Below are 54,260 nucleotides of genomic sequence, written 5' to 3'. Positions count from 1 at the left end.
GGGTGCCGTCGCGCCCACCCGTGCCGCCCTGCGGCACGACTGCCCGCGGGAACGCCATAGCTGCTGGGCGCGCCGACCCGCCGCGGCTGCGGGCAATCGTGCCGCTGGGGCGGCACGGGTGGGCGCCGGGCACCTCGCGTACGCGGGCAAGTGGAGCCCACCTCCGCCCAGCGGTGGCGCCGGGCACCTCGCGTACGCGGGCAAGTGGAGCCCACCTCCGCCCAGCGGCACGCGGCAAGCGTCACGGCGTGCTTCGCGGCCGCGCCCGCCGCCCCAGCAACTCCGCCAGCCCCCGCCGGGTGGCGGCCAGCACCACCCGGTCCTCGGCACGCAGCACATACGTGTCAGGGAGGTCCCACACCAGCCCCGCCCCCGGCGGCACCCCCGCACCGTCCCCCGACCCCGCCGTGTCCAACGCCAGCACCCGCCAGGCCCCCGCCCGAAACGCCTCCCCCACCGTCCGCCCCTCCAACTGCGCGTACCCGCCCACGACCACCGCCGCGAACAGCAGCACCCGCCGCTCCACCGGTATCGCCCCCAGGATCTGCCGCCCCATCATCGCCCCGGCGAAAGCCGGCGCCGCCAGATGCGACACACTCCGGCTCCGCGTCAGCGCCGACGGATGCGCGGTCCGCAACGTCCGGTACACCGCCTTCGCGAAGTCGTCGTCGTACAGCCGCAGCACCGCCCGCAGATCGGGCCGTACGGACCGCGCGTACAGCACCGCCTCCAGATTCGTCGTATCCGCACTGGTCAGTGCCAGCAACGCATCCGCACGGTGGATCTTCGCGGCCTCCAGCACCCCCTCCTGAGTGACGTCCCCCAGCACCACCGGCACCCGTAGCCGCCGCGCCACGGCCATCCCCCGCGCCTCCGGATCGGCCTCGACGCACACCACCGGAATGTGCAGCTCCCGCAGCCGCGTCAGCACCCGCGTCCCGATCTTGCCCAGCCCGAGCAGCACCACGTGCCCGCCCAGCCCGCGCGGCGGCTTCCGCAGCGTCGACGCCGTGCGGAACGTCCCCAGCGCCTCCAGCACCGCCGCCAGCAGTACCGGCAGCAGCAGCAACCCCACGACCATGGACAGCAGTTGCAGCACCTGCCGCCCGGTGGACTGGTGGTGCGCGGGCTCGTTGATCGCGAAGAGGTCGAGCAGGGTGACGTACGTGGCGTGCAGCGGATTGTCCTGTGTCACCACCGTCAGCGCGACGGCGAGCGCGACCACCGCCGCCACCAGCCCCGCCAGCGACCACCGCAGTCGCCGCGAGAACAGCGAGGCGAACGGCGGACCGCCCCGCCCGGCGGACAACGGCGCTCCGGAGTAGGACAGTTGCTCCAGCACCACCGTCCCCCGCCCGGTCGCCGCCGCCACCGCCGCCGCGTCGGGCAGCAGCCGCGGCCCCTGCTCGCCACTGTCCTCCGAACCCTCGTCCCCGGCAGGGTCGTTGCTGGTCGCGGAGAGCAGCGCGAGGGTGCACAGTCCCGGATCGGCCACCTCGCCCGGCCCCGGAGGCCGGCGCTCCACCGCCCGCAGCAGCAGCCCCTCCGCGTCGACGACCTTGCTGGTACCGACGAGCGCGGTGGCGACCAGCGCGGGCGCGGCCGTGTCGGCGTCGGACAGCACGGTCGTGGCGATGTCGGCCCCACCGGCCCCACCGGACCCGCCACGTCCTGCCGCGCCGCCACCGCCACCTCCCGCCAACTCGGCTGCCTGATCGAGGAGTTCCTCGATGTGCTGTCCCAGCCGCCGGTTGTAGAGCCGCAGGACGAGCCGCAGCCGGGGGTTGAGCCGGCGGGCGGTCAGGGCGGCACGGATGTTGGTCTCGTCGTCGTCGTACACCAGCGCCAGTGCGGCGGCGCGTTCCACCCCGGCCCCGGCGAGCACGGCCTCGGTCGGCTCGGCGGCCTCCACGACCCGTTCACCGGGCGCCAAGGTGTCGTCGGACCCGCCGTTGCCCCGGTTGACGGCGGTCACGACCCGGTCGAGCAGGGCGGCGGAGGCCGCGCGGGCCCGTCCCGCCATCGGCTGCCGGCCGCCGCGCCCGGACGGCGGTACGACGAGGGTCACCTGCTCGCGGTACACACCGCGCAGTTCGGCGGCGAGCCGGTGCGCCAGCCCGTCGTCGCCGCACACCACCATGTGCGCCGACGGGTCGCCGGGCAGGGCCGGGTTGGGAAGGAGGCTCACCACAGGGGAAGAGACTGCCTCATGGTGACGGGTGGTTCCAGGCCCTCCCCTTCCCGGTCCCGCAGGACCCGTACGACGGGGCGTGGAGCGGCCAGGGCGGCAGTCGGCTAGGACTGGTACGGCTGCTGCTGCGACTGCTGCCCGTGGCCCTGCCCGCCGCCGATCGCCTGCGCCTGGAGCTGCTCGGCCTGCTCCTTGGTCACCTTCTGCTCCGCGCCGCAGAAGGTGCACTGCGTCGTGTACTTCGTCGAGACCGGGAACAGCGGGACGAAGAACAGGGTGAACTTGGTGACCCGCTTCCTGAGCGTGTGCGCGGCGGGGTTCCCGCACTGCGCGCACACCAGCGTCAGTATCGCCAGCTGGTACAGGTACCCCTTGGTGCCAAAAATGATCATGTCGTCGATCCTTCCCGGGGCTCGGCCCCCCGAACCACCACACCAGACGGTGACCACGGTCGGCAACGTGACCGGCCACAACACTGCCGCACCCCGCACAAGCGCGCCGGCCCCCGGTTCGTGGAGTGGGCGGCCCCCGAGGAGGTGGGGGAGGGCGCGGGCGCCTAGGGTGGACGCCGTACACCGGGGCCGGTCCGTACTCGTCCGCACCGGTCCGTACCGGTCGGCACGAGAGGGGATGGTGGAGATCACCGGGCAGGCCGACGCCGTCCACCGGACCCGCACCCCCCTGAGCAGGGCGCGGGTGCTGTCCGCCGCCGTCGCCCTGGCCGACGAGGGCGGGGTCGACGCGCTCAGCATGCGGAAGCTGGCGCAGGTGCTCGGTGTCGTACCCATGGCGCTGTACAAGCACGTGGCCAACAAGAACGAGCTGCTGGACGGCATGATCGACGTCCTCGTCGGTGAGATCGACCCACCGGTCGCGGACGCCGACTGGAAGACCGCCGTCCGGCTGCGGGTGCTCTCCGCCCGCCGGATGCTGCTGCGTCACCCGTGGGCGTCCGGGGTCATCGAGGCGCGGCTGAAGGCGCGGGCCGCGCCGACCCCCGTGGTGATGGCGTACCTGGACTCGATGATCGGGATCTTCCGGGCCGGGGGCTTCCCGCTCGACCTGGTCCACCACGCGATGCACGTCATGGGCAGCCGGCTGCTGGGCTTCTCCCAGGAACTGTTCGAGGACGGCGCCGGCCGTGAGCCGGACCCGGACGCGCTGCCGCCCGAGGAGATGGCCGCGCGCTACCCCCACATCACCGAACTGGCCATGGCGGTCGCCCACGACGAGGAGTCCGTGGTCGGCGCGGGCTGCGACGACCAGTACGAGTTCGAGTTCGCCCTGGATCTGACGCTGGACGGTCTGGCCCGGCTGCTGCCCTGACATCCTTCCCGGCCCTTGTCAGGTGTACGGCGTACACCCATGATGGTGGGTGTACGCCGTACACCCATGAGGGGGAGATCCGGATGAAGGCGATCGTCCAGGACCGCTTCGGCCCGCCGGACGTCCTGAAAGTGGCAGACGTCGACCGCCCCGGGCCGGGGGCCGGCCAGGTGCTGGTGCGGGTGCGCGCCGCCGCGCTCAACCCGTACGACTGGCACATGCTGCGCGGCGACCCGTACGCGGCCCGGCTGACCCGGGACGTGGGGCTGACCCGTCCGAAGTCGCGCGTGGCCGGGATCGACGCGGCCGGACGCGTCGAGGCGGTCGGCGCCGGCGTGCGGGGGCTGAGGCCCGGCGACGAGGTGCTGGGCTTCTGCCCGGGGGCCTTCGCCGAGTACGCGTGCACCACCGAGGACCTCCTGGTCCCCAAACCCGCGGACCTGACCTTCGAGCAGGCCGCGGCCGTATCGATGGGGGCGGTGACGGCCCTGCGCGGCATCCGGACCGTGGGGCGGGTGCGGGCGGGGCAGCGGGTGCTGGTCAACGGGGCCGGCGGCGGCGTGGGCACGTTCGCCGTGCAGATCGCCGCGTCCCTCGGCGCCGAGGTCACCGGCGTGTGCAGCGCCCGCAGCACCGACCTGGTGCGCTCACTGGGCGCCGGGCACGTCATCGACTACGCGCGCGAGGACTTCACCGACGGCCGCGCACGCTACGACGTCATCCTGGACAACGTGGGCAACCACCCGCTGGGCCGGCTGCGCCGGGCGCTCACCCCGACGGGGACCCTGGTGGGCAACGGCGGCGGCTCACCCGGCCGTGTGTTCGGCGCGATGGGGGCCGTGCTGAAACTCCTCGCGGTCGACACGGTCGTCCGGCAGCGGCTCCGGGTGATCCTCCCGGCGGCCCCGGCCGGCCCGACCCACGAGGACCTGCTCGCCGTCACCGCGCTCATCGAGTCCGGCCGCCTCGCGCCGGTGGTCGACCGGACGTACCCGCTGGCCGAGGCGGCCGAGGGGGTGCGCCATGTGGAAGGGGGGCGCGCCCGCGGCAAGACCGTACTCACCGTTCCCTGAGGGCCGGGGTCCGACGTCCGGGAGGAAGCCGGACCCTGTGGCGGGAATCTTCACGGAAGTGGCGTTCGTGGTGGAAAGGCGCATTCCGCCAAAGCGGTTATGGCGGAGTGGTCGGTCAATAGAGTCCGAGTGTGCCTGCTTATGAAACTCCCGTTCGCTTTTCCGTGCTGGGTCCGGTTCGGGCGTGGCGCGGTGAACAGGAGCTGGACCTCGGATCGCCGCAGCAGCGCGTGGTGCTCGCGACGCTGCTGCTGGGCCGGGGGCGCCCGGTCGCCCTCGCCGAACTCATCCGTGCCGTCTGGGGCGAGGAGCCCCCGACGGCCGCCGTGTCCGTCCTGCGGACCTATGCGTCGCGCCTGCGCAAGGTTCTGGAACCCGGACGGGAGCCGGGCCGGCCGCCCGCACTGCTCGTCTCGGTCGGCGACGGCTACGTGATCCGGGTCCCGGAGGACTCCCTGGACCTCACCGTGTTCGAACAGCGGGTCGCGGAGGCGAAGAGACGGCACGCCGCCGGCGAACTGTCCGCCGCCGGTGAACTGCTGCACACGGCGCTCGGCGCATGGCAGGGACCGGCACTGGCGGGCCTCCCCGGCCCGCTGGCGGAGTCGGAGTGCTCATGGCTGGACGAGCAACGGCTCACCGTGCTGGAGACCCGGCTGGACATCGACATCACGCTCGGACGCCATGACACGGTCGTTCCCGAGCTGCTCTCGCTGGCCGCCAGACACCCGCTGCGCGAACAGCTGTGCCGGCTGCTCATGCTGGCGCTGTACCGGTCCGGCCGGCAGGCCGGCGCACTGGAGGCCTACGGCAGGACACGGGACGCCCTGGTGACCGGGCTGGGCATCGAACCGGGCGCACCGCTCAAGGACCTGCACCACCGCATCCTGACGGCCGACCCGTCCCTTCTCCCTGGCCCGACCCCGTTCCCGGCCGCCGGTCCGTTCCCGACTCCGGTGGTCGGCCCTTCCCCGGTCGCCGGTCCGTTCCCGACTCCGGTGGTCGGCCCTTCCCCGGCTGCCGGTCCGTTCCCGACTCCGGTGGTCGGCCCTTCCCCGGCTGCCGGTCCGTTCCCGACTCCGGTGGTCGGCCCTTCCCCGGTCGCCGGTCCGTCCTCGGCTTCCGGACTGTTCCCGTCCCCGTCCTCGTTCCCGGCTTCTGGTCCGTCCTCGTTCCCGGCTTCTGGTCCGTCCTCGGTCTCCGGTCCGTCCTCGGTCTCCGGCCCGACCCCGGCCCCCCGACCGGACCCCCCGGCCGAGCGCGCTTTCCCGGACCCCGTCGAGTACCCGGCCGCCCGTCCGGCGCAACTGCCCGCCGATCTGCCGGCCTTCGTCGGCCGGCACGCGGAACTCCAGCGGATACGCGCCCTGTTGCCCGAGGACGGCAGCCCGCCGGCGACCCTGGTGATCAGTGCGATCGGCGGCATGGGCGGCATCGGCAAGTCCGCCCTGGCCGTGCACTGGGCCCACGAGGTCGCCGACCGCTTCCCCGACGGGCAGCTCTACATCAACCTGCGCGGCTTCGACCCGACCGGCTCGGTCATGACACCCGACGAAGCCGTCCGTGTCTTCCTCGACGCGCTCGGTGTCCCCCCGCAGCGGATCCCCGGCGACTTCGACGCCCAGGTGGCGCTGTACCGCAGCGTCCTCGCGCGGCGGCGGGTACTGGTCCTGCTCGACAACGCCCGCGACACCGAGCAGGTCCGCCCGCTGCTGCCCGGCTCCCCGGGCTCCCTGGTCATCGTCACCAGCCGCAGCCGGCTGTCCGGACTGATCGCCGGGGAAGGGGCGCACCCGCTGACGCTGGACCAGATGACTCCCACCGAGGCGTTCGACCTCCTCGCCGCCCGCCTCGGCACCGACCGGCTGGCGGAGGAGCCGCGGGCGGCCGGCGAGATCATCGCGCGGTGCGGCCGGCTGCCGCTGGCGCTGGCCATCGTCGCCGCCCACGCCGGGGTCCGCCCCGGCTTCCCGCTCAGCGCCATCGCCGAGGAGGTGAGGGAAAGCCACGGCAGCCTCGACGCCTTCGCCGGGGGCGACGACATCACCACCGACGTACGGGCCGTCTTCTCCTGGTCGTACAAGGCGCTGTCCGCCCCGGCCGCCCGGCTGTTCCGCCTGCTGGGCCTGCACTGCGGGCCCGACATCTCCGTACCCGCCGTCGCGGCGCTCGCCGGGCTCCCGCCGCGCGAGGCCCGCGGCCTGCTCGGCGAACTCACCCGCGCCCACCTGCTCACGGAACACTTCCCGGGCCGCTGCGCCCTGCACGACCTGCTGCGCGTCTACGCCGCCGAACGGGCCCGCGCCGAGGAGACGGCACGGGAGCGGGACGCGGCCGTCGAGCGGCTGCTGACCTGGTACCTGCACACCGCCGACGCCACCTACCCGCACATCACCCCCAACCGCCGCCGGATCCCGCTGGAACCGCTGCCGGACGGGTGCCGGCCGCTGGTGTTCACCACGCGCGAGGAGGCCCTGGAGTGGTGCGAGACCGAGCGGCCCAACCTGGTGGGCGCGGTGCACCAGGCCGCCGGGTCCGGGCAGCCGGGCATCGCATGGCGGCTGCCCGCCGTCCTGTGGGGGTTCTTCTACCTCCGCAGCCATACGCACGAATGGCTCGACACCGCCACCACGGGACTGGCCGCCGCCCGCGCCGCCCACGACCGCAAGGGCGAGGCCCAGGCGCTCGCGGACAGGTCGGCGGCGCTGCGCGACTCCGGCAGGCTGGAGGAGGCCATCGGTCCGCTGCGCGAGGCCATGGCCATCTTCCGGGACCTCGGGAACGCGGCGGGCAGGACGGCCACCGTGGCCAACCTGGGCGACGCGTACCTGCAGGCCGGCCACCTCCGCAAGGCCGTCGAGTACACGCGCCGGGGACTGGCCATCGCCCGGGCCACCGGCAACGTGTGGAGCCAGGGCATCGCACTGTCCAACCTGGGCGACGCCTACCAGCGGCTCGGCCGGTTCGACGAGGCCGTCGACTGCCTGGAGCAGGCGCTCTCCATCCTGCGGGCCCACGACAACCGCTGGGTCGAGGGCATCACCCTGGACATCCTCGGCACGGTGCACCGCCGGCTCCACCGCTACGACGAGGCGGTCGAGCACTACCACCAGGCGCTCAAGGCCCACCGGGACATCGGCAACCGGTGGGGGGAGGGCCACACCCTGGGCAACCTCGGGGACGCCCAGCTCGGTGCCGGGGAGTCCGAGGCGGCGCGCCGCAGTTGGCTGGAGGCGCTGGCGATCCTCTCGGAGTGCGACCACGCGGACGCCGAGAAGGTCCGCGAGCGACTCGCCCGACTGGACTGAGTCCGCACCGTCCGACACACGTCTCCTTCGGTCAGGACCCGGCCGCGGCAAGGGGGAAAGCAGCGGCCGGGCACCCGTACAACGGGAGGCGGGTGAGGAAGGTTCAACTCCCGGGCCGGAGCGTCACGGAGGGCCGTCCGACGCGGTCCCGGCCACCCCGGTATTTTATGATTAGAGCCGGTGTGGACGCATTTTTCCCATCGGCGTGAACCAATGCGCTCCCGTACTCGTTGGATCCTTCGGATTCCGTCGGACACCACAACGGGCTGTTCGATCAATTCGGTTCAAGGCGGGAGAAAGGAGGCGGGCACCCATGCGCACGGGTACGGGAGGCGTCGTCGGCGGACCCGGTGTCCTGCCGCCACCGCTCCGGGCGTGGGGCGGTCCGTCTCCCGTCGATTCCGCTCCGCCCGTGTGAGGAGGGCAGCAGCAGCCATGGTCCGCTTCGAAGTGCACATCTCCGACGAGGGGTTCGCCGGCATCGACGGGGAGCCCCTCGTCCTCGACGCGGGCCGGTCCGTGCACGAGGCCGTGCTGGACCGGCTGCGGCAGTACGCGGAGCAGCGGGGCGCCCCGGTCGAGGCGACAGTGAACGACGGGCCCGGCACCACCCACTTCGTCCTCCAGGTCGCCCCGGACGGCTCCAGCCGAGTCGTCATCCCCACGGACCCGGCCTCGGCACCAGCACCGGAATCGGACCCGGCCTCGGCGCCAGCACCGGAATCGGACCCGGCCTCGGCGCCAGCACCGGAATCGGACCCGGCCCCCGACCCCGACCCCGACCCCGACCCCGACCCCGACCCCGACCCCGTCTCGGCCCGGCCCACCACCGGAGCGCCGCCCTCCGCTCCGCTGCCGGCCGACCTGGTCGAAACCGTCACCCGTATCAACGCGTTGACGTCCGACGGCCGGCTCGACGAGGCGTCCGCCGCCGCGACCGCGCTCCGCGAGAACCTGACGGCCTCCCTGGGCGCCGAGCACCCGGACACCCTGGAGGCGCGGGCGATGGAGGCGTATCTGGCCCATCTGCGCGGTGACCACCGCGAGGCCACGGTGCTGGCCCTGGACGTGGCCCGGACCATGTGCCGGACCGGCGACGCGCAGGCCCCCGCGGCGGTGGCGCGGGCGGCCGCCGCCTGGCGACGGCTGGACGACGACCGGACCGCTGTCACCCACGGACGCGAACTCCTGCGCCTGTGCGACAGCCTGCACGGCGCGGGCCTGCTGCCTCCCGACCACGCCGACCTGGCCCGCCGGGTCCGCAGACGGCTGGAGAAACTGACGTCCCGATGTACGGGGCCGTCAACCGCACGTCAAACGAATGTGGAACGTTCCCGGTAAGACTCCGTCCCACGGCGGCTCCGGCCCGCGGTCCCCCATGACCGGGCCCGGACACCCCCAAGGAGCGGGAGCACACCATGAACGTGACGGTCATCGGATCGGCGAACGCGCCCTCCCCCGAGGAGCGGGCGATGCGTGACCTCTACGTGGAACACGGCCCGGCGCTCTACGCGTACGTTCTGCGCATGCTGGGCGGCGACACGCACCGCACGGAGGACGTCGTCCAGGAGACGTTGCTGCGCTGCTGGGCCAAGCGGAACCTGGCCGACGACGAGGGCATGGCCGTACGCCCCTGGATGTTCCGCGTCGCCCGCAACATCGTGATCGACGCGCACCGTATGCGCACGGCCCGGCCGGCGGAGATCGGCGGCGTCACCTGGCTCGCCGAACTGGGCGCCGAGGCGGACGACGTCGACCGCGTGCTGTCGTCCATCGTCCTGCGCGACGCCCTGGGTGCCCTGACCCCCGTCCACCGCGAGGCCCTGGAGGCCACCTTCTTCGCCGACCGCAGCACCCAGCAGGCGGCCACCACCCTCGGCGTCCCCCAGGGCACGGTGAAGTCCCGCGTCCACTACGCCCTGCGCAGCCTCAGAACGGTCCTGGAGGAACGCGGGGCACGCTGAGCGGGCCGGCCGCGGTGTCCACCCGCGGTCACATGAACGGCTGACAGGTTCTTCAAGAGTTCTTCATCGGTGCCGTCCTACGGTCGGTCTGCCCGCCGCGTCCGCGGACGGGCTCGGCAGGAGAGCGGGAGAACCGGTGAGGGCGAATCGGGTACTGCTGGCCGTGGCGGCCTCGGTCGTGGCGCTGGCGTTGACCGGCTGCGGGGGCGACGAGGGCGACTCGGAGATCCCGACGGCCGCGAGCGGCGGCGCGGCCACGCCGTCCGCCGGCTCGGACGGGCAGGGCGGCGGGGACGACGTGGCCGCCTATGTGCAGGCACAGCGCGAGTACGTGAAGTGCCTGCGGGAGAACGGTGTCGACGCCCCGGACCCGGACGAGAAGGGGAACATCGACTTCGGCGACAACCTGGACCTGAAGAAGGACGCGAAGTTCCGGGCGGCCACGGAGAAGTGCGCCGAGTACCTGGCGGCCGTGCCCGAGGGCATCGAGAAGGGCAACCAGTCCAAGCTCACCGCCGAGCAGATCAAGGTGAAGCAGCAGTACGCGAAGTGCATGCAGGAGAACGGCGCCGCCGACTTCCCCGACCCGGGCCCCGACGGCCTCGGACAGGGCGACTGGGACCAGAGCTCCGCCGGTGCGAAGCGGGCCATCCGGATCTGCGGGCCGATCGTGGGCGTTCCGGAGAACCCGGGCCCCGGCAAGGGCTGACCGTGGCGGATACGGTGACACGGATCGATGACGAGTCCGAGGCGGTGTCCGAACCGCCACGCGGCGCACGGGGACGGCGTACGGCGCTGATCGCCCTGGCCGTGGTCGTCGTGGCGGCGGTCGCCGTGGTGGGCGCCCTGGGCCTCGGCGGTGGTGAGGACGAGAGCGCGGGCGCACCGCCCCGGACCGGTTCGCTGGTCGAGGTGGTCCGGGCCACGCTGACCGAACGCACCCAGGTGGACGGCCAGTTGGGGTACGGCACGGAGATACCCCTGCCGGTCAAGGCGACCGGGACCGTGACCGGGCTGCCCGAGGCGGGGACCACGGTGAAGCGCGGCGACACACTGCTGCGTGTCGACGACCGCCCGGTGGTGCTGCTGTACGGGTCGCTGCCCATGTACCGGGACCTGGGGCTGACCGCCACCGCGCCCGAGGCCGACACCGCGTCCGGCGGTGGGACCGCGTCCGGCGGTGGGACCGCGTCCGGCGGTGGGACCGCGCCCGGGGCCGGCACCACGGCTTCCGGCGAGGGCAAGACGGACGGCGGGACCGGCGGCGGCGCCGCGAGCCCCTCCGCTCAGCCGGCGCCGACGGGCACCGGGGCCGCCGCGGTGACGGAACTCAAGGGCATGGACGTCCTGCAGTTCGAGACGAACCTGGCCGCGCTCGGCTACACCGGCTTCACGGTGGACGAGAGGTTCACCGACAAGACGGCGGACGCCGTCGAGCGGTGGCAGAAGTCGCTCGGGATACCCGAGACCGGCAGGGTCGGCATCGGGGACGTCATCTACTCCGCCGGCAGGGTGCGGATCGGCCGGCCGGGCGTCCGGCTGGGCGAGGCCGTCGCCGAGAACGCCCTCACGTACACCGGAACGGCGCGCAAGGTCGTCGTCAACGCCTCGGCCGCCGACGCCTCCTGGGCCGTACGCGGCGCGGCCGTCCGGGTCGGGCTGCCCGACGGCAGGACCGTACGGGGCGAGGTGGCGTCGGTGGGCAGACAGGCCACCGCCCCCGAGGGCGGTTCCGGCGAGGACGGTTCGGGGCAGGGCGGGGCGACCCTGCCGGTGACCGTCACCATCGAGGACCAGAAGTCCGTGGGGCGGCTGGAGAGCGGCCCCGTCACCGTCGAGTACGTCGGCCGCGAGGCCAAGGACGTGCTGACCGTGCCGGTCGCCGCGCTGGTGGCGCTCGCGGAGGGCGGGCACGGGCTGGAGACGGCGGACGGCGGCTTCATCGCCGTGAAGACCGGACTGTTCGCCGACGGCAAGGTGGAAGTGAGCGGTTCCGCGGTGCGCGCGGGACTGAAGGTGAGGATTCCCGAATGAGCGGCGGAGACCGGGCCGTCGTCGAGTTCGACGCCGTCTCGAAGACCTACCCGGGCCCGGTGGCCGCGGTCCGGGACGTGAGTCTGCGGATCGGACGCGGGGAACTGGTCGGGGTGGTCGGCCCGTCCGGCTCCGGCAAGTCCAGCATGCTCAACCTCATGGGCAGCCTGGACCGGCCCACGTCGGGCCGGGTCCTGGTCGACGGCCACGACGTGGCGGAACTGTCCGACCGCGAGGTCTCCGCGCTGCGGGCCACCCGGATCGGCTTCGTCTTCCAGCAGTTCCACCTCGCGGTCGGGGTACCGGTCCTGGACTCGGTGGCGGACGGACTGCTCTACGCGGGCGTCCCGATGCGGCGGCGCCGGGCCAGGGCCGCGGCGGCGCTGGCCCGGGTCGGGCTCAGCCACCGCGTCCGGCACCTGCCTCACCAGCTCTCCGGCGGTGAGCGGCAGCGGGTCGCCGTGGCCCGTGCCGTGGTCGGTGAACCCTCGGTGCTGCTCGCGGACGAGCCGACCGGCAACCTCGACTCCGCGTCGGGCGCGGCCGTACTCGCCCTGCTGCGCGAACTGCACGCGGCCGGCACCACCGTCGTGGTCATCACGCACGACCGCGAGATAGCCGCGCAGCTCCCGCGACGCATCGAGATGCGCGACGGACGCGTGGTCACCGACACGTCGGCCCATACGTCGACCGACGTGTCGACCGGTCCGTCGACCGGTCCGTCGACCGGCCCGTCGATCGGGGTGACCCGATGACGGACAGCACCCCCGGCTCCTCCCGGCGGGACCCGGGTGACCGGCTGCGGGCCGCCCGGCTCGGGCCCGCGGACGTCGTACGGCTCGGCGGTACGGGGCTGCGGACGCGTCCGCTGAGGGTCTTCCTCTCGGCGCTCGGCATCGCCATCGGCGTCGCCGCGATGATCGCGGTGGTCGGCATCTCCGGCTCCGGGCAGGCGGAGGTGGACCGGCGGCTCGACGCCCTCGGCACGAATCTGCTGCGGGTGGCCCCGGGCGAGTCCCTGACGGGCGAGAAGGCCCGACTGCCGTACGAGGCCGTCTCGATGGTCCGTCGTATCCCGCCGGTGCGGCAGGTGGCCGCCACCGGCGCGACCGACGCGCACGTCTACCGCAACGACCACATCGCCATCGGCCGGACCGGCTCCCTGACCGTGCTCGCGGCCGGCACCGATCTCCTGCCGGCCGTCGGCGGGCAGGTCCGCAGGGGACGCTGGCTGGACTCCGCGACCGACGAGTACCCGGCGGTGGTGCTCGGCGCCACCGCCGCCCAACGGCTCGACGTGTACACGCCTGGCACCCGGGTCTGGCTCGGCGACCGCTGGTTCTCGCTGATCGGTGTCCTCGATCCGGTACCGCTGGCACCGGAACTCGACGGCGCCGCCCTGGTCGGATGGTCGGCGGCCCGGACCTATCTGCGCTTCGACGGCCATCCGTCGACGGTGTACGTCCGCGCGGAGGACAGCCGGGTCGCGGCGGTACGGGCGGTGCTCCCGGCCACGGCGTACCCGCAGAAGCCGGGCGAGGTGCGCATCTCACGGCCCTCCGACGCGCTCGCGGCCCGCGAGGCCACCGAGTCGGCACTGACCGGGCTGCTGCTCGGACTCGGCGGGGTCGCCCTGCTCGTCGGCGGTGTGGGCGTGGGCAACACCATGGTCATCTCGGTACTGGAACGGCGTCCCGAGATCGGTCTGCGGCGCGCGCTCGGGGCGACCAAGGGCCAGATCCGTACGCAGTTCGTGACGGAGTCACTGCTGCTGTCCCTCATCGGGGGCCTCGGCGGAACGGTCCTGGGGACACTGATCACGGCGGGATACGCCCTCAGTCGGGACTGGCCGACGGTGGTCCCGGCGTGGGCGAGCCTGGCGGGCATCGCCTCGACCCTGGCCATCGGCATGATCGCCGGCCTGTACCCGGCGGTCCGCGCGAGCAGGCTGTCCCCGACGGAGGCGCTGTCCGGCACATGAACACCGCCGGGTGTCCCCGGTCGGGGACACCCGGCGGCGGGCGTCACTGCGTGGTGCCCGGTGTGACGAAGGGACCGTCAGAAGCCGCAGTGGACGAAGCTGCCGCCGTCGCTCAGCAGGTCGTCACGGATCCAGCCGGTGACACCGGTGGCGTCGTTTCTGACGTACGTCCAGGTGTAGCCGTCGTTGCCGACGGTGTAGCAGTGGTAGTCCAGCGACTGCGTGTTGTAGGCGACGCCCTTGATGGTGCAGCTGGTGCTGGAACCGCTGCGCTCGTTGGCCCCGTTGGCCGTCTTGCCCCACGAGCTGCCGTCCTTGTCGGAGACGGTCGTGCCGCACGAGGCGTGCGCGGCGGCCGGCGTCGCCAGGGACAGCGGAACCGCCACGGCGACGGCCGCGAGCACGGGCACGAATGCCGCGAGTCGTTTCATGATGTACCCCCTGTGTGTCGTGTTGTGACTGCCGCGTTCGCCCCCGGACGAGGCCGGAGCGGAGGCGGTGGCCTCCGCATCGGCAGGGACGCGAGCGGCCGTATGTACGATCACACCCGAATTAAGGTGAAGAAATGGTTCCGTCGGGTAGTGGCCACTTTTCGCTCATGTGGGGCCCAAAAGCATCAAATTGATAGGAATGAGCCATTCCTGATGAGCGTTGGCCGACGACGCACTCTTGTAATTCCGGAAACGACCGAAGGAGGCACGGTGAGCTTCCGGCTTCGCGTTCTCGGCATGCTCATGCTGGTGGCGCTGGCCGCCACCGCCGCGACCGCATGGCTGACGCTGCGTCAGGCCAACCGCCAGGTCCAGGAGACCGTCACGGCCGGGGAGCAGGAGGTCTCCCGGATCACCGGCGCACTGCGGGCGTACGGGTTCGCGCACGGCACCTGGGAGGGACTGTCGCCCACGGTGGCCGGGCTCGCCCGGGACACCGGCCAGCGCATCCGGGTCGTCACGGAGACGGACGTCCTGCTCGCCGACTCCGACGCCCTCGCCGGCCGCGACCCCCGCCCGCCGAGCAGCCGGCCCGCGGTCCTGGTCGACCCGCGCCCCACCCTGCGGTTCCCGGCGGGCCAGGCACCGCGGACCTCGGTGAAACTCACCGCCACGGCGATCGCCGACTACCGCGCGACGGTGGCGTACGCGGCCTGTCTGACCGGGGCCGGAGCGGAACCGACGGCCACCGCGGACGACATCGGCGTCCCCCGGATCAGCACCGGCCGGCGGCCCGCGCAGTGCCCCGAGCCGAAGCCGGGGGCGAACCCGCCGACCGCGCAGGACGTCGACGCGGTCCAGCCGTGCGGGACCGAGCGGCGGCCCACCGCCTGTCTGCAACGGGCGTTCGGCGAACGGACCGCTTCCGTCGCCCCGCCCCGCCTGGAGATCCGCCTGGGCGTACGCGACGAGTCGCCGCCCACCCTGGCCGCCGCGCCCACCGTGGCCGTCGCGATGGGGGTCGCCCTCGCCGCCGTCCTCGGCGCCCTGCTCCTGAGCAGGGCCGTACTGCGCCCCGTCCGGGCCATGACACTGGCCGCGAAGGGTCTCGGCGAGGGCGACCTGGAACGCAGGGTCCCCGTCTCCGGCCGGGACGAGATCGCCCAGCTCGGCGGCGCCTTCAACCGCATGGCCGACTCCCTCCAGGCGGGCGAGGAGCGCCAGCGCCGCCTCATCGGTGACATCGCGCACGAACTGCGCACCCCGCTGGCCAATCTGCGCGGCTATCTGGAGGCACTGCGGGACGACGTCGTCGAACCGACCCCCGAACTGCTCGCCTCCCTGCACGAGGAGGCGCTGCTGCAGCAGCGGATCGTGGACGACCTCCAGGACCTCGCACTGGCGGAGGCCGGCGCGCTCACCTACCACCCCACCGAGGTCGATCTGAGGGAGCTGCTGGAGACCGGCCGCACGGCCCACCGCGCCCAGGCCGACGCGGCGGGCGTCACGCTCGAACTGGAGGCGCCCGAACCGGTGTTCGTGACCGCCGACCCTGACCGGTTGCGTCAGGTCGTCGGCAACCTGGTCGGCAACGCGATACGGGCGACCGCGGCGGGCGGCAGCGTGACCCTGGCCCTGACACCCCGGCGCGAACTGGCCGTCGTGGAAGTGCGCGACACCGGCAAGGGGATAGCGGCCAAGGACCTGCCGCACCTCTTCGACCGCTTCTGGCGGGCGGACGCCTCCCGGGGCCGGGCGACCGGCGGAAGCGGCCTGGGCCTGTCCATCGCCCGCCAGATCGTCACCGACCACCGGGGCACGATCGAGGTGCGCAGCACCGTCGGGGCGGGCACGACGTTCACCGTCGTCCTGCCCATGGCCCCGGGCGGTGGACGTGCGGACGTCAGGAGGACGCCGGGTCCGGACCGTCGTTGAGGCGGTAACCCCGCCCGTACACCGTCTCCAGATGGCGGGGGCGTCCGGGGTCCGCCTCCAGTTTCCGGCGCAGGTTCATCACATGCGCGTCGACGGTCCGCTCCTGCACGTCGTGGTCGAAACCGAAGACCCGCTCGATGATCTGCGCCCGGGTGAAGACCCTGCCCGGCTCCCGGGCCAGCGCCTCCAGGATGGCGAACTCCTTGGCGGTCAGCACCACGGGCTGCCCCGCCACCCGGACCTCGAAGCGCGCGGTGTCCAGCACCACCGCGCCGACCCGCAGCACCGCGGGCTCCGCCGAGCCGGCGGCCTTCCGCGACCTGCGCAGCAGCGCCCGTACCCGTGCGGTCAGCTCACGGGGGCTGTAGGGCTTGGTGAGGTAGTCGTCGGCGCCCAGGTCGAGGCCGAGGAGCATGTCCTCCTCGGTGGTGCGGGCGGTGAGGAGAAGAATGGGCACATCGGATTCGGCCCGCAGGATGCGGCACACGTCGAGCCCGTCGACCAGCGGCAGCATCACATCGAGCACGATGAGATCGGGTCTGGACGAGCGGGCCTTCTCCAGCGCCGCCCGGCCGTCACCCACGACCTGCACCGCGTTGCCTTCCCGCTCCAGGTAGATCCGGACCAGCCGGGCCTGCTTCTCGTCGTCCTCGGCCACCAGAATCCGAGCGCTCACCGATTCTCCCCCAGCAAGATCCTCCGCTTCCCCGAACGCTAGTACACCCGGCCCGTGCCCGCCCGCGCTCTCCGGCGTCGCGGTGCTTTCTCCGCCGTCGGCCCGCAGGCCCGCAGGCCCGTCGGCCCGCAGGCCCGCAGGCCCGCAGGTCCGCAGGCCCGCCGGCCTGCCCGGCCCCCCCGGCGCCTGGCCGTCCCTGACTTCGGTCACCGCGTACACGGCCCCGGCCCCGACGGGGTGGCGGGCCCTCGCGGACTCAGGCTCCGCCCTCCTGGGCGGCGTCCGGGAGAGCGGCGGTGTCCTCGGCCGGCGGGGCCTCGATGGTCACGGGCCGGTCGATGTCGAGGAAGGTGACGGTCAGGTCGAGCGGCCCGCCACCGGCACCGGCACCGGCACCGCCACCGGTGCCGGTGCCGGTCCGCACGCCGTCGATCCGGGCCTGCCACCGGAACCGTTTGGCGCGGTTGTCGCCGTCGATCCACAGGTCCATGGTGAGGGTGTCGGGGGTGCGCAGCCCCATGAACTGGTCGAGGCATTCGACCAGACGTTCCCGGGTCGCCTCGTCCGGGGCGGCGTCGCGGGCGGCGCGCAGACTCCCGGAGGTGACCGTTCCCCTGTAGTGCGTGGTCCTGGTGCCGTCGACCGTCTCGGTCCCGACCACCCGCACATCCCTGGACCCGGTCAGGAGGGTGGACTGCACGACCGGGCTGCTCTCCAGCTGACGGGGCAGTACGCCGTAGGAGTCGTTGTCCACGGTGAGGCCTCCCCACCCGGCCGGGTCCGCCCTGAACCAACGCTTGCCCCGCACCGCCTTGCCGACGTACATCACCTCGTCGACGAACCGGACCGGCAGCGGGCCGTCCCCGTCCTGGCCGGCCGTGCTCATCTCCGTGCTCATCGCCGGTGGATCCGTCCTCATGAACGCGTCGGCCTCCAGCCGGCCCGTCTCCGGCACGGTCCCGGTGATCCGGTAGTGGAGCGACGTGATGTCCGCGGAGTTCGCCGCCGCCTCGGCCACGGCCGTCGCGGGCGTCACCCCGGACGGCTCCCCCTTCCCGGAACCACTCCCGCCGTCACCTCCGCAGGCTCCCGCTCCCCCGGCGACCAGCACGACGGCGAACGCCGCGCTCATCACTCCGCGCGGCACGGAACCACGCGATGAATTGCCCACAATTCCCCCCGGTGTCAACGCGGTTGACCTTCGTCAGGGCTGTGAGCGTATCCCGGCGTGTGTGCTGCGACCCGCTGGATTCCTACGGGGCACACGCGACAGGAGTGGTGCCGCTGACCGTGTTCCGCAAGGCCGGGACGCGGAAGGAGCCGGAGGCCGATGACTGTCACCGACCACGGATTCGGGCCGGCGGGCGGCGTTCCGGAAGGGGCGGGGCGGCCGGATTCGAACCGACGTCCTCCGAGATGCTGTCGCGGCGCACTACCTCTGTGCTACGACCCCGCCTTGCCGGTGATCATAGACTCCACCCACGGCGACGAACAGGGCGCAACGACCGCCGAGGCCGCCACCAGTACTCCGCACGTCTCCCTCCGGAAGCCCGCTCACCGGACCATGGATTCCCCCTTGCCCCTCGCCGGAGATCCCGGGCGCCGGCCGGCCTCGTCGACTTCTGTGACGTGGTCTGTCGCGTCCCGGATGCCGGCTCGCGCGTGGCGGGAACCGGACCTCACCAGGGGTCAGGCCGAAGCCTCGTCGGCCGGCTGAGGCACGGCGCACGGACGCAGGACCATCAGCGAGTCCTCCGCGGTCGCCACCATGGCGAAGGGGAACCGGTCGAGTTCGAGGCAGAGTGCGACGTCATCGGGGTGGGCTCCTTGGCGTACGCCCTCCGTCAGTTCGGTGGCGGCTCGTGACTCGCCGGCGCGGCGGAGGAACTCGGCCGCGTCCGTCCTCCCGGCCTCGGTGGCCCTCCGGGCGATGTACTCGGCGCACGCCAGGTCCTCATCGGCCCGCCCGTCCTCGCCGGTGACCACGAACGTGACACCGTCGCACTCACGCGCCCGCAAGAACCGAGCCGTTGCCTCCGCGACCACGAAGCCGGCGCACAGCACCAGCGACGCGTCCCTGACCGCGAGGGCGCCGACCGTCCCCGCCGTGGTCTTCTGCACGACGGTCCGTCCGCCGAGGTCGACGGACCGCAGCAGACCGGGCGAGTTGACCATGTCGAACCCGTCCGCCGGCGCACCGTCCTTGAGCGCCACCCAGCCCGGGTGGCGAGCCTTGAGCGCCAGGGCCTCGTCCGGTGACCCGGCAAGAACGATCTTCTCCGCTCCCTGGCCGAAGGCCCAGGCGGCCACCGTACAGGCACGCATGACGTCGACCACGACCGCCACGGACGGGGCTTCGACCAGCTCGGAGATGCCGAGGAAACGAGCGTCCATCCGGCCATGATCACGCATGCCCGACCCGAAGCACCCGGACGGTGACGCGCATCACGCCGACGGACACGGGCTCACCCGCACACGGACGGGCTCCACGGCGCGCAGACGAGACAGGCCCGGGGCCTACTCACGTGAGTAGGCCCCGGGCCTGTTGTTTCTCTGTCGGGGTGGCGGGATTTGAACCCACGACCTCTTCGTCCCGAACGAAGCGCGCTGCCAAGCTGCGCTACACCCCGATCGTCGCTGCTCTCGCGGCGACGACGTTTACTTTAGCCCACTGGGGGCCCGAGGCGAAATCCGGTTTTCGAGCGGTGGCGGACCGGGTCCGGGCGGGTGTGGTCCAGGGCCACGAGGAGGACGGCCAGGGCGTAGAAGGCGAGTCCCAGGAGGAGGGCGTTGGCGAGGACGTTCCGGTAGCCGTGCCGGGCGACGTCGAGGAAGGGGTAGAGGTAGCGGGCGGGGGAGCCGGGGAGGAGTTCGCCCCGGGCCAGGGTGAAGGCCAGGTAGGCCAGGGGGTACAGCAGCCAGGTGGCGGCCTGGCGGAGGCGGGTGCGGGCCGGCGGGGTGAGGAGGAGCCAGTCCAGTAGCGCGGCGATGGGGAGCACCGTGTGCAGGGTGTGGGCGGCGAGCGGCTCCAGCCAGGCCGCCGCCCCGGTGGTTCCGTCCGTCATCGAGAAGCGTGGGGTCGCGTCCGCCAGGAGGATGTGGTGGACCAGGGACGCCATGATCACGTACAGCAGGGCCGCTCCCGTGATCGCGCCCGGCAGGGGGTGGCGAGCGCTCCAGGCGCGGCGGGCCGAGGCGAACGTGACCAGGGCCAGCAGGGCCGCGCTCTGGACCGCGAAGTGACTCAGGACCCGGGCAGGGTCGCCGAGGAGGGTCTCCAGCACCACCGCCCCCGCCGCCAGCAGCGCCAGGAGCAGGCGGTACGCCGCTGTCAGCGGGCGGCGTACCAGGGGTACGACGGCTCTGGCGGGGGCGAAGAGGGCGGCCGACGCCGGATGCGTCCGCGGCAGGGCGGGGATGTCCGGGAGGTCCCTGGGTATCGGGGCGGTCATGCACCCCAGCGTGGGCGGATGTCCGGTTCGGGGCGATGTGGGTGGGCCGGACGGGTGATCTCAGGCCGGGCTGAGGCGGGTGGTCTCAGGCCGGGCTGAGGCGGGTGGTCTCAGGCCGGGCTGAGGCGGGTGGTCTCGGTCCCGACCGGGGGTGGTATCGATCCCGGCCGGGGGTCCCAGCCCGACCGGGGCGAGTGGCCCCAGCCCGGCCGGGGGTGGTCTCGGTCCCGACCGGGGCGGGTGGCCCCAGCCCGGTCGGGACGGGTGGTCTCAGTCCCGGCCGACCAGGGTCAGCAGCGTCGCCTCCGGAGGGCAGGCGAAGCGGACCGGGGTGTAGCGGCTGGTGCCGCAGCCCGCGGAGACGTGGAGGTAGGACGTGCGGCCCTCGGACGTGTGCGTGGACAGGCCCTTCACACGGTCCGTGTCCAGGTCGCAGTTGGTGACCAGGGCGCCGTAGAAGGGGATGCAGAGCTGGCCGCCGTGGGTGTGGCCGGCCAGGACCAGCGGGTAGCCGTCGGCCGTGAAGGCGTCCAGGGCACGCAGGTACGGGGCGTGGACGACGCCCATCGAGAAGTCCGCCCCGTCCGACGGGCCTCCCGAGACCTCCGCGTACCGGTCGCGCTTGATGTGCGGGTCGTCCAGGCCGGTCAGCTCGATCGACGTGCCCTCGATCTTCAGGGTGCCCCTGGTGTTCGTCAGGTTCAGCCAGCCGGCCGTGTCGAAGCCGTCCCGCAGGTCCTCCCACGGGTTGTGGACCACGCCGACCGCCTGGGCGTTGCCGTTCAGGCCGTGGCGGCCCTGGACCTTCTCGACCAGGTAGCGGCCGGGGTTGCGCAGGGTGGGGCCGTAGTAGTCGTTGGAGCCGAAGACGTACGCGCCCGGGAACTCCATCAGGGGGCCGAGTGCGTCGAGGACCTCCGGCACGCCCTCGGGGTCGGACAGGTTGTCGCCCGTGTTGAGCACGAAGTCGGGGCGCAGGCCCGCCAGGGAGCGCAGCCAGCGCTGCTTCTTGCGCTGGCCGCCGACCATGTGGATGTCGGAGACCTGGAGCACGCGCAGGGGGCGCATCCCGGACGGGAGGACGGGGACGGTCACCCGTCGGAGGCGGAAGGAGCGGGCCTCGAAGCCCGCCGCGTACAGCAGCCCGGCGGCGCCGGCCGCCGTGATTCCCAGGGGGATTCCGTATCGCGCGCGCATGGGCCCATCGTGTCAGATCCGACGGGGTCCCTCCGCACGGCCCCGGGGAACCCCCCGGGGGAACAGGGGCCTTAAATCAGTAGGCGTTCGTCGTCGCGCACCTGCGACAATCGAGCCATGACCACGCTCAAGTCGAAGCTGCAGGATGACCTCAACGCCGCGATCAAGGGGCGCGACGAGCTCCGCTCCTCGACGCTCCGGCTGACGCTCGCCGCGATCACCAAGGAGGAGGTCGCGGGCAAGGAGAAGCGCGAGCTCTCCGACGACGAGGTGCAGAAGGTGATCACCCGCGAGGCGAAGAAGCGCCGCGAGGCGGCGGATGCCTTCGCGCAGGGTGGCCGCTCCGAGCAGGCCGAGCGGGAGAAGGCGGAGGGTGAGGTGCTGGCGCAGTACCTGCCCAAGCAGCTGTCCGACGAGGAGCTGAGCGCGATCGTCGCCCAGGCCGTCGAGGAGGCGAAGGCGGCGGGTGCGGAGGGGCCGCGGGCCATGGGGGCCGTGATGAAGATCGTGAACCCGAAGGTGGCCGGGCAGGCGGAGGGCGGCCGGGTCGCCGCCGAGGTGAAGAAGCTGCTGGCCGGCTGACCGACGGTTCCGGCGCCGCGTACGGCGGCTTGAGCGGCGCGCACGGTCCGCCGGGTACGGCGGCTTGAGCGACGGCTTACGGCCTGCTGCGTACGGCCGGCTGGGCAGCGCGTACGGCCCGCTGAGCCCGGCCCCTCGCCTTCCGGTCACGACGTCGAAACGGCCCCTTCCCCGACAGCATTGGGGGAAGGGGCCGTTCGCGTGTCCGGCTCCGGCTCCGGCTCCGGCCGGGGCCGTCAGTCGCGTCCTCCGGGGCCGGTGCCCGCACCCCGGATGAAGCCCTCAGGGGTGGAGAAGGTCGGGTCCGGCTCGGTGTCTCCCGTGCCGCCCGATCCGTTGCCGCCCCCGTTGCCGTTGCCACCGCTGATCAGGCCGCCGATGAAACCGCCGTCGCCGTTGTCACCGTTGTTGCCGTCGTCGTTGCCGTCGTTGTCGCCCTTGTCCTCGTCGCGGTCCTGGGCGTCCGGGATGTCGACGAGGTTGAAGGACGGGGACTCCTTGCCCGACAGGGCACCGGTCATGGCGTCCTTCCAGATGGGGCCCGGGACCGCGCCACCGAAGACGAGCGCGTGGTACTGGCCGCCGATCGTGATGTTCTTCATCTCGACCTCCTGGCTCGCGCTGCCCACCCACACGGCGCCCGACATGTTCGGCGTGTAGCCGACGAACCAGGCGTTCTTGCGCTCGTCCGTCGTACCCGTCTTACCGGCGTTGTCCCGGTCGCTGAGGCCGGCCGCCTGGCCCGTACCGGAGTCGACCACGCCCTGCAGCAGGCTGTTCACCGTGTCCGCGGTCTTCTCGCTCATCGCGCGCGAGCACGTCGACTTCGGGACCTCGAGCGACTTCTGCTCGTTGCCGATCTTCTGGGTGATCGACTCGATGGCGACCGGCGTGCAGTACATGCCCCGGGAGGCGAAGGCGGCGTACGCGCTCGCCATCGTGAGCGGCGAGAGGCCGGTGGAACCGAGGGTCATCGAGGAGGGGACCTCGGGGATCTTCTCCCCGTTGCCCTGGACCACGCCGAGCTTGTCGGTCATCGTCACCACGGGGCACATGCCGATGTCCTCGATCATCTGCACGAAGTAGGTGTTGACCGACTTGGCCATCGCGTCCTTGAGCGCGTACGGCCCCACCTCGGACTCGTTCTCGTTCTCCAGCTTGTAGCTCTTGTCGTTCACCCAGGGCTTCTTGCAGCCGCGCACGGTCGCCGGGTACGGCATCTCGAACGGGGCGGAGTAGCTCTGCGTCGGCGGCCTGCCCTCCTCCAGCGCCGCCGCCGCCACGAACGGCTTGAAGGTGGAACCCGTCGGGAAGCCGAAGTTGGAGCCGCCCATGGCGAGGTCGACCGAGTAGTTGATCACGGTCTCGTGCTGCTTGGCGTTGGTGCCGTACGGCTTCGACTGCCCCATCGCCACGATCTTGCCGGTGCCGGGTTCGACGAGGGTGGTCGCGGCGGCGACCTTGTCACTCGTGTTGACGTGGTCCTTCAGCGACTGCTGGACGGAACCCTGGGCCTGCGGGTCGAGCGTCGTACGGATGGTCAGGCCGCCCTGGTTCCAGACCCTGGCCCGGTCCTCCTTGGTCTTGCCGAAGACCGGGTCGTTGAGGAAGACGTTCCGCACGTAGTCGCAGAAGAACCCGGCGTCGTCGACCGCGGTGATGCAGCCGTTCTTCGGCCTGCTGACCTTCAGGCCCAGCGGGGCCTTCGCCGCCTCGGCGGCCTCCGCCTGCGAGACGGCGCCGACCTGGGCCATCCGCTGGATGACGACATTGCGCCGCTTCTTCGCCTCCGCCTCGTCGTTGACCGGGTCGTAGCGGCTCGGTGACTGGACGAGGCCGGCGAGGAGGGCGGCCTCCTGGAGGCTGAGGTCCTTGGCGTGCTTGGAGAAGTAGCGCTGGGAGGCGGCCTCGACGCCGTACGCCTGCTGGCCGAAGAAGGTGATGTTCAGGTAGTTCTCGAGGATCTTCTTCTTGCCCAGCTCCTCCTCGACCTGGATCGCGTACTTCAGTTCGGCGATCTTGCGGCCGATGGTCTGCTGGGTGGCCTGCGCGACCTTCGTCGGGTCGTCGCCCGCCTCCTCGACGAAGACGTTCTTCACGTACTGCTGCGTGAGCGTGGAGGCGCCCTCGGAGACCTCGCCGCTGCGCGCGTTCTTGTTGAGCGCGCGCAGGACGCCCTTGAGGTCGATCGCGCCGTGCTCGTAGAAGCGCGAGTCCTCGATCGCGACGATCGCCTTCTGCATGTACGGCGAGATGTCCTTGAGGCCGACCACCGTGCGGTCACGCGAGTAGACGGTGGCGATCTGGCCGCCGTCGGCGTCGAGGATGGTGGTGCGCTGGCTCAGCGGCGGCGTCTTGAGGTTGGCCGGGAGCTCGTCGAAGCTCTCCACCGATCCCTTGGCCGCCAGGCCCAGCGCGCCCACGGCGGGCAGCGCGATGCCGGCCATGACGGCCCCCGCGAGGACACTGACACCGAGGAACTTGGCGGCCTGCTGTGCGGGGGACAGACCACCGCCCGAGCGCTTCTTTGGCATGGGAGCAGCCTACGTTCTCATTCGCCGGACAAGCGTATATGCCTTGGCCTAAGCTGCTCTCAACTGTCACAGCAGTGAGGCCACGTATCAATACGTCCGGCGACCCCGAATCGTTCCGGATCTCCTCGATTTTTTTCGTACGAGTTTGCGTCGAGGGATGTTGAGCCCGTGTCCGGATCCGCCTCGTGTGTCATGCGGTGTCCGTTGTGACGCAACTGAACTGACCTGAAATGCCGGGTTCGTCACGCATGTCGTCCCCTCACTCCCCCGGGTGATCTGCCGCTTACCCATAGTCCGTTCGGACCATTCAAGATTGGGCCCGCTGGGGGTGTTGCGCTGTGCCCACCTTCCGTAACGTCCTCAACTGGCGGCGGTGAATATGCCGCTGCCGCCGTGGGGGAGCCTCGATTCGGGAGAGGACGGCGCCGGTATGGGCTGGGTTACCGACTGGAGTGCGCAGGCCGCCTGCCGCACTACCGATCCGGATGAACTGTTCGTTCAAGGAGCAGCGCAGAACAGGGCCAAGGCGGTGTGCACCGGATGTCCGGTACGTACCGAATGCCTGGCCGATGCGCTCGACAATCGCGTCGAGTTCGGCGTATGGGGAGGCATGACGGAGCGTGAGCGCCGCGCACTGCTGCGCCGGCGACCGACCGTGACCTCCTGGCGCAGGCTGCTGGAGACCGCGCGCTCGGAGTACGAGCGGGGGCCGGGTGTCGTACCGCTCGACGACGACGAGGTGTACGAGAACTACGCGGCGGTGAGCTGAGGGCCCCAGGGGGTTCTCGCGTTCCCCTGTTTCCTCTTTTCCCCGCGGTCCTGGCCTAGGGGGTTTCGGGCAGCTCCGGCCGGTCGGTCGCGAGCCGGTCGCCGATGTCCCGCAGTCCCGCGAGGTCGTGCACATCGCCGGGCAGCGCGGCCACCTCGGTCACCGCCACCTCGGGGTGGAGCGCGGTGAAGCGGTCGCGTGTGCGCTGCTCGCGCGAGAGCAGTCGCATCCGCTCGGCGTGCAGCCGCAGCAGACCCGCGGTGAGCCGGTCGACGGACCGGTCCGGGTCGGCGTCCGTTTCCGTGGCTTCCGGGCCGTCGGCGCCGGCCGTGTCTTCGGTGTGCGCGGGGGATCCGGTGGGAGAGGGGGATCCGGTGGGAGCTGAGGGTTCTGAACTGCCGTACGTTTCGGGAGAGTTACGAAGTCCAGCTTTCCCGTCCACCTGATCCACAATGCGGGAGTCCTCAAGATTTTCCGCGGCGGCCAGCGCCCGCTCGGCCGACAGCCGGTCCGCGCCGCTGCCGTGCACCCGGTTGAGCACCAGCCCGGCCAGCGGCATCTCCTCCGCCGCCAGCCGCTCCACGAAGTACGCGGCCTCGCGCAGCGCGTCCCGCTCCGGGGCCGCCACCACCAGGAAGGCCGTCCCGGGCGCCTGGAGCAGCTTGTACGTGGCGTCCGCGCGCGTACGGAAACCGCCGAACATCGAGTCCATCGCGGCCACGAACGTCTGTACGTCCTTCAGCAACTGGCCGCCGAGCACCTTGCCCAGCACGCCGGTCATCATCGACATCCCGACGTTCAGGAACTTCATCCCCGCGCGGCCGCCGACCTTCGCCGGGGCCAGCAGGACACGGATCAGCTTGCCGTCGAGGAAGGACCCGAGCCGCTTGGGGGCGTCCAGGAAGTCCAGGGCGGAACGGGAGGGCGGGGTGTCGACCACGATGAGGTCCCACTCGTCCCGGGACCGCAACTGGCCCAGCTTCTCCATCGCCATGTACTCCTGCGTGCCCGCGAAGCCCGCCGAGAGCGACTGGTAGAAGGGGTTGCCCAGGATCGCGGCGGCCCGCTCGGGGTCCGCGTGCCCCTCGACGATCTCGTCGAAGGTGCGCTTCATGTCGAGCATCATCGCGTGCAGTTCACCGCCCGCGGAGTCGTCGACGCCCTTCACCCGGCGCGGGGTGTTGTCGAGCGAGTCGATACCCATGGACTGGGCGAGGCGGCGGGCCGGGTCGATGGTGAGGACCACCACCTTCCGCCCCCGCTCGGCCGCGCGCAGGCCGAGCGCCGCCGCGGTGGTCGTCTTGCCGACCCCGCCCGAACCGCAGCACACCACGATCCGGGTGGCGGGGTCCTCGATCAGCGGGTCGACGTCGAGCGTGCGGGTGGGGGAGAGGCGGTGACGGGCCGGGTCCCGGTCCTGCGCCGGTTCCGGACGACTCATGACATCCCCTGCTTCCGGTGCTTCCGACTCGTGACGGGGTCGGTACGGCGGTGGCGGCGGCTGTGGTGGTGCGCGGTGGGGCCGGTACGACGGTGGAGGTGACGGTGGTGACAGAGGTGACGACCGGTGCGGGGCCGGGACGCACGGGCGCGGTGCCCGGTCATGACATGCCCTGTTCGCGCAGCTCCCTGGCCAGTTGGTACAGGCCGGCCAGGTCCATGCCCTCCGCGAGCAGCGGAAGCTCGTGCAACGGCACGTCGAGGTCCGCCAGCACGGCGCGCTGCTCGGTCTCCAGCGCGTACCGCTCGGCGTACTCCTCCGCCTGCGCGAGCAACGGGTCCACCAGCCGCTCGGCGTGTCCCCCGCGCCGCGCGCCACCGAGGCCGGCGGACGACAGCGCCCGCGCGATGGAGGAACGAGGGACCGCCGCCGCGAGTTCCAGGCCGTCCCCGTCCAGCACCTCCGGCCGGACCATGTTCACCACGACCCGCCCCACCGGAAGCCGCGCGGCGCGCAGTTCCGCGATGCCGTCGGCGGTCTCCTGGACCGGCATCTCCTCCAGCAGCGTCACCAGGTGCACGGCCGTCTCCGGCGATTTCAGCACCCGCATGACCGCCTGCGCCTGATTGTGTATCGGGCCGATCCTGGCGAGCCCGGCGACCTCGTCGTTGACGTTGAGGAAGCGGGTGATGCGGCCGGTCGGCGGGGCGTCCATCACGACGTAGTCGTAGACGAACCGCCCGTGCTTGTCCTTGCGGCGCACCGCCTCGCACGCCTTGCCGGTGAGCAGGACGTCCCGCACGCCGGGCGCGATGGTGGTGGCGAAGTCGATCGCGCCGAGCTTCTTGAGGGCCCGGCCGGCGCCGCCGAGCTTGTAGAACATCTGGAGGTAGTCCAGGAGGGCCAGTTCGGCGTCGATGGCGAGGGCGTACACCTCGCCGCCTCCCGGAGCGACGGCGATCTTCCGTTCCTCGTAGGGCAGCGCCTCCGTTTCGAAGATTTGCGCGATTCCCTGGCGGCCCTCGACCTCGACGAGGAGCGTCCGCTTCCCCTCCGTGGCCAGGGCCAGCGCGAGGGCCGCGGCCACCGTGGTCTTGCCGGTTCCGCCCTTGCCACTGACGACCTGGAGCCTGCTCACGCCTTCGAGCCTAAATGCTCGCCCCGCGCCCCGGCGGCTCCGGGTGGCGGTTCCCGGACGTCGCGCCCCGCGCGAGGGGGTGGGACGGGGGCCGCGTCCCACGCGGGCGGGGGCTAGAGTCGGCCGCATGACCAAGTGGGAATACGCGACTGTGCCGCTGCTCGTCCACGCAACGAAGCAGATTCTGGACACCTGGGGCGAGGACGGCTGGGAGCTCGTCCAGGTCGTGCCCGGGCCGAACAACCCCGAGCAGTTGGTGGCCTACCTGAAGCGCGAGAAGCAGGCATGAGTGCCGTCGAGGCGAAACTGGCCGAGCTGGGCCTGAGCCTGCCGGAGGTCGTCCCGCCGCTGGCCGCGTACCAGCCGGCCGTGCGGTCGGGGCGGTACGTCTTCACCGCCGGCCAGCTGCCCATGGTGGAGGGCAAGCTCCCGCTGACCGGGAAGGTCGGCGCGGAGGTCACCCCGGAGGAGGCGAAGGAGCTGGCGCGCACCTGCGCGCTGAACGCCCTCGCCGCGGTCAAGTCCGTCGCCGGGGACCTGGACCGGGTGGCGCGCGTGGTGAAGGTCGTCGGCTTCGTGGCCTCCGCCGCGGACTTCACCGGCCAGCCGGCCGTCCTCAACGGCGCGAGCGAGCTGCTCGGCGAGGTCCTCGGCGACAAGGGCGTCCACGCCCGCAGCGCGGTGGGCGTCGCGGTACTGCCCCTGGACGCTCCGGTGGAGGTCGAGATCCAGGTGGAACTCACGGAGGCGTAGCCCTCGACCGGCCGGGTGCGCCCTGCCGGTGGAATTCGTCTGACGGCAGGGTTCGTCCCGTCGGGGGCGCCTGCTGACAGGGTCCGCCCGTCGGCCGGCTTCGCCTGGCGGCAGGGCCCGCTGTTTCGGGGCGATGCGCCGGCGGGATGGGGTTCGGGCGGGCCGCCGCCGGCCTGTTCCGGTGATCCCCGCCGCGTTGCGAGAAGCCGGGGGTGCTCGTCCTGCCGGGCGTGCCGCCCCGGTTCCTGCCCCGCTTCCGTGTGTGCGAGAAGCCGGGGGTGCTCGTCCTGCCGGGCGTGCCGCCCTGGCCCCCGCCCTGCCGCCGTGCGTGCGAGAAGCCGGGATGACGGTCGGTCCCGCTGCCGGGCTGCGCCCCGGAACGCTGCCGTCGGACCCTTTCGCCGGCTTCCCCGGCCGGTTGCCGGGGTGGACAAACGGGTGGCTCCTACGTGTGCCCTGGGCTCCGGCGTGTCCGTACTGGTCGCTGGTGCGCACCGCGCGGGGGCTCAGCGCGCACCGCGCGGGAGGTTCCGGTGCTGCCGCCGCACCTCGGCGGTCGGCGCCGGACACCCTCCGCGCGGGACCGCCTCGTGTCCGTAGCGCCTCCGCGCGGTATCGGACGCCTTCCGCGCGGCATCGGATGCCCTCCGCGCGGGGCCCGCCCCGCGTCCGTAGCGCCTCCGCGTGGCGCCGGACACCCTCCGCGCGATGCCCGCCCCGTGTCCGTACGCCGCTCGGTGGCCCCGCCGTACTCCCTGGGCACTCGAACATCCGCCCGTCACGGGATAGCCTCCGGCCATGGTGAATGCGCAGGCCGGCGGGCAGTGGTACCCGCCCGAGTGGCCGGAGCGGATCCGTGCGCTGGCGGGCGGTGGCCTCACGCCGGTCGTGCCGAGGCGCGCGGCCACCGTCATGCTGCTCAAGGACACCGGTGACGGGCCCGCCGTGCACATGCTGCGACGGCGTACGTCCATGGCGTTCGCGGGCGGCGCGTACGCCTATCCCGGCGGCGGCGTCGACCCGCGGGACGACGACCGGCACGTCCGCTGGGCGGGCCCCACGCGCGCGTGGTGGGCGGACCGGCTCGGCGTCGACGAGACGGGGGCCCAGGCGATCGTCTGTGCGGCCGTGCGGGAGACGTACGAGGAGGCCGGCGTCCTGCTCGCCGGGCCCACCCCCGACTCCGTGGTCGGTGACACGACCGGCGACGACTGGGAGGCCGACCGTGCCGCGCTCGTCGCGCGGGAGACGTCCTTCGCGGAGTTCCTGGACCGCCGCGGGCTGGTCCTGCGCTCGGACCTGCTCGGCGCGTGGACGCGCTGGATCACCCCCGAGTTCGAGCCCCGCCGCTACGACACCTGGTTCTTCGTCGCCGCGCTCCCCGAGGGCCAGCGCACCCGCAACGCCTCCACGGAGGCCGACCGCACGGTGTGGATCACACCCCGCGCGGCGGCCGAGGGGTACGACCGGGGCGAGCTGCTGATGATGCCCCCGACCATCGCGACGCTGCGCCGGCTCACGGCGTACGGAACGGCCGCGGAGGTGCTCGACGCGGCGCCCGCGCGGGACCTCACGCCGGTGCTGGCCACCGCGCGCCTGGTGGAGGGCGAGATCGTGCTCTCCTGGCCGGGGCACGACGAGTTCACCAAGCACATCCCGACCGGTGGAGCCCCCGCATGACGGACGCGAGCACCCTTCCTGGCCGGCCGCGGGGCGGTGTCCTCTCCGGCCCCGCCACCGCGCGTGCCGTCAACGTGCTGGCCCCCAACCCCTCGGCGATGACCCTGGACGGCACCAACACCTGGATCCTGTCGGAACCGGACTCCGACCTCGCCGTCGTGGTCGACCCCGGCCCGCTGGACGACGGACACCTGCGACACGTCGTCGGGACCGCCGAGCAGGCCGGAAAGCGCGTCGCCCTCACCCTGCTGACGCACGGTCACCCCGACCACGCCGAGGGCGCCGCCCGTTTCGCCGAGCTGACCGGCACGAAGGTGCGGGCACTGGATCCGGCGCTGCGGCTCGGCGACGAGGGACTGGCCGCCGGGGACGTCATCACCGTCGGAGGCCTGGAGCTGAGGGTCGTACCGACCCCCGGTCACACGGCCGACTCCCTGTGCTTCCATCTCCCGGCCGACCGGGCGGTCCTCACGGGCGACACCGTCCTGGGGCGCGGTACGACCGTCGTGGCCCACCCCGACGGCCGTCTCGGCGACTACCTGGACACGCTGCGCCGGCTCAGGTCGCTCACGGTCGACGACGGCGTCCACACGGTGCTGCCCGGCCACGGGCCCGTCCTGGAGGACGCCCAGGGCGCCGTCGAGTTCTACCTCGCCCACCGCGCCCACCGCCTCGCCCAGGTCGAGACGGCCGTCGAGGACGGCCACGGCACCCCGTCCGAGGTCGTCGCCCACGTCTACGCCGACGTCGACCGCTCCCTGTGGCCGGCCGCGGAACTCTCCGTCCGCGCCCAACTGGAGTACCTGCGGGAACACGGCATCATCTAGCCCGCGGACACGGCGAGGCCCCGCCTCCCACGGGAAGCGGGGCCTCGATGCCGGGTCCGGGTGTCAGCGGGAGCGCTTCGCGAGGCGTTCGACGTCCAGGAGGATCACCGCGCGGGCCTCCAGGCGGAGCCAGCCGCGCTGGGCGAAGTCCGCCAGGGCCTTGTTGACCGTCTCGCGGGACGCGCCGACCAGCTGGGCCAGCTCCTCCTGCGTGAGGTCGTGCACGACGTGGATGCCCTCCTCGGACTGCACGCCGAAGCGCCGGGAGAGGTCCAGGAGGGCGCGCGCGACACGGCCCGGGACGTCCGAGAAGACCAGGTCCGACATCGCGTCGTTGGTCTTGCGCAGCCGGCGCGCGACGGCCCGCAGCAGCGCCGTGGCCACCTCGGGGCGGGCGCTCAGCCAGGGCGTCAGGTCGCCGTGGCCCAGGGCCAGCAGCTTGACCTCGGTGAGCGCCGTGGCGGTCGCGGTGCGCGGACCGGGGTCGAACAGCGACAGCTCACCGATCAGCTCGCCCGGACCGACCACGGCGAGCATGTTCTCGCGGCCGTCGGGGGACGTGCGGTGCAGCTTGACCTTGCCCTCGGTGACCACGTACAGGCGGTCGCCGGGGTCGCCCTCGTGGAACAGGGAGTCGCCCCGTGCGAGGGTCACCTCACTCATGGAGGCGCGAAGCTCGGCGGCCTGCTCGTCGTCGAGCGCCGCGAAGAGCGGATTCCGCCGCAGAACGTCGTCCACGAGTTCTCTCCTTGTCGACCTGCTCAGGGGAGCTTGTTCCCCCACGTACCAGGGGACCGTGGTTCCCATTTTGCCGGACGGTCCAAACAGTGTGATCTGTCACAAGGATGCCGTACGGGCCGGTCGGGGTAAGCGGCAGGGGTCCGATTGGACGCCGATCTTCGGGGTCCGGGGCGGATGTCGGTGCCGGGCCGTAGGCTGGCCGGGTGTCCAATTCGCCGGTGAGAGCACAGGCCTGGGGAGCTGTGGGAGTGGGTGTACGTCGCGATTCCGCTGTGGGCGAACGGAGCTCCGATGGCGGTAGGGAAACGGCGAAAACGACAAAGAGGCCGCCGTTGAAGAAGAAACCGACGACCCGTGCGAGCGGGGCGGCCGAGGCGACCGAGGAGACGGACGCTCCGGTGGAGAAGACGGCGGCGAAGAAGGCGACCGGGGTGAAGAAGACGACCGGGGCGAAGAAGACGACCGGGGTGAAGAAGACGACCGGGGCGAAGAAGACGGCCGCCGCCAAGAAGGCGACCGCCGCCGAGAAGCCGCTCGTCGTCCCCGAGAAGGCGACCGCCTCCGTGAAGGCCGCCCCGGCGAAGACCGTCGCCAGGCCGGCCGGGGAGGAGTCGCGCACCGCGCTGGTCCGCCGCGCGCGCCGGATCAACCGCGAGCTCGCCGAGGTGTTCCCGTACGCCCACCCGGAGCTGGACTTCGAGAACCCCTTCCAACTCGTCGTCGCCACCGTGCTGTCGGCCCAGACCACCGACCTGCGCGTCAACCAGACGACCCCCGCCCTCTTCGCGAAGTACCCCACCCCCGAGGACCTGGCCGCAGCCAACCCCGAGGAGGTGGAGGAGATCCTGCGCCCCACCGGCTTCTTCCGGGCCAAGACCAAGTCGGTCATAGGCCTGTCGAAGGTGCTCGCGGAGGACTTCGGCGGCGAGGTGCCCGGCCGGCTCGAGGACCTCGTCAAACTGCCCGGCGTCGGCCGCAAGACCGCCTTCGTGGTGCTCGGCAACGCGTTCGGCCGCCCGGGGATCACCGTGGACACCCACTTCCAGCGGCTGGTGCGCCGCTGGAAGTGGACCGGTGAGACCGACCCCGACAAGATCGAGGCGGCCGTCGGCGCGCTCTTCCCCAAGAGCGACTGGACCGACCTGTCCCACCACGTCATCTGGCACGGCCGCCGCATCTGCCACGCCCGCAAGCCCGCCTGCGGCGCCTGTCCCATCGCGCCGCTCTGCCCGGCGTACGGCGAGGGCGAGACGGACCCGGAGAAGGCGAAGAAACTGCTCAAGTACGAGAAGGGCGGCCTCCCGGGCCAGCGGCTGAATCCCCCGCAGGCCTACCTGGACGCAGGCGGCAGGCCCGCGCCGCCGCTGGGGGCCGGATGACGGGGCCGCACACGTGGTGGCGGGCGGAACGATCTCGGGGCCGCCGGGCGTTGGACCCGAGGGACGCGGCCGGACGACGGGGGTGGCGATGACGCGGACGAGCGGTACCCAGGGCGGCCCGGTGACGCTCAGCAGGGAAGGGCTGCCCTCCTGGCTGGACCCGGTGGTCCACGCGGCGGAGACGGTCGGACCGACACAGCTGAGCCGCTTCCTGCCCCCGGAGAACGGCACGGGGCGCCAGTCCGCCGTCCTCATCCTCTTCGGCGACGGTGACGGCGAGCGCGGCCCGGAGCTGCTGCTCATGGAGCGCGCCAGCTCACTGCGCTCGCACGCCGGACAGCCGTCCTTCCCCGGTGGCGCCCTCGACCCCGAGGACGGCGACCCGCACGGCGACGGCCCGCTGCGGGCCGCCCTGCGCGAGGCCGAGGAGGAGACCGGGCTCGACCCGTCCGGCGTCCAGCTCTTCGGCGTACTGCCGAAGCTCTACATCCCGGTCAGCGGCTTCGTCGTCACACCCGTGCTCGGCTGGTGGCGCGTACCCAGTCCGGTGGGGGTCGTCGACCCGAACGAGACCGCGCGGGTGTTCACCGTCCCGGTGGCGGATCTCACCCACCCGGACAACCGTGCGACCACGGTCCACCCCAGCGGTTACCAGGGTCCGGCGTTCCTGGTCGAATCGGCCCTCGTATGGGGCTTCACCGCCGGGGTCATCGACCGGTTGCTGCACTTCGCGGGGTGGGAGCGGCCCTGGGACCGGGACAGGCGGGTCCCGCTGGACTGGCGGTCATGACAGGGTGGGCGCCGTGCTGGGTCGGACGAGGCGAGGCTTGAAGCGGTGAACGTGCTGGACATCCTGTTGCTCCTCGCCGCCGTGTGGTTCGCGGTTGTCGGCTACCGCCAGGGCTTCGTCGTCGGCATCCTGTCGGTGATCGGCTTCCTGGGCGGCGGTCTCGCCGCCGTCTACACGCTGCCCGTCATCTGGGACGCCCTCACGGACGACTCCGAGGTCGGTACGACGGCCGCCGTCGTCGCGGTCGTCGTCGTCATAGTCTGCGCCTCCGTCGGCCAGGCCCTGACCACCCACCTCGGCAACAAACTGCGCCGCTACATCACCTGGTCCCCGGCCCGCGCGCTGGACGCGACGGGCGGCGCACTTGTCAACGTCGTCGCGATGCTCCTGGTCGCCTGGCTGATCGGCTCGGCCCTCGCCGGTACGACGCTGCCGACGCTCGGCAAGGAGGTCCGCGGCTCCAAGGTGCTGCTCGGGGTCTCCCGGGCGCTGCCCGGCGAGGCCGACACCTGGTTCGCCGACTTCTCCTCCGTCCTCGCGCAGAACGGCTTCCCGCAGGTCTTCAGCCCTTTCGCCAGCGAGCCGATCACGGACGTACAGCCCCCGGACCCGGCCCTGGCGAGCAGTCCCGTCGCCCTGCGCGCGCAGCGCTCCATCGTCAAGGTGATGGGCACCGCCGTGAGCTGCGGCAAGGTCCTGGAGGGCACCGGTTTCGTCTTCGCCGAGCGCCGTGTCATGACCAACGCGCATGTCGTGGGCGGCGTCGACGAGCCGACCGTGCAGATAGGCGGCGAGGGCAAGAAGTACGACGCGACGGTCGTCCTCTACGACTGGAAGCGCGACATCGCCGTCCTCGACGTACCCGATCTGAAGGCGCCCGCGCTGCGGTTCACCACCGAGGACGCGAGCAGCGGCGACGGCGCGATCGTCGCCGGCTTCCCGGAGAACGGGGCGTACGACGTCCGTGCCGCGCGTCTGCGTGGACGCATCACGGCCAACGGCCCCGACATCTACCACCGCGGCACGGTCCGTCGTGACGTGTACTCCCTGTACGCGACGGTCCGTCAGGGCAACTCGGGCGGCCCGCTGCTCACCCCGGAGGGGGAGGTCTACGGCGTGGTCTTCGCGAAGTCGCTCGACGACGCCGAGACGGGTTACGCGCTCACCGTGGACGAGATCCAGGAGGACATCGCCGCGGGCCGTACCGCGAACCAGCAGGTGGACAGCGACAGTTGCGCGCTGTGAGGTGAGGTCGGAGGTCAGCCGCGGGGGTGGCGCAGGCGGACGGAGACCCAACGCGCCCTGCGGCGGAGGATGCGCGGGATTCCCACCCTGAGGTCCGTACCTGCCATCTGTGGTGCACCGCCTCGCTGGTGGGAACCCATACCGCCCGCCGTGCGGCGGTCGCGGCTTGCGTCACTGTAGTCGTGCGTCCAGCCCATACCCCGACGTCTGCCCCCGCCCCAAGGTCGATAACCGCCTCGCGCGCCCTCAATTGGCCTATGCGCCAGGCAATTGGCCGATCGTCAGACAAGTGCTCGATTCGGTCATCGATCGGGTTCGGGATCCTTCAGCCAATTGATCAGTTCGGTGGAGAAAGCGACCGGATCCTCCTCGTGCGGGAAGTGCCCCAGCCCGTCGAACAGCCTCCAGCGGTAAGGCGCTTCGACGTACTCCCCGGACCCCGCGGCACTGCGCGTGCGCACCACCGGATCCAGCGAGCCGTGGAGATGCAGCGTCGGCACCCGCACCGGGCGCTTCATCCTGCGGTTGAACTGGATGCCGTCCGGGCGGGCCAGGGAGCGCACCATCCAGCGGTACGGCTCGATCGAGCAGTGCGCCGTGGACGGGATGCACATCGCCCGCCGGTAGTTCTCCAGCGCCTCCTCGTCCGGCAGATGCGGCCCGGACCAGTCCCGGATGAGCTCGGCCACCAGCGCCCCGTCGTCCGCGGTGAGCCGGCGCTCCGGGATCCAGGGCCGCTGGAATCCCCAGATGTGGGACAGGGCGGCGGACTGCCTGGCGTCGGAGACCAGCGCCGAGCGCCAGCGCCGCGGATGCGGCATGGAGGCGACCGCGAGCCGCCGTACGAGCTTGGGGCGCATCGCCGCGGCCGTCCACGCCAGATAGCCGCCCAGGTCGTGCCCGACCAGCGCGGCGTCCGGCTCGCCGAGGGAGCGGATCACCCCGGTGATGTCCAGCGCGAGGTTGGCCGGGTCGTAGCCGCGCGGTGTGCGGTCGCTGCCGCCGACGCCCCGCAGGTCCATGGCGACGGCCCGGAAACCGGCGTCGGCGAGCGCCGTCAGCTGGTGCCGCCAGGTCCACCAGAACTGCGGGAAGCCGTGCAGCAGCAGCACCAGGGGGCCGTCGCCCAGCTCCGCGATGTGGAAGCGGGCGCCGTTGGCGGCGACGTCCCGGTGCGTCAGTCCGGTGCTGCCCGGGATGTCGAGGCGTACGGCCGAAGCGGGTTGCGCCGGAGGGGTGGCGGGATCCGTCATGAAGATGAGCGTGCCACAGCCTCGATGGCCTGGGGGGCCCGGTCCTCGGGCAGTTCGGGGCGCGGGTGCGGCTTGGCCTTCTGCAGCACGCCCGCCGTCTCCTTCATGGAGGCGGCGACCTTCTGCGGGCCCCGGCCCTTCTTCGCCTTCTTCGCGAAGACGACGCCGATCAGGCCGAGGAGGCCGGCCACGATGCAGTTCGCCAGGAAGGACAGCAGGAAGCAGACCGCGAGGTTCCAGTCGCTCCAGGTGCGGATGCCGTAGGCGAGGGCGAAGCTCAGCATCGGCAGGGAGAACAGGAGCACCAGGCCGGCCAGCGTGAACAGGCCGCCGCTGGTCGCGCCTTTCTTGACGTCCTGCTTGAGCTGCGCCTTCGCCAGCGCGATCTCGTCGTGCACCAGCGCCGACATGTCGGCCGTCGCCGAGGCGAACAGCTGGCCGATGCTGCGTTCGGCGCCGACCGGGCTGCCGTCGGGTGCGCTCATCGCGGTCTCCCTCTCCTGCGTACGCTCTGTGTCCGCGCGTACGGTTCAGTCTTTTGTACCGTCTCGTCAGATCATGCCGGACCGTTGTGCTCCTCGCCTGCCCCGCCCGTCACTTCGGCAAGCGCGTCCCGCTCGGCGGCCTTCTCCCGGGCGAGCCGTCGGTGCTCGGCGGCCTTCCGCTCGTGGATCTCCGCCATGCGCAGGTGGTACGCCGGGTCGTCCTGCTCGTAGACGTCAGGTATGCCGCTGAGGTCCTCGTCGCGCTCCTCTTCCTCGGTCAGCCTGCGGTACTTGGCGTTCCGTATCTTCAGCAGCACGGTCGCGACGGCGGTGGCGATCAGCGAGCCGGCCAGGACGGCCGCCTTGACGCTGTCGGTCATCGTCGCGTCGTCCTCGAAGGCGAGTTCCCCGATGAGCAGCGAGACGGTGAAACCGATCCCGGCGAGGGTCGCCACCGCGAACACGTCCGCCCAGGCGAGGTCGTCACTGAGCGACGCCCTGGTGAAGCGTGCCGTCAGCCACGTACCGCCGAAGATGCCGAGCGTCTTGCCGACGACGAGTCCGAGCACCACGCCGAGCGTCTCGGGCTGGGTGAACACGTCCGCGAGGGCGCCGCCGGAGATCGCCACGCCCGCGCTGAACAGGGCGAACAGCGGCACCGCGAGACCCGCCGAGAGCGGCCGGACGAGGTGCTCGATGTGCTCGCCGGGGGAGTGCTCCTCGTCCTCGTGGCGGTGGCAGCGCAGCATCAGGCCCATGGCGACACCGGCGATGGTGGCGTGGATGCCGCTGTTGTACATCAGCGCCCACACGACCAGCGCGAGCGGCACGTACACGTACCAGCCGCGTACGCCCTTGCGCAGCAGCAGCCAGAAGACGGCCAGGCCCGCGACGGCGCCGCCGAGCGCCGCGAAGTTCAGGTCGTCGGTGAAGAAGACCGCGATGATCAGGATGGCGAACAGGTCGTCGACGACGGCGAGGGTGAGCAGGAAGGCGCGCAGCGCGCTGGGCAGGGAGGTGCCGATGACGGCGAGCACGGCGAGCGCGAAGGCGATGTCGGTGGCGGTGGGCACGGCCCAGCCGGCCAGGGAGCCGCCGCCCACGCCGCTGGTGAGCGTGTAGACCAGCGCCGGTACGGCCATGCCGCACAGGGCGGCGACGACGGGGAGCGCGGCGGCCTTGGGGTCGCGCAGATCACCGGCGACGAGTTCGCGTTTGAGTTCGATCCCCGCGACGAAGAAGAAGACCGCGAGCAGTCCGTCGGCGGCCCAGTGCGCGACGGACAGGTTCAGCCCGAGGGCCTCGGGGCCGAAGTGGAAGTGGCTGACGCTCTCGTAGCTGTCGTGCAGGTCGGGTATGTTCGCCCAGATCAGCGCGGCGACGGCGGCGAGGAGGAGCAGGACGCCGCCGACCGTCTCGGTGCGCAGCGCGTCCGCGACGTACGACCGCTCGGGCAGGGAGAGACGGCCGAAGGCCTTGCGGGGGCTGGGGGTGCGGGGCGCGGTCACGGGGGTGGTCCTCTGGTCGACGGGCAGCACGAATCGTGTGCCGACCAGACTTCCCGGCGCCCCATGAGACAGCTTTTTGCTTAGTTTAGCTAACGTGCTCCTGAGGCGCACCAGGAGCACATGGCGGCACCCGGCGCAGGGGGTGCAGGGGGTGCGCCGGGTGCCGCCGTCCTGCCCGCTCAGTCCTCGCTGGGCGCCGCCGGGAGCTTGGCCTGGATGAGGTCCATGACCGCGCTGTCGGTCAGCGTGGTGACGTCGCCGAGCTGGCGGTTCTCCGCGACGTCCCGCAGCAGGCGGCGCATGATCTTGCCGGAGCGGGTCTTCGGCAGCTCGGCCACCGGCAGGACCCGCTGGGGCTTGGCGATCGGGCCGAGCGTGGCGCCCACGTGGTTGCGCAGCTCACCGACGAGGTCCTCGGTCTCCGCCGCCGTACCGCGCAGGATCACGAAGGCGACGATCGCCTGGCCGGTCGTCTCGTCCGCGGCGCCGACCACGGCCGCCTCGGCGACCGACGGGTGCGAGACGAGCGCGGACTCGACCTCGGTGGTGGAGATGTTGTGCCCGGACACCAGCATGACGTCGTCGACCCGGCCGAGCAGCCAGATGTCGCCGTCGTCGTCCTTCTTGGCGCCGTCGCCGGCGAAGTACTTGCCCTCGAAGCGCGACCAGTAGGTGTCGATGAACCGCTGGTCGTCGCCCCAGATGGTGCGCAGCATCGACGGCCACGGCTCGGTGAGGACCAGGTAGCCACCGCCGCCGTCGGGCACCTCGTTCGCCTCGTCGTCGACGACGGTCGCGGCGATGCCGGGCAGCGGGGTCTGGGCGGAGCCCGGCTTGGCGTCGGTCACGCCCGGCAGCGGCGAGATCATGATGCCGCCGGTCTCGGTCTGCCACCAGGTGTCCACCACCGGGGTGCGGTTGGCGCCGATGTTCTTGCGGTACCAGATCCACGCCTCGGGGTTGATCGGCTCGCCCACCGAGCCCAGCACGCGCAGGCTGCCGAGGTCGAACTTGGCGGGGATGTCGTCGCCCCACTTCATGAACGTGCGGATCGCGGTGGGCGCCGTGTAGAGGATCGTCACGCCGTACTTCTGCACGATCTCCCAGAAGCGGCCCTGGTGCGGGGTGTCCGGCGTGCCCTCGTACATCACCTGGGTGGCGCCGTTGGCGAGCGGGCCGTAGACGATGTAGGAGTGCCCGGTGACCCAGCCGACGTCGGCCGTGCACCAGTACACGTCGGTCTCAGGCTTGAGGTCGAAGACCGACCAGTGCGTGTACGCCGTCTGGGTCAGATAGCCGCCGGAGGTGTGCAGGATGCCCTTCGGCTTACCCGTCGTCCCCGAGGTGTAGAGGATGAACAACGGGTGCTCGGCCCCGAACGCCTGAGGGGTGTGCTCGGGGCTCTGCCGCTCCACCAGGTCGTGCCACCACACGTCGCGGCCCTCGGTGAAGGCGACGTCCTGGCCGGTGCGGCGGACGACGAGGACGTGCTCGACGGTGCCGGCCTTGGCGACCGCCTCGTCCACGGCCGGCTTGAGCGCGGAGGGCTTGCCGCGCCGGTAACCGCCGTCGGCCGTGATGACGACGCGCGCGTCGGCGTCCTGGATACGGGTGGCGAGCGCGTCCGCCGAGAAGCCGCCGAAGACGACGGAGTGCGCGGCGCCGATGCGGGCGCAGGCCAGCATCGCGACCGCGGTCTCCGGGATCATCGGCATGTAGACGGCGACCCGGTCGCCGGCCTGGACGCCCAGCTCCAGCAGGGCGTTGGCGGCCTTGGAGACCTCGTCCTTGAGCTGGGCGTAGGTGAGGGCGCGGCTGTCGCCCGGCTCGCCCTCGAAGTGGATGGCGACCCGGTCGCCGTGCCCGGCCTCCACGTGCCGGTCCACGCAGTTGTAGGCGACGTTGAGCTCGCCGTCCTTGAACCACTTGGCGAACGGCGGGTTCGACCAGTCCAGGGTCTCGGTGGGCTCGGTGGTCCAGGTCAGCCGGCGGGCCTGCTCGGCCCAGAAGCCGAGCCTGTCAGCCTTGGCCTGTTCATACGCCTCCGCGGTGACGTTGGCGTTCGCGGCCAGGTCGGCGGGGGGCGTGAAGCGACGCTCCTCCTTCAGCAGGTTGGAGAGGGAAGAACTCTCGTTCATCGTCCCATCTCCTCGCCGAGAAGGTTGGCCAGGCTTTCATTGCTCACGGCATCTGCCTTTCCCAGGGTGTCCGTTGTGTCCCAGGCCACAGCTCATCAGACCCAAGGGTGCGCTGACAAGGGCCGACGGAAAATTGGTTTAGACCTGTCGGGTGGAGTGGCGCGGTGTGCGACACCTCTTCCCACGGGCCCCGGCGTAAGCCGGTTCAAGGTGTGTAACGCCTCTCACACCCGGACGGGTCGCCTCACCTCGCCAGGTCCGCGGACCGGACCCGGTCGAACACCTTCTCCTCGTCCCGTTCGGTGAGGAGATACGCCTGGGCCTCACCCACGTGGAAGTACATGCCGTGCAGCTCCAGGGCCCCGTCCTTCATGGCTCGGGCCACCGATTCATGGGCGCGCAGATGCTCCAGCTGCTGCACCACGTTCGTCAGGCAGAGCTGCTCGACCGCGTCGGTGGGGGTCCGCCCGGCCAGCCGTGACGGGGGCAGGCTGCCGTCGCCCATGCGCTGCAGGCTCGGCCGGCCGTGCCGCAGCCAGCGTCTCAACGGTGTGCGGGTGCCGTCCGGCTCGGTGTCGAGCAGTGCCTGCATCGCACCGCACCCCGAGTGCCCGCACACCGTGATCGACCGGACCGCCAGTACCTCCACGGCGTATTCGATGGCGGCCGACACCGAGTCGTCGCCGCTCTCCGCGCCGGGCGGCGGCACGAGGTTGCCGACATTGCGCACCACGAACAGGTCTCCCGGACCACTGGCCGTGATCATCGAGGTGACCACCCGGGAGTCGGCGCAGGTCAGGAACAGCTGTCCGGGCCGCTGTCCCTCGCGCGCCAGCCGGGCCAGCTCACCGCGCACCAGGGGAGCGGTGTTGCGCTGGAACGCGCTGATGCCGCGCCGCAGTTCGTGGCCGCCGGTTCCGGCCGGCTCCGGTTCACTCTCATGGGCTCCCTCCGTTCCGTCCGCTCCCTCCGTGCCGTCGGTTCCGCCCGGCCGTGGGTCGCCGCCCGGCAGGGGGCGTGGGCGTTCGCACTGGTGGTTGCGCCAAGCCGTCCAGGGCCGGCAGCGGCAGTCGGCGTCGGACACGTCGGCCTCATCGCTTCCGTCGGGCGGGTGCCCGGAGGTGAGGGCGGCGGGCTCGGCGATCCGGACCCCGGCGCGGCGGCCGGTGATCTCGACGGTGCCTCCCCGCGCGGTGTACGTGCTCTGCCAGTCCTGCAGCGTCTCGTACGCCGCGTGGTCCATGAAGGAGCCGTCCAACGCCACGACCACGTCGGCCCCCTGGGGGACGAGGTGCAGGGCCCGGCTGAGCCGTGGCACCGCGAGGAACGTCAACTGACCTCGTACGTGTACGTGATGGACTCCTTCCTCCTCCTCATGCGTGATCCGGGTGCGGGTGAGCCGGTGCAGGGCCACGCCGACGGCGACGGCGATGCCCAGTGCCACGCCCTCCAGGACGCCGAGGGACACGACGCCGAGGGTGGTCACGGCGTAGACCGGGACTTCGCGGTGGCGGGTCACCGTGCGGATGTGGTGCAGGGACACCATCTGGATGCCGACGGCCATCACCAGGGCGGCGAGCGAGGCGAGCGGGATGAGCTCCAGGAGCGGGACCATCAGCAGCGCGGCGATCACTACGAGAACGCCGTGCAGCATCGTGGAGTTCCGGCTCACGGCACCCGCTTTGACATTCGCGGAACTGCGGACCGCCACTCCGGCCACCGGGAGCCCGCCGAGCGAGCCGGAGACGATGTTGGCCGCGCCCTGACCGAGCAGTTCACGGTCCAGGTCGGAGCGTCCGACCTGGCCGGTACCGGGGCGGCCGGACACCAGCTTGTCCACAGCCACGGCGCCGAGCAGCGACTGCACGCTGCACACCAGCGTCGTGGTGAGCACGGCGGCGGCGAGGCCGAGCACGGGTCCCTCGGGCAGTCCGGCCAGGGCGTGGTTGCGCCAGGACGGCAGGTCCACCTTGGGCAGGACGAGGCCGGCCGCGGCGGCGGCCGCGGTGGCTCCGGCGACGGCGACGAGTGCTGCCGGAACCGCGCGGAGAACGCGTCCGGCGCGGCCCGGGATCCGGGGCCAGAGCAGCAGCAGGGCCAGTGTCAGCAGGCTCACCGACAGGGCCGCGGGGTGCAGGTTCGCCAACTGGGCCGGGAGGGCGAGGAGGTTGTCGGGGACGGAGCTCTGCGGGGTGCCGCCGAGGACGATGTGCAGCTGGGCGACGGCGATGGTGACGCCGATGCCGGCGAGCATGCCGTGCACGATCGCGGGGCTCACGGCGAGCGCGCCGCGTGCCACGCGCAGGCAGCCGAGACCGAGCTGGGAGATACCGGCGAGGACGGTGATGGCGCAGGTCGTCCGCCAGCCGTAGTGCTGGATGAGGTCGGCGGTGACGACGGTGAGTCCGGCGGCGGGACCGCTCACCTGGAGCGGGGAGCCGCCGATCCGCCCGACGACGATTCCGCCCACGGCGGCGGCGACCAGGCCGGCCTGGAGCGGCGCGCCGGTGGCGAGGGCGATGCCGAGGGACAGCGGGAGGGCGATCAGGAAGACCGCGATCGAGGCCGACAGGTCGGCTCCCGCGATACGCCGGCGCGGGGGGTCGGTCGGTGGCGGGCTGTGGGGCGGGTGGGCGCGCTCGGTCCGATCCGAGTCGGCGGCACGGGCGGGAACGCAGGCTGACATGGCTTTCCTTCTCTCACACATCAACAATCCGTAAACAGATCGTAATTGAGAGTAAAGGACTGGCATAGACTTTCTGGGCAAATGGGTGAATCAATCACTCCAGCGAGTGATGCAGCTATTTCATCGGCTTGTCGTATTAATTCCTTCTTCGTTCCGTGCGACTTTGACGGCGCTGTCGGCCTGGACCGGCACTGCACCAGACGAAGCCCTCATCGAGCTCGGCCCGAGAGAAGGAAGAAGGTGGGCGGATGGCCGCCACCCACGGAATCGCCACGGGCACTGTGATCGCCGCGGTATGCGTCGCCTCGCTCGCCGGCTGCGGGACCGGCGCCGACAGCGCCGGCGAGCAGGCGCGTGACCAGGAGAAGGCCAAGCCGGCTCCGGCACCGAAGAACGTCGTCCGGCTGATCGGCGACGGCTCCACCGCGTACACCGGGGCACAGCCGCACCTGTCCCGGCCCGAGCGGCTGAAGCACGGTGAGAAGCCCCCGCAGTTCGTGGTCTTCTCCTGGGACGGCGCGGGCGAGGACGGCCAGAAGCTCTTCTCGCATTTCCGCAAGGTCGCCAAGGAGAACAACGCGACCATGACGTACTTCCTGAGCGGCGTGTACCTGCTGCCGGAGGAGAAACGCGATCTGTACCGCCCGCCGCAGCACTCCCCGGGCCGCTCCGACATCGGCTTCAACGACCAGGAGGGCATCGCCGACACCGTGAAGCAGCTGCGCCTCGCGTGGCTCGAGGGCAACGAGATCGGTACCCATTTCAACGGGCACTTCTGCGGCAGCGGCGGTGGGGTCGGCGAATGGTCGGTGGCGGAGTGGAAGGAGGAGATCGCCCAGGCCAAGCGCTTCGTGAAGACCTGGAAGACCAACACCGGCATGAAGAACTCGGCCCCGCTGCCCTTCGACTACGACAAGGAGCTGATCGGCGCCCGCACCCCCTGCCTGGAGGGACAGAAGAACTTCATGAAGGCCGCCCGCGACCTGGGCTTCCGCTATGACACCAGCGGGGTCAACGACCAGGTGTGGCCGAAGAAGAAGCAGGGCCTGTGGGACCTGTCGATGCAGCTCGTGCCCTTCCCCGGGCACTCCTTCGAACAGCTCACCATGGACTACAACTTCATGGTCAACCAGTCCGGCACCACCACCCAGGGCGACCCCGCCAAGCACGAGATGTGGGGCGACCAGATGAGGGACGGCCTCCTCCGGGGCTTCGAGCGGGCCTACAAGGGCAACAGGGCGCCCCTGATCATCGGCAACCACTTCGAGTCCTGGAACGGCGGCACCTACATGCGGGCCGTCGAGGAGGTCGTCGAGGAGGTGTGCACCAAGTCCGACGTGCGCTGTGTCTCCTTCCGGCAGTTGGTGGACTGGCTGGACGCCCAGGACCCGGGGACCCTGGCGAAACTGCGCACGCTGGACGTCGGCGAGGCCCCGAAGAAGGGCTGGAAGCCCTTCCTGTCCGGCGATTCCGCGCCGGCCCCCAAGGGGGTGCCCGGAGCCCCGGCCGGGAAGCGGTGAGCGTCAGGCGGACGCCGTGACGTTCTCGCCGAGCACGAAGCCGGGGTCGATCTGGGCCGCCAGGTCGACCCCGGTGCGCTCGTCGCCCCACGACCGGGCGTTCTTCAGATGGAAGTGCGCCATCTGGCGGGTGTAACGCTCGCGGTCCCGCGACTCGTACGTCGCGTCGGCGGCCGAGTGCAGCAGGCGCAGCGCGTCCCGGTTGGGCTCCTCCAGGAGGTCGAACCGGGGCGGCCGGCCCTTCTCCATGGCCCGGATCCAGTCCGAGTGCCCCACCGTCACCAACAGGTCCTCCCCGGCCTCCGCGCGGAGGAAGTCGAGGTCGTCCGGGCCCTGCACCTTGTTGCCGACGACCTTCAGGGTGACGCCGAAGTCGCGGGCGTACTCCTTGTACTGGCGGTAGACGGAGACCCCCTTCCGGGTCGGCTCGGCCACGAGGAACGTGATGTCGAAGCGGGTGAACATGCCGGAGGCGAAGGAGTCCGAGCCGGCTGTCATGTCGACCACGACGTACTCGCCGGGGCCGTCCACCAGGTGGTTCAGGCACAGCTCCACGGCTCCGGTCTTGGAGTGGTAGCAGGCGACCCCCAGGTCGGCGTCGGTGAAGGGGCCGGTGACCATCAAACGGACGGCCCCGCCGTCGAGTTCCACCGGCCGCGCACAGGCGTCGTAGACCGGATTGTCCTCGCACACCCGCAACAGCCGGGAGCCCTCACCGGGCGGAGTGGTCTTGATCATCGTCTCGGCGGACGCGATGCGCGGATTGGTGCCGCGCAGATACTCCTTGATCAGCGGCAGGTGCTCTCCCAGCGCGGGCAGCGCGGCCGCCTCCGCCTCGTCCAGGCCCAGTGCGGCCCCGAGGTGCTGGTTGATGTCGGCGTCCACCGCGACGGCCGGGGCGCCGACGGCCGCGAGATGACGGATGAACAGGGAGGACAGGGTCGTCTTTCCGCTGCCGCCCTTCCCCACGAAAGCAATTTTCATGTTCACCAAGCGTAATGGAGTAGTAGCTATATGTGGCAGTGGGGCGTGAAGAAGACCACTCCTTCGTGGGGCGGGCGCCGGAGGTGCGTAGTGTCGTACTCATGAGTACGACAGGCGCGACCGACGACCCGCTCGCCGCCCTGGGCTCCCTGCCCGGAGTGGCCGACTCCGTGGAGTCCGTGCGCAAGGCCGTGGACCGGGTCTACGGGCACCGGGTCATGCGGCGGCGCAGCAACGAGATCACTTCCGAGGCGGCGCTGCGCGGCGCCCGTGGCTCGGCGGCGCTGTCGGGCGCGGACTGGGCCCTGGAGGAGGTGCGCCGGCGCAGCGACTTCAGCGGCGACGACGGCGCCCGCACGATGGGCGCGGCACTGCGGCTGACCGCCGAGGCGGGGCAGTTGCTGTCCATCTGGCGGCAGTCGCCCCTGCGGGTCCTGGCCCGGCTGCACCTGGTCGCGGCGGCCGACAAGGCCGAGCGGGTCGGGCGTCCCCGGCAGGAGGGCGAGCCGGTCGACGAGCCCCTGATCGGACTCGGTCTGCCGGGCGCGGCGGAGGCGCACGGCCGACTGGACGGGCTGTCCGAGCTGATCGTCGCGGGAGGTTCCGCCCCGGCGCTGGTGACGGCGGCCGTCGTGCACGGCGAACTTCTCGCGCTGCGCCCCTTCACCTCCCACAACGGCCTGGTCGCGCGTACGGCCGAACGCATCGTCCTGGTCGGCAGCGGTCTCGACCCCAAGTCGGTCTGCCCGGCGGAGGTCGGGCACGCCGAGCTGGGCCAGGAGGCCTACATCAGGGCGCTGGAGGGATATGTCTCCGGTACCCCCGAGGGCGTGGCGGCCTGGATCGCCCATTGCGGGCGCGCGGTCGAGCTGGGGGCGCGCGAGTCGACGGCCGTGTGCGAGGCGCTCCAGCGCGGGGCCGCGTAGGAGGGACCGGAGAAGAACCCGGCAGAAATGCGGCGGTACGAGTACTCGTACCGCCGCTGGCATGTCCACCGCGTTACCAGGCGTCCTCGATATGTGCCCATCAGGTCGGGAACTTCGCCCGTCACCTGGTGCGGCTGGCCCGTAATCGACGGGTCGACGTCGCGTGGGTTCCCGGTGTTCATGCTCGGTCCGTGGGGCCACACATGCGTTGGTGAGGGTGATCCTCGCGGATGCCCTTGGTCTCGCGGGCCGTTAAATCCTTTGTACTCCGGGTGCGAAGCAAGCGGAAGTCCTCACCCTGCTTCTTTGCTTTTGGCCTCAAAGCCGACCCAAACGGGCGCCGACGGGGCGTTCGCGGCCGGCGATCGGCGGGAGGGCTCGCGCGGGAGACGGTCAGGCGACCGTCGTACGGCGCCGGCTCGCGTACCAGACGAGGCCCGCGGTGGCCGCCGCGGCGCCTATGGCGGCCGCCGCGACCAGGGCGGGGCGCGGCGGTACGGAGAACGCGGGGAAGCGCTGTTTGAGCCGTACCGGCCGGTGGAAGTCGAGGATCGGCCACTCCCGCGCGAGTGCCTCCCGGCGCAGTGCGCGGTCGGGGTTCACGGCGTGCGGGTGGCCCACGGACTCCAGCATCGGCACATCGGTCACCGAGTCGCTGTAGGCGTAACACCGGGCCAGGTCGTAGCCCTCCGACTCGGCCAGCTCCCGGACCGCCTCGGCCTTGGTCGGGCCGTACGCGTAGTACTCCACCTCGCCGGTGAAGCACCCGTCGTCGCCTACGACCATACGGGTGGCCACCACCCGGTCCGCGCCGAGCAGTTCGCCGATCGGCTCGACCACCTCGGCGCCCGACGTGGACACGATCACGACGTCGCGTCCCGCGGTGTGGTGCTGCTCGATGAGGGTGGCGGCCTCGTCGTAGATGATCGGGTCGATCAGGTCGTGCAGCGTCTCGGCGACGATCTCCTTGACCTGCTGCACGTTCCAGCCGCGGCACAGTGCGGACAGGTACTTGCGCATCCGCTCCATCTGGTCGTGATCGGCGCCGCCGGCCAGGAACACGAACTGGGAGTACGCGGTGCGCAGGACAGCCCTGCGGTTGATCAGGCCGCCTTGATAGAACGACTTGCTGAACGTGAGCGTGCTCGACTTCGCAATGACCGTCTTGTCCAGGTCAAAGAAGGCGGCTGTGCGGGGCATCGAGTGGTTTTCCACGTCCTTGAGCATAGGCGCAGCCCATTCGGCGTAAGGTGGGGCGTGTGGGTTTGCCTGAGAGGGCTCTCGGGTACACCATGGAAGTCACGGATCGTTCGCGACCGTGTCTAACCCGGTCCGACTCCTCCCCCCCCCGAGTCGGCCGTGGGGACGACCCCCGCTCTCCCCCCCGGCGGGGGTCGTCGCATGTCCGGGTGGGTTTTCCTCATTCTCCTCGCGGTTGGTGCACCGTGCCGGTGCCGTGCGCACGGCTATATGTCATGTACATGAATAGTTACCCGCGGTAGTCGTCGGACTGCTCTGCGGAAGTCGCACAGGAGGTGTGCGGGACTCACCGGTTTGGGTGACCGCGATATTCACAGGCGTCGCCCCGTCCACAGTTATCGACCAAGATCCACATGTTTTTCCGGATCGCCGCATCGTGATTCCGACGCGCCCGCTCGCCGCGAGTTCGCACCCGGTTCCGTTTGTCGGGCCGCGTACGGCCGGTTTCCGCCGGCCGTTCAAAGAAGAACCGCTTGCCGGCTCTTCACACGTCTGGGAATCGCGGGGCCGCAGGGGCTGCGCGAGAGATGCAGCAAAGGGGGACGAACATGTCCGGAACCATCACCCACGATCCGCCGCCGGCCACCGGAGGAGGCCGGCCGGGCGCACCGCTGATCCTCACCGAGGACGCCGGACTCCTCGACGACCTGCTGCGCCTGTGCGCGGCGGCCGGCGCCACGCCGGAGGTCCATCACACGGTGCCGGAACCAAGGGGCAGCTGGGAGGCCGCACCACTCGTCCTGGTCGGGGACGACGCCGCGCGACGGGTGCGCGGAGCGACACGCAGGCCGGGAGTGGTGCTGGTCGGCCGCGACCAGGACGACTCCGGGGTCTGGCGGCGGGCCGTCGAGATCGGCGCCGACCACGTGCTGATGCTGCCCGACGGCGAGCAGTGGCTGGTCGACCGCATCGCCGACGTGGCCGAAGGCGTCGGACGGCCCGCCCTGACCGTCGGTGTCATCGGCGGCCGGGGCGGCGCCGGGGCGTCCACGCTCGCGTGCGCGCTCGCCGTCACCTCCGCGCGTGAGGGACTGCGCACCCTTCTCGTGGACGCCGACCCGCTGGGCGGCGGACTCGACGTGGCCCTCGGGGGCGAGACGGCCAAAGGGCTGCGCTGGCCGGCGTTCGCCGCGTCACACGGCCGGGTCGGTGGCGGCGCCCTGGAGGAGTCACTGCCGGAACTGCACTCGCTGAGGGTGCTCAGCTGGGACCGCGGCGACTGTCTCGCCGTACCGCCCAGGGCCGTACGCGCGGTGCTCGCCGCGGCGCGGCGCGGGGGCGGCACCGTCGTGGTCGACCTGCCGCGCCGCGTCGACGACGGGGTCGCCGAGGTCCTCGCCCAGCTCGACCTCGGGCTCCTCGTGGTCCCCGCGGAACTGCGCGCCGTCGCGGCGGCGGGCCGCGTCGCCTCCGCCGTGGGCATGGTCCTGCGTGATCTGCGGGTGGCGGTACGCGGGCCGTACGCGCCGGGACTGGACGACCGTGAGGTGGCCCGGCTGCTCGGGCTGCCCCTCGCCGGAGACGTGCCCGCCGAGCCCGCCCTGCGGCGCCCGTACGAGGCGGGCCGGCCGCCCGGGGCCTCGGGCCGGGGCCCGCTGGCCCGCTTCTGCAAGGAGTTCTGGGAGCGGGCGCTGGCGGAGGCGAGGACGGCATGAGGAGGCCGGTGACGAGCGGAACGGTCATGCCTCCCGGCCTGCTCGACGGGGTGCGGCGGTGGCTGGCCGAGAGCGGGGCCGAGCCGACGCCCGCGCGGGTGGCGCAGGCGCTGCGGGACCAGGGGCGGGTGCTCGGTGACGCCGAGGTGCTCGGAGCGGCCGAGCAGTTGCGGTCCGAGCTGGTCGGCAGCGGGCCGCTGGAACGGCTCCTGTCCGAGCCCTCGGTGACCGACGTGCTGGTGTCGGCGCCGGACCGGGTCTGGGTGGACCGGGGCGGCGGGCTGGAACTGACCGAGGTGGCCTTCTCCGACGAGACGGCCGTCCGGCGTCTCGCCCAGCGGCTCGCCGCCGTGGCCGGCCGGCGCCTGGACGACGCCCGGCCCTGGGTCGACGCGCGGCTGCCCGACGGGACCAGACTGCACGCCGTGCTGCCCCCGGTGGCCGTCGGCGGCACCTGCCTGTCGCTACGGGTCGTACGACCGCGCGCCTTCACCCTCGACGAGCTCGTGGCGGCCGGAACGGTCCCGCCGGGCGGGGACCGCGTGCTGCGGGCACTGCTGGACGCGCGGCTGTCGTTCCTCGTCAGCGGGGGGACCGGCAGCGGCAAGACGACCTTGCTGAGCGCGCTGCTGGGGCTGGCCGGGCCGGACGAGCGCATCGTCCTGGCCGAGGACTCGGCGGAACTGCGGCCCGACCACCCGCACGTCGTGCGCCTGGAGACCAGACCCGCCAACCAGGAGGGCGCGGGCCTGGTCACCCTGGAGGACCTGGTGCGGCAGGCGCTGCGGATGCGGCCGGACCGGCTGGTCGTCGGTGAGGTGCGCGGCCCGGAGGTGGTCCATCTGCTGGCCGCCCTCAACACGGGCCACGACGGTTCGGGAACGGTCCATGCCAACGCCGCCACCGACGTACCGGCCCGGCTGGAGGCGCTCGGTACGGCCGCCGGACTCGACCGGTTCGCCCTGCACAGCCAGGCGGCGGCCGCCCTCTCGGTGGTGCTGCACCTCGTACGCGACCGGAGCGGACGGCGGCGGATCGCGGAGGTGCATGTGCTGGAACGGGACCCGTCTGGGCTGGTGCGGACGGTGCCGGCGCTGCGGTGGGGCCCGCAGGCCTTCACCCGGGAGCGGGGATGGCAGCGCCTGCGGGAGCTGCTCCGGAACGCGAACACCGGCGGACCGGACGAGGGGATCGGAGGATGAACGGGACGACCGACGTGTCGACGGGTGCGGCCGTGGCGTGCCTGGGGACCGCGGCCTGGCTGCTGGGCGGAGGACATGCCGGGGCCAGGCGGGCGCGGCTGCTGCTGGCCGGCGGAGGCGCGGTGGGCAGCGGACCGCCGGGGTGGCCCAGGATGACCCGCGCGTGGGGGCGGACGCGCGGGCGGCTGCGGGCCGAGTGGTGGTCGTTGGCCGCCGGCCTGGTGCTGGCGGTGCTGGGCGCGTCGCTGCTGCCGGTCGTCGCGGGGGCGGCCGGGGTGCCTTTGCTGAGGCGGGTGCGGCGGGCCGCCGGGGAACGCCGCGCGCGGGAGGGCCGCGGCGACGCGGTGATCGCGTTGTGCGGGGCGCTCGCCGGGGAGGTGCGCGCCGGCCGGCAGCCGGGTGAGGCGCTGCTGCCGGCCGCGCGGGACTCCGGCGGGCTCGGTGACATGCAGGCGACGGTGCTCGCGGCGGCGCGCTTCGGCGGGGACGTCCCGGAGGCGCTCGCGAGGGCGGCACGGCAGCCGGGTGCCGAAGGGCTGCGGGGACTCGCCGCGTGCTGGCGGGTGGCGGTGGACCAGGGAGCCGGGCTCGCGGCCGGACTCGACCGGCTGGAAGCGGCGCTGTGCGCCGAACGGGACCAGCGGGCCGACCTGCGCGCCCAGTTGGCCGGCGCCCGCGCGACGGCGGTGCTGCTCGCCGGGCTCCCTGTCGTGGGCCTGGCCCTCGGTGCGGCTCTCGGCGCCGACCCGCTGCACATCCTGCTGCACACACCGTCGGGACTGGTCTGTCTGGCGGTCGGCGGGGTGCTGGAGGGCCTGGGGCTGTGGTGGGCGCTGCGGATCATGCGGGGCGCCGAGGAGGGGACGGCATGAGCGGGGACCTTGTCCACAGGCTGGGGGCAGTGGTGGGGACGGTGTTCACGCTCGCCTGGCTGGCGGGGTGGTGGGGCCGCGCGCGGCGCGAGCGGAGAGCACGGCGGCGACTGGCCGAGGTACTGGCCCTGGAACGGACGGCGACCGCCTCGCACCACACGCTGCTGCGCACCGCGCGGAGTTGGCTGCCGTACGCGGGCGTGGCGGGCGCCGGATGGGTGCTGGTGGGGGGCCCCGCCGGAGTGGTGGCGGGGCCGGCCGTCGCGGCCGGACTGTGGTGGTGGCGTCTGCGGCAGAAGGCCGCCGCTCCGCACGCGCGGGAGACGGACACCGCCGGGGCGGAACATCGACTGCCGCTCGCCGCCGACCTGCTGTCCGCCTGCATCGAGGCCGGCGCCGGCCCGGTACTCGCCGCACAGGCCGTCGGAGAAACCTTGGGCGGACCGGTCGGAGAGGCGCTGGCGCGGGGCGCGGCGGAGGTACGGCTCGGCGGTGAACCGGCCGCGGCATGGCGCCGGCTGGCGTCGGTGCCGGGCGCCCGGCACCTGGCCCGACTGCTGGAGCGGGCCGATGTGTCCGGACTTCCCCTGGCCGCTCCCGTGGCCCGGCTCGCCGCCGAGGCCCGCGCGGAGTGGACCCGCGCGGCGACGGCACGGGCCCGGCGGGCGGCCGTCATGGTCAGCGCGCCGGTGGGGCTGTGCTTCCTGCCCGCGTTCATCACGGTCGGCGTGCTGCCCGTGGTGATCGGACTCGCGGGCGGGGTGCTGGGAGGAGGTGGTGCCTGACGGGAGACGACCGACGGTAGCGGCAGGACTCACAAGATCAAGACGACTACTCCATACGGGGGTTGAGATGTATCAGGCGGTACGGGCACGACTGCGTGCCCTGGTGTGCAAGGTGCGTACGGCACGGAGGGACACCGGAATGGTGACTTCGGAGTACGCGATGGGCATCGTGGCGGCGGTGGCGTTCTCCGTCGTGCTCTACAAGGTGGTCACCAGCGGACCGGTCGCCGCGGCGCTGCGGAACATCGTGCAACAGGCACTCGATGGCCGGGTGTGAGCGGCGTGCGGACCGCGGGTTCGTGACGGCGGAGTCGGCCATGGTGCTGCCCGTGCTGGTGATGTTCGCGACGGCACTGGTCTGGGGTCTGCTTGTGGTGGCGGCACAGATCCAGTGCGTCGACGCGGCGCGCGCGGGCGCCCGCGCGGCGGCCCGGCAGGATCCCCCTGACGCCGTCGTCGAGGTGACCCGCGAGGCGGCACCGCCCGGCGCGAGAGTCACGGTGAGCCGGGAGGCCGAGCAGGTCCGGGTGGTCGTCGAGGCCAGGCCTCCGGTCCTGCGCGGACTGCCCTTCGACCTACGGGAGGAGGCCGTCGCCGCGGTGGAGGAGACGGTGGGGGCGGCGACGTGAGGGCCCGGTTCCGGGAGCGGCGGCCGGCGGACGGGCGGCGGCCCGCGCGGTGTTCCGACCAGGGGTCGGCGACCGTCTGGAGCGTCGGTGCGATCGCCGTGCTGTGTGTGGTGTTCGGCGTCGTCCTTGCCCTGGGACACGCCGTCGTGGTCCGGCACCGGGCGGCCGGCGGCGCGGATCTGGCGGCGCTCGCGGCGGCGGACCACTGGACGCGGGGCGGTACGGCGGCCTGCGCCCGGGCGGACCGGGTGGCCCGGGCACAGGGCACACGGCTCGTACGGTGCGTGATCACCGGCGAGGTGTCGGACGTGTCGGTGGCGTCGGGCCGAGGGCCGTTCGCGGCGGAGATCAGGGCCAGGGCGGGGCCTGCGGGTCCGGCGGAACCTCCGCGCCCGGGGCCGGCTCCGGGCGGGTTCGGGACGCCGGGGCCGGCTCGGACTCAGGGCGGGACCGGGGCGCCGTGACCAGCCCGGGTTCCGGATGCGGCCAGGGTTCGGGATCAGGCGCGGAGCCGGAACAGGCGCGGAGCCGGAACAGGACTCGGCTCCGCATCAAGCCCGCGTTCCGCTTCAAGCCCGCGTTCCGCACCAGGACCGCGTTCCGTGTCGGGCCCGGTTACGCCTCAGCGGTCCCGGCCGCCCCCGCGGCGTCCTCCGAGCCCTCCGGCTTCTCCGCCGGTGCGCCCTCCAGCAGCACCGTGAGGAGTCGTACCGCGCCCCGCTTGTGCAGGGGGTCGTTGCCGTTGCCGCACTTGGGGGACTGGATGCAGGAGGGGCAGCCGGCGTCGCACTCGCAGGAGGCGATGGCCTGACGGGTGGCGGTGAGCCAGGCGCGGGCGGTGTGGAAGGCGCGCTCCGCGAAGCCCGCACCGCCCGGGTGACCGTCGTAGACGAAGACCGTGGGCAGCAGC

At 72.2% G+C, this 54,260-nt stretch carries 49 protein-coding genes and 2 tRNA genes (1 of these 51 cut by a window edge); 28 read left to right on the top strand and 23 right to left on the bottom strand.

Annotated features, from left to right (window positions below):
- Positions 1-241: 241 nt before the first annotated feature.
- Both ACIA6T_RS24700 and ACIA6T_RS24695 read right to left on the bottom strand, forming a co-directional pair.
- Positions 242-2,140 carry an NAD-binding protein gene (locus tag ACIA6T_RS24700; protein ID WP_399448641.1) on the bottom strand — a complete coding sequence of 633 codons (1,899 nt, stop codon included), beginning with the start codon at positions 2,138-2,140 and terminating at the stop codon, positions 242-244.
- A 155-nt stretch (positions 2,141-2,295) separates the two neighbouring features.
- Positions 2,296-2,583, bottom strand: a complete 288-nt coding sequence (locus ACIA6T_RS24695) for a zinc-ribbon domain-containing protein (RefSeq protein ID WP_399448634.1) — start codon at positions 2,581-2,583, stop codon at positions 2,296-2,298.
- Positions 2,584-2,821: 238 nt separating this feature from the next.
- Between ACIA6T_RS24695 and ACIA6T_RS24690 the strand changes: the two genes are divergently transcribed.
- From ACIA6T_RS24690 to ACIA6T_RS24650, 9 genes are all read left to right on the top strand, one after another.
- Positions 2,822-3,517 (top strand): TetR/AcrR family transcriptional regulator C-terminal domain-containing protein, encoded by a 696-nt coding sequence (locus ACIA6T_RS24690; RefSeq protein WP_399448633.1) that lies wholly within the window; start codon positions 2,822-2,824, stop codon positions 3,515-3,517.
- An 83-nt stretch (positions 3,518-3,600) separates the two neighbouring features.
- Positions 3,601-4,590 (top strand): NAD(P)-dependent alcohol dehydrogenase, encoded by a 990-nt coding sequence (locus tag ACIA6T_RS24685; RefSeq protein WP_399448632.1) that lies wholly within the window; start codon positions 3,601-3,603, stop codon positions 4,588-4,590.
- A 164-nt stretch (positions 4,591-4,754) separates the two neighbouring features.
- Positions 4,755-7,898, top strand: a complete 3,144-nt coding sequence (locus tag ACIA6T_RS24680; RefSeq protein ID WP_399448631.1) for a BTAD domain-containing putative transcriptional regulator — start codon at positions 4,755-4,757, stop codon at positions 7,896-7,898.
- A gap of 435 nt (positions 7,899-8,333) precedes the next feature.
- Positions 8,334-9,239, top strand: coding sequence for a hypothetical protein (locus ACIA6T_RS24675; protein WP_399448630.1), 906 nt, complete (start codon positions 8,334-8,336; stop codon positions 9,237-9,239).
- Positions 9,240-9,316: 77 nt separating this feature from the next.
- The gene (locus ACIA6T_RS24670; RefSeq protein ID WP_399448629.1) at positions 9,317-9,862 is read left to right on the top strand and encodes a sigma-70 family RNA polymerase sigma factor; all 546 of its coding nucleotides are present in this window, start codon (positions 9,317-9,319) and stop codon (positions 9,860-9,862) included.
- Between the two features lie 136 nt (positions 9,863-9,998).
- Positions 9,999-10,571: a hypothetical protein gene (locus ACIA6T_RS24665; protein WP_399448628.1), complete on the top strand. Its 573-nt coding sequence runs from the start codon at positions 9,999-10,001 to the stop codon at positions 10,569-10,571.
- A gap of 14 nt (positions 10,572-10,585) precedes the next feature.
- Complete coding sequence (locus ACIA6T_RS24660; protein ID WP_399448627.1) at positions 10,586-11,896, top strand: peptidoglycan-binding protein; 1,311 nt, start codon at positions 10,586-10,588, stop codon at positions 11,894-11,896.
- Positions 11,893-12,651: an ABC transporter ATP-binding protein gene (locus ACIA6T_RS24655; RefSeq protein ID WP_399448626.1), complete on the top strand. Its 759-nt coding sequence runs from the start codon at positions 11,893-11,895 to the stop codon at positions 12,649-12,651. The genes ACIA6T_RS24660 and ACIA6T_RS24655 overlap by 4 nt, the downstream gene beginning before the upstream one ends.
- Positions 12,648-13,877: an ABC transporter permease gene (locus ACIA6T_RS24650; RefSeq protein ID WP_399448625.1), complete on the top strand. Its 1,230-nt coding sequence runs from the start codon at positions 12,648-12,650 to the stop codon at positions 13,875-13,877. Before ACIA6T_RS24655 ends, ACIA6T_RS24650 begins: the two co-directional genes overlap by 4 nt.
- Before the next feature lie 77 nt (positions 13,878-13,954).
- On the opposite strand, the gene ACIA6T_RS24645 is transcribed toward ACIA6T_RS24650, so the two are convergent.
- Positions 13,955-14,308 (bottom strand): SH3 domain-containing protein, encoded by a 354-nt coding sequence (locus ACIA6T_RS24645; RefSeq protein ID WP_385046061.1) that lies wholly within the window; start codon positions 14,306-14,308, stop codon positions 13,955-13,957.
- Positions 14,309-14,578: 270 nt separating this feature from the next.
- Between ACIA6T_RS24645 and ACIA6T_RS24640 the strand changes: the two genes are divergently transcribed.
- Entirely contained in the window at positions 14,579-16,243 is a 1,665-nt protein-coding gene (locus tag ACIA6T_RS24640) for an ATP-binding protein (RefSeq protein ID WP_399448624.1), read from the top strand.
- Here ACIA6T_RS24640 and ACIA6T_RS24635 read toward each other — a convergent pair.
- The 7 genes from ACIA6T_RS24635 to ACIA6T_RS24605 form a co-directional block, all read right to left on the bottom strand.
- Entirely contained in the window at positions 16,212-16,919 is a 708-nt protein-coding gene (locus ACIA6T_RS24635; protein ID WP_399448623.1) for a response regulator transcription factor, read from the bottom strand. The two genes, ACIA6T_RS24640 and ACIA6T_RS24635, sit on opposite strands and share 32 nt — an antisense overlap.
- A gap of 256 nt (positions 16,920-17,175) precedes the next feature.
- Positions 17,176-18,066, bottom strand: a complete 891-nt coding sequence (locus ACIA6T_RS24630) for a hypothetical protein (RefSeq protein WP_399448622.1) — start codon at positions 18,064-18,066, stop codon at positions 17,176-17,178.
- A 233-nt stretch (positions 18,067-18,299) separates the two neighbouring features.
- A tRNA-Leu gene (locus tag ACIA6T_RS24625) sits at positions 18,300-18,374 on the bottom strand.
- A 234-nt stretch (positions 18,375-18,608) separates the two neighbouring features.
- Positions 18,609-19,313 (bottom strand): 2-phosphosulfolactate phosphatase, encoded by a 705-nt coding sequence (locus tag ACIA6T_RS24620; RefSeq protein WP_399448621.1) that lies wholly within the window; start codon positions 19,311-19,313, stop codon positions 18,609-18,611.
- A gap of 162 nt (positions 19,314-19,475) precedes the next feature.
- Positions 19,476-19,549, bottom strand: a tRNA-Pro gene (locus tag ACIA6T_RS24615).
- A 33-nt stretch (positions 19,550-19,582) separates the two neighbouring features.
- Positions 19,583-20,371 (bottom strand): Pr6Pr family membrane protein, encoded by a 789-nt coding sequence (locus ACIA6T_RS24610; RefSeq protein ID WP_399448620.1) that lies wholly within the window; start codon positions 20,369-20,371, stop codon positions 19,583-19,585.
- A 270-nt stretch (positions 20,372-20,641) separates the two neighbouring features.
- Positions 20,642-21,568: a metallophosphoesterase gene (locus ACIA6T_RS24605; RefSeq protein WP_385059522.1), complete on the bottom strand. Its 927-nt coding sequence runs from the start codon at positions 21,566-21,568 to the stop codon at positions 20,642-20,644.
- A gap of 117 nt (positions 21,569-21,685) precedes the next feature.
- Here ACIA6T_RS24605 and ACIA6T_RS24600 point away from each other — a divergent pair, with 117 nt between their 5' ends.
- Entirely contained in the window at positions 21,686-22,150 is a 465-nt protein-coding gene (locus tag ACIA6T_RS24600; protein WP_399448619.1) for a GatB/YqeY domain-containing protein, read from the top strand.
- 236 nt (positions 22,151-22,386) lie between these two features.
- On the opposite strand, the gene ACIA6T_RS24595 is transcribed toward ACIA6T_RS24600, so the two are convergent.
- Positions 22,387-24,684 carry a transglycosylase domain-containing protein gene (locus ACIA6T_RS24595; RefSeq protein ID WP_399448618.1) on the bottom strand — a complete coding sequence of 766 codons (2,298 nt, stop codon included), beginning with the start codon at positions 24,682-24,684 and terminating at the stop codon, positions 22,387-22,389.
- A gap of 430 nt (positions 24,685-25,114) precedes the next feature.
- On the opposite strand from ACIA6T_RS24595, the gene wblA reads away from it, so the two are divergent.
- Positions 25,115-25,453 (top strand): transcriptional regulator WblA, encoded by a 339-nt coding sequence (gene wblA / locus ACIA6T_RS24590; RefSeq protein ID WP_398367723.1) that lies wholly within the window; start codon positions 25,115-25,117, stop codon positions 25,451-25,453.
- 55 nt (positions 25,454-25,508) lie between these two features.
- Here wblA and ACIA6T_RS24585 read toward each other — a convergent pair whose 3' ends face one another.
- Both ACIA6T_RS24585 and ACIA6T_RS24580 read right to left on the bottom strand, forming a co-directional pair.
- Positions 25,509-26,894, bottom strand: coding sequence for an ArsA family ATPase (locus tag ACIA6T_RS24585; RefSeq protein ID WP_399448617.1), 1,386 nt, complete (start codon positions 26,892-26,894; stop codon positions 25,509-25,511).
- Between the two features lie 160 nt (positions 26,895-27,054).
- A complete protein-coding gene (locus ACIA6T_RS24580; protein WP_399448616.1) occupies positions 27,055-28,032 on the bottom strand; it encodes an ArsA family ATPase in 978 nt (325 codons plus the stop codon).
- Between the two features lie 127 nt (positions 28,033-28,159).
- Between ACIA6T_RS24580 and ACIA6T_RS24575 the strand changes: the two genes are divergently transcribed.
- The 4 genes from ACIA6T_RS24575 (at position 28,160) to ACIA6T_RS24560 (ending at position 31,292) form a co-directional block, all read left to right on the top strand.
- A complete protein-coding gene (locus tag ACIA6T_RS24575; protein ID WP_003975360.1) occupies positions 28,160-28,321 on the top strand; it encodes a DUF4177 domain-containing protein in 162 nt (53 codons plus the stop codon).
- A complete protein-coding gene (locus ACIA6T_RS24570; protein ID WP_073936669.1) occupies positions 28,318-28,785 on the top strand; it encodes a RidA family protein in 468 nt (155 codons plus the stop codon). The genes ACIA6T_RS24575 and ACIA6T_RS24570 overlap by 4 nt, the downstream gene beginning before the upstream one ends.
- A gap of 798 nt (positions 28,786-29,583) precedes the next feature.
- Positions 29,584-30,465: an NUDIX hydrolase gene (locus ACIA6T_RS24565; protein WP_399448615.1), complete on the top strand. Its 882-nt coding sequence runs from the start codon at positions 29,584-29,586 to the stop codon at positions 30,463-30,465.
- On the top strand, positions 30,462-31,292 hold the full coding sequence (locus ACIA6T_RS24560) for an MBL fold metallo-hydrolase (RefSeq protein WP_399448614.1): 831 nt from the start codon (positions 30,462-30,464) through the stop codon (positions 31,290-31,292). The genes ACIA6T_RS24565 and ACIA6T_RS24560 overlap by 4 nt, the downstream gene beginning before the upstream one ends.
- Positions 31,293-31,355: 63 nt before the next feature.
- On the opposite strand, the gene ACIA6T_RS24555 is transcribed toward ACIA6T_RS24560, so the two are convergent.
- Positions 31,356-32,030 (bottom strand): Crp/Fnr family transcriptional regulator, encoded by a 675-nt coding sequence (locus ACIA6T_RS24555; protein ID WP_004928297.1) that lies wholly within the window; start codon positions 32,028-32,030, stop codon positions 31,356-31,358.
- A 401-nt stretch (positions 32,031-32,431) separates the two neighbouring features.
- Here ACIA6T_RS24555 and nth point away from each other — a divergent pair, with 401 nt between their 5' ends.
- From nth to ACIA6T_RS24540, 3 genes are all read left to right on the top strand, one after another.
- Positions 32,432-33,412 (top strand): endonuclease III, encoded by a 981-nt coding sequence (nth, locus tag ACIA6T_RS24550; protein ID WP_399448640.1) that lies wholly within the window; start codon positions 32,432-32,434, stop codon positions 33,410-33,412.
- Between the two features lie 88 nt (positions 33,413-33,500).
- On the top strand, positions 33,501-34,202 hold the full coding sequence (locus tag ACIA6T_RS24545) for an NUDIX hydrolase (RefSeq protein ID WP_399448613.1): 702 nt from the start codon (positions 33,501-33,503) through the stop codon (positions 34,200-34,202).
- 45 nt (positions 34,203-34,247) lie between these two features.
- Positions 34,248-35,447 carry a MarP family serine protease gene (locus tag ACIA6T_RS24540; protein ID WP_399448612.1) on the top strand — a complete coding sequence of 400 codons (1,200 nt, stop codon included), beginning with the start codon at positions 34,248-34,250 and terminating at the stop codon, positions 35,445-35,447.
- 14 nt (positions 35,448-35,461) lie between these two features.
- Here the strand turns inward: ACIA6T_RS24540 and ACIA6T_RS24535 are convergent, their stop codons facing one another.
- The 6 genes from ACIA6T_RS24535 to ACIA6T_RS24510 form a co-directional block, all read right to left on the bottom strand.
- A complete protein-coding gene (locus ACIA6T_RS24535) occupies positions 35,462-35,644 on the bottom strand; it encodes a hypothetical protein (protein ID WP_073936676.1) in 183 nt (60 codons plus the stop codon).
- A gap of 105 nt (positions 35,645-35,749) precedes the next feature.
- On the bottom strand, positions 35,750-36,700 hold the full coding sequence (locus tag ACIA6T_RS24530; RefSeq protein WP_399448610.1) for an alpha/beta fold hydrolase: 951 nt from the start codon (positions 36,698-36,700) through the stop codon (positions 35,750-35,752).
- Positions 36,697-37,185 carry a phage holin family protein gene (locus ACIA6T_RS24525; protein ID WP_399448609.1) on the bottom strand — a complete coding sequence of 163 codons (489 nt, stop codon included), beginning with the start codon at positions 37,183-37,185 and terminating at the stop codon, positions 36,697-36,699. Before ACIA6T_RS24525 ends, ACIA6T_RS24530 begins: the two co-directional genes overlap by 4 nt.
- Positions 37,186-37,256: 71 nt before the next feature.
- Complete coding sequence (nhaA, locus tag ACIA6T_RS24520) at positions 37,257-38,693, bottom strand: Na+/H+ antiporter NhaA (RefSeq protein ID WP_399448607.1); 1,437 nt, start codon at positions 38,691-38,693, stop codon at positions 37,257-37,259.
- Positions 38,694-38,872: 179 nt separating this feature from the next.
- Complete coding sequence (gene acs / locus ACIA6T_RS24515) at positions 38,873-40,831, bottom strand: acetate--CoA ligase (RefSeq protein WP_399448606.1); 1,959 nt, start codon at positions 40,829-40,831, stop codon at positions 38,873-38,875.
- Positions 40,832-41,075: 244 nt separating this feature from the next.
- Positions 41,076-43,517, bottom strand: a complete 2,442-nt coding sequence (locus ACIA6T_RS24510; protein ID WP_399448605.1) for a SulP family inorganic anion transporter — start codon at positions 43,515-43,517, stop codon at positions 41,076-41,078.
- 248 nt (positions 43,518-43,765) lie between these two features.
- Here ACIA6T_RS24510 and ACIA6T_RS24505 point away from each other — a divergent pair, with 248 nt between their 5' ends.
- Positions 43,766-45,037, top strand: a complete 1,272-nt coding sequence (locus ACIA6T_RS24505) for a hypothetical protein (RefSeq protein WP_399448604.1) — start codon at positions 43,766-43,768, stop codon at positions 45,035-45,037.
- A gap of 3 nt (positions 45,038-45,040) precedes the next feature.
- Here ACIA6T_RS24505 and ACIA6T_RS24500 read toward each other — a convergent pair whose 3' ends face one another.
- Positions 45,041-46,021, bottom strand: coding sequence for an ATP-binding protein (locus tag ACIA6T_RS24500; protein WP_399448603.1), 981 nt, complete (start codon positions 46,019-46,021; stop codon positions 45,041-45,043).
- A gap of 101 nt (positions 46,022-46,122) precedes the next feature.
- Here ACIA6T_RS24500 and ACIA6T_RS24495 point away from each other — a divergent pair, with 101 nt between their 5' ends.
- Positions 46,123-46,947, top strand: coding sequence for an oxidoreductase (locus tag ACIA6T_RS24495; RefSeq protein WP_399448601.1), 825 nt, complete (start codon positions 46,123-46,125; stop codon positions 46,945-46,947).
- A 393-nt stretch (positions 46,948-47,340) separates the two neighbouring features.
- Here the strand turns inward: ACIA6T_RS24495 and ACIA6T_RS24490 are convergent, their stop codons facing one another.
- Positions 47,341-48,174, bottom strand: coding sequence for an HAD family phosphatase (locus ACIA6T_RS24490; RefSeq protein ID WP_217127976.1), 834 nt, complete (start codon positions 48,172-48,174; stop codon positions 47,341-47,343).
- Between the two features lie 581 nt (positions 48,175-48,755).
- Here ACIA6T_RS24490 and ssd point away from each other — a divergent pair.
- The 7 genes from ssd to ACIA6T_RS24455 all read left to right on the top strand — a co-directional run bounded on the left by ssd (position 48,756) and on the right by ACIA6T_RS24455 (position 53,814).
- Positions 48,756-49,862 (top strand): septum site-determining protein Ssd, encoded by a 1,107-nt coding sequence (gene ssd / locus ACIA6T_RS24485; RefSeq protein ID WP_399448599.1) that lies wholly within the window; start codon positions 48,756-48,758, stop codon positions 49,860-49,862.
- On the top strand, positions 49,859-51,064 hold the full coding sequence (locus ACIA6T_RS24480) for a TadA family conjugal transfer-associated ATPase (RefSeq protein WP_399448598.1): 1,206 nt from the start codon (positions 49,859-49,861) through the stop codon (positions 51,062-51,064). The genes ssd and ACIA6T_RS24480 overlap by 4 nt, the downstream gene beginning before the upstream one ends.
- Positions 51,061-51,936, top strand: a complete 876-nt coding sequence (locus ACIA6T_RS24475; protein ID WP_399448597.1) for a type II secretion system F family protein — start codon at positions 51,061-51,063, stop codon at positions 51,934-51,936. Before ACIA6T_RS24480 ends, ACIA6T_RS24475 begins: the two co-directional genes overlap by 4 nt.
- A complete protein-coding gene (locus ACIA6T_RS24470; RefSeq protein ID WP_399448596.1) occupies positions 51,933-52,721 on the top strand; it encodes a type II secretion system F family protein in 789 nt (262 codons plus the stop codon). The genes ACIA6T_RS24475 and ACIA6T_RS24470 overlap by 4 nt, the downstream gene beginning before the upstream one ends.
- Positions 52,722-52,788: 67 nt before the next feature.
- Complete coding sequence (locus ACIA6T_RS24465) at positions 52,789-52,998, top strand: DUF4244 domain-containing protein (RefSeq protein WP_385054343.1); 210 nt, start codon at positions 52,789-52,791, stop codon at positions 52,996-52,998.
- The gene (locus tag ACIA6T_RS24460) at positions 52,985-53,350 is read left to right on the top strand and encodes a TadE family type IV pilus minor pilin (protein ID WP_399448595.1); all 366 of its coding nucleotides are present in this window, start codon (positions 52,985-52,987) and stop codon (positions 53,348-53,350) included. The genes ACIA6T_RS24465 and ACIA6T_RS24460 overlap by 14 nt, the downstream gene beginning before the upstream one ends.
- The gene (locus ACIA6T_RS24455; RefSeq protein ID WP_399448594.1) at positions 53,347-53,814 is read left to right on the top strand and encodes an Rv3654c family TadE-like protein; all 468 of its coding nucleotides are present in this window, start codon (positions 53,347-53,349) and stop codon (positions 53,812-53,814) included. Before ACIA6T_RS24460 ends, ACIA6T_RS24455 begins: the two co-directional genes overlap by 4 nt.
- 151 nt (positions 53,815-53,965) lie before the next feature.
- Here the strand turns inward: ACIA6T_RS24455 and ACIA6T_RS24450 are convergent, their stop codons facing one another.
- Positions 53,966-54,260 carry the 3' portion of a DEAD/DEAH box helicase gene (locus tag ACIA6T_RS24450; protein WP_399448593.1) on the bottom strand. 2,210 nt of this gene lie beyond the right edge of the window, so only the last 295 of its 2,505 coding nucleotides appear in the window; its start codon lies off the right edge, out of view; it ends in the stop codon at positions 53,966-53,968.

The sequence above is a fragment of the Streptomyces sp. NPDC051740 genome (genome assembly GCF_044453165.1).
GTDB lineage: Bacteria > Actinomycetota > Actinomycetes > Streptomycetales > Streptomycetaceae > Streptomyces > Streptomyces atrovirens.
Note: the sequence above shows the minus strand (reverse complement) of the source record. Positions and strands in the feature narration are given on the sequence as shown.

Bases quoted from the DNA above. Each gene is read 5' to 3' on its own strand.
- ACIA6T_RS24535 (WP_073936676.1), bottom strand. From the start codon at position 35,644: ATGGGCTGGACGCACGACTACAGTGACGCAAGCCGCGACCGCCGCACG.
- ACIA6T_RS24605 (WP_385059522.1), bottom strand. From the start codon at position 21,568: ATGCGCGCGCGATACGGAATCCCCCTGGGAATCACGGCGGCCGGCGCC.
- ACIA6T_RS24690 (WP_399448633.1), top strand. From the start codon at position 2,822: ATGGTGGAGATCACCGGGCAGGCCGACGCCGTCCACCGGACCCGCACC.
- ACIA6T_RS24595 (WP_399448618.1), bottom strand. From the start codon at position 24,684: ATGCCAAAGAAGCGCTCGGGCGGTGGTCTGTCCCCCGCACAGCAGGCC.
- ACIA6T_RS24670 (WP_399448629.1), top strand. From the start codon at position 9,317: ATGAACGTGACGGTCATCGGATCGGCGAACGCGCCCTCCCCCGAGGAG.
- ACIA6T_RS24620 (WP_399448621.1), bottom strand. From the start codon at position 19,313: ATGGACGCTCGTTTCCTCGGCATCTCCGAGCTGGTCGAAGCCCCGTCC.
- ACIA6T_RS24470 (WP_399448596.1), top strand. From the start codon at position 51,933: ATGAGCGGGGACCTTGTCCACAGGCTGGGGGCAGTGGTGGGGACGGTG.
- ACIA6T_RS24490 (WP_217127976.1), bottom strand. From the start codon at position 48,174: ATGCTCAAGGACGTGGAAAACCACTCGATGCCCCGCACAGCCGCCTTC.
- ACIA6T_RS24545 (WP_399448613.1), top strand. From the start codon at position 33,501: ATGACGCGGACGAGCGGTACCCAGGGCGGCCCGGTGACGCTCAGCAGG.
- ACIA6T_RS24610 (WP_399448620.1), bottom strand. From the start codon at position 20,371: ATGACCGCCCCGATACCCAGGGACCTCCCGGACATCCCCGCCCTGCCG.
- ACIA6T_RS24565 (WP_399448615.1), top strand. From the start codon at position 29,584: ATGGTGAATGCGCAGGCCGGCGGGCAGTGGTACCCGCCCGAGTGGCCG.
- ACIA6T_RS24645 (WP_385046061.1), bottom strand. From the start codon at position 14,308: ATGAAACGACTCGCGGCATTCGTGCCCGTGCTCGCGGCCGTCGCCGTG.
- ACIA6T_RS24460 (WP_399448595.1), top strand. From the start codon at position 52,985: ATGGCCGGGTGTGAGCGGCGTGCGGACCGCGGGTTCGTGACGGCGGAG.
- ACIA6T_RS24530 (WP_399448610.1), bottom strand. From the start codon at position 36,700: ATGACGGATCCCGCCACCCCTCCGGCGCAACCCGCTTCGGCCGTACGC.
- ACIA6T_RS24560 (WP_399448614.1), top strand. From the start codon at position 30,462: ATGACGGACGCGAGCACCCTTCCTGGCCGGCCGCGGGGCGGTGTCCTC.
- ACIA6T_RS24475 (WP_399448597.1), top strand. From the start codon at position 51,061: ATGAACGGGACGACCGACGTGTCGACGGGTGCGGCCGTGGCGTGCCTG.
- ACIA6T_RS24505 (WP_399448604.1), top strand. From the start codon at position 43,766: ATGGCCGCCACCCACGGAATCGCCACGGGCACTGTGATCGCCGCGGTA.
- acs (WP_399448606.1), bottom strand. From the start codon at position 40,831: ATGAACGAGAGTTCTTCCCTCTCCAACCTGCTGAAGGAGGAGCGTCGC.
- ACIA6T_RS24495 (WP_399448601.1), top strand. From the start codon at position 46,123: ATGAGTACGACAGGCGCGACCGACGACCCGCTCGCCGCCCTGGGCTCC.
- ACIA6T_RS24685 (WP_399448632.1), top strand. From the start codon at position 3,601: ATGAAGGCGATCGTCCAGGACCGCTTCGGCCCGCCGGACGTCCTGAAA.
- wblA (WP_398367723.1), top strand. From the start codon at position 25,115: ATGGGCTGGGTTACCGACTGGAGTGCGCAGGCCGCCTGCCGCACTACC.
- ACIA6T_RS24675 (WP_399448630.1), top strand. From the start codon at position 8,334: ATGGTCCGCTTCGAAGTGCACATCTCCGACGAGGGGTTCGCCGGCATC.
- ACIA6T_RS24500 (WP_399448603.1), bottom strand. From the start codon at position 46,021: ATGAAAATTGCTTTCGTGGGGAAGGGCGGCAGCGGAAAGACGACCCTG.
- ACIA6T_RS24650 (WP_399448625.1), top strand. From the start codon at position 12,648: ATGACGGACAGCACCCCCGGCTCCTCCCGGCGGGACCCGGGTGACCGG.
- ACIA6T_RS24585 (WP_399448617.1), bottom strand. From the start codon at position 26,894: ATGAGTCGTCCGGAACCGGCGCAGGACCGGGACCCGGCCCGTCACCGC.
- ACIA6T_RS24465 (WP_385054343.1), top strand. From the start codon at position 52,789: ATGTATCAGGCGGTACGGGCACGACTGCGTGCCCTGGTGTGCAAGGTG.
- ACIA6T_RS24510 (WP_399448605.1), bottom strand. From the start codon at position 43,517: ATGTCAGCCTGCGTTCCCGCCCGTGCCGCCGACTCGGATCGGACCGAG.
- ACIA6T_RS24655 (WP_399448626.1), top strand. From the start codon at position 11,893: ATGAGCGGCGGAGACCGGGCCGTCGTCGAGTTCGACGCCGTCTCGAAG.
- ACIA6T_RS24600 (WP_399448619.1), top strand. From the start codon at position 21,686: ATGACCACGCTCAAGTCGAAGCTGCAGGATGACCTCAACGCCGCGATC.
- ACIA6T_RS24575 (WP_003975360.1), top strand. From the start codon at position 28,160: ATGACCAAGTGGGAATACGCGACTGTGCCGCTGCTCGTCCACGCAACG.
- ACIA6T_RS24480 (WP_399448598.1), top strand. From the start codon at position 49,859: ATGAGGAGGCCGGTGACGAGCGGAACGGTCATGCCTCCCGGCCTGCTC.
- ssd (WP_399448599.1), top strand. From the start codon at position 48,756: ATGTCCGGAACCATCACCCACGATCCGCCGCCGGCCACCGGAGGAGGC.
- ACIA6T_RS24525 (WP_399448609.1), bottom strand. From the start codon at position 37,185: ATGAGCGCACCCGACGGCAGCCCGGTCGGCGCCGAACGCAGCATCGGC.
- ACIA6T_RS24570 (WP_073936669.1), top strand. From the start codon at position 28,318: ATGAGTGCCGTCGAGGCGAAACTGGCCGAGCTGGGCCTGAGCCTGCCG.
- ACIA6T_RS24695 (WP_399448634.1), bottom strand. From the start codon at position 2,583: ATGATCATTTTTGGCACCAAGGGGTACCTGTACCAGCTGGCGATACTG.
- ACIA6T_RS24700 (WP_399448641.1), bottom strand. From the start codon at position 2,140: ATGGTGGTGTGCGGCGACGACGGGCTGGCGCACCGGCTCGCCGCCGAA.